Source organism: Paraliomyxa miuraensis, assembly GCF_026337845.1.
GTDB classification, from domain to species: Bacteria; Myxococcota_A; Polyangia; order Nannocystales; family Nannocystaceae; genus Paraliomyxa; species Paraliomyxa miuraensis.
This window is the reverse complement of record NZ_JAOVZF010000137.1, coordinates 57,672-115,342: the sequence shown is the minus strand read 5'-3', so window position 1 is coordinate 115,342 and position 57,671 is coordinate 57,672. Positions and strand designations below refer to the sequence as shown.

Here is a 57,671-nt window from a genome sequence, read left to right as displayed (position 1 = left end):
CACGGCACCGCCACCTTCACGCGGGTCAGATCGAGCGGAGGTCGAACGTCCTCGGCTTCGTTGGGCGCCGCCTCACCCGAACCATCGTCGCCGTCCGCCGCGGACTCGCCGTCCGTGCCGCGCTCGTCCCTCTGGGGAGCATCCCGAGCCCCCGTGCTCTCCTTGGCGTCCGTCGCGGTCGCACGCTGACCATCCGCCCCACCGTCGAACGGAGCGAGCATGGACCACCCCCCCCAGCCGATCAGCACCACCAGCACGAGCAGCGGCCCGATCCACCTCGCCGCCCCTCGCGATGACGAGGCCTCGTCGGCCGAGACCCCGGGCGTCGCGACCCTGCCCCACGCGGTGCTCGCCTCGACCCCCCCGCCCCACGACGCCCTGGCCTCGCGGGGCAGCCCGACCAACCAGCGCGCGTACCCTCCCTCGACCAGCTCGCGCTCGGCCGGTGACTTGGCCAGCGTCGCGCACAAGAGCCGCCGCAGGCGCTCCGGCTCCGCGTCGACCCACGCCACGAAGACCGCGTCGCCGCTCGGTACGCCGGCATCCTCCAGCACGTGCTCGAGCCGCACGCGCTCCATCACGCCCATGGCCAGCCCCTCGCGGGCCAGCTGCTGCTGCAGGCGCTCGACGTGTGGCCAGCGCGAGTGAGGATCAGGTCGCACGGAGGGTCTTGAGATCGTCGCGGTCCTTGATCAACGCCGAGAGCAGCGGAAGCTCCCCGACGCTCCCGGTCAGCTCGCTCGCCTTCACCCCGCGGGTGTCGAGCGCAGCCATCCACACCAGCAGCTCCGCCGTGGCCGGCAGCTTGTGCAGCCGCGGCACCCGACGCACCCGCATGAACGCCTGCACCGCGGCCTCGTCCGTCGGCCCGAGCGAGGGCACCTCCCCGGGTCCGATCCCCTCGGGCCGCCCCTTGGCGGGCCCGCCGTCCCGCTGGAAGTCCCGCCACGCCGCCACCGCCCGGCGCACCAGGGTCTCGTCGAACTCGATGTGGTGGAAGATGCAGCGCCGCAGGAACGCGGGCGGCAGCCGCTTCTCGCTGTTGCTGGTGATCACCACGATCGGCAGCCGATCCTTGTGACCGCTCAGCTCTTCACGGGTCTCCTTGCAGCGGATCTCGAACTGATCGAGCTCGCGCAGCAGGTCGTTGGGAAAGTCGCGCGGGGCCTTGTCGATCTCGTCGATGAGCACCACCGCCGTCTTGCCCGACTTGGCCACCTCGATCGCGCGCCACAGCGGCCCCTTGTCGCGGTACTGCTTGGGGTCGAGCTCCTCGTCCTTCCGCGACTTGCGCTGGGCATCGTAGAAGTACTGCACCGTGTCGAACGTGTAGAGCAGATCCCTCCACACCGTGGTCGACTTGACCGGCAAGGTGAAGGGCTGCTCGCGCTCGGCCTCGGGCACGCCTGCCTCGAGGCCGAAGTACCACGTGAGGTAGTACGCCAGCTGGCTCTTGCCCGTGCCCGGCTCGCCGGTGAGCAAGAGCGGCGCCCCCACCGAGAGCGCCACGTTGATCGCGGTGGCCAGCTCGGCATCGAGCCGATAGAGCGGCGCCCCGGCGCGGAGGTCGTGCAGCCGAAGCTGCGAGCGACGCCGCTGCAGGGCATCGGGGCCCAGCGGCTCGGTGCGAAGGTGATCGATGATCTCGAACTCGCTCATGTGAAGTCGATCTCCAGGTCGAGCCCGGCGGTGACGGCCCCGAGGCTCGCCTCACCGGCCAGCGCCGTCCAGGTGCCTCCGCGCTCGGTCCTCTCGATGAGCGCGATCACGTCGTCGAAGTAGCCGCCGGTGCTGGCGATGATCGCATGGGCTGCAGCCGGGATCAGGGCCTCGGGGCACCGTGTGAGCCGGCGGTCTCGCAGGTAGCGATCGAGATCCTCCTCCTTGACCTTGCCCAGCTGCGGCAGCAGCTTGATCGTGGCCTGGTGGCTCTGCTCGACGCGCGCGAGCTGGGCCATCACCTGCTCGAAGCGAGCGAACCGCTCGGGTCGCAGCCGCACCGTGAGGGTGGAGAGCACCCGCACCCAGGGATGGCCGTCGCACAGGTGCGGCAGGTCCTCGGCCGCCATGCGCAGCCAGGCCTGCAGCTCACCGGCCCGAACGTGCTCGTCGGCCACCCCCCAGTCGAGCCACATCACGAACATGTCGGTGCCCACGTCGTGGAAGTCGGCCATGCGCTGCACCGCCGCCGCCAGCTCCTCGCCTTGGCGCGCGTCGAGCTCCTCGCGCAGCATCCGTCGCAGATCCTCGCGCATCGCCTCGGTCGGGCGCCCCAACGCGGGCAGGGGCACGCCCTGACGCACGACCACGGTGCCGACCAGCTCGCGCTCGTCGAGCTCGTGCTCGAGCTGCCGACTGAGCAGCTCGGGCAGGTCGCGCTCGCTGCCGAAGCACACGATCGATTCCACCCGCCGCGACGAGTCGCGCACCAGCTCGTCGAGGTGCTGGCGGAACAGCGCGCGCTGATCCTTGCGGTCCACCCGCAGCTCGGCCAGGCCGTCGAGCGGCAGCGCCAGCGCGTGCGCCGTGGACCAGCTGAAGTAGTCGGTGTGCGCCCGCATCCCCGCCCAGCGCCGCGAGGGCCCCGCCGCCGGCAGCTCGTGCATGGCCTCCACCGGATCGAGCGCCTCGATGAGCAAGCCGTGCAGCCAGGCCATCATCACGTCGACCACGTCGTCGGCGTGCCCCGGCACGGTGGGGCCGATCACACAGGGCAGCCCACCGCCAGCCACCGCTCGCAGGGGCAGCGGCAGATCACCGAGCGTCGCGAGGTAGAGCGCCCTGACCGGGCCGCGCAGCCGCTCGGCGATCGCGGCCAGCGGCACCCGGTCGACGCTGCCGGCGCTGCCCAGGCGCAGGGCTGGCGTGCCGCCGATCACGTGGTGGGCCAGCGCCAACACCACGTGCGGCCGCAGCAGCTCGACCTTGCGCGTCAGCTCGTCGAGGCTGCGTGCCACCGCCAGGTGTCCCCCGAGATCGTCGCTCAGCCCGGGCCACGCTCCCATCAACAGCTCGCGGATCATCAGCTCGACCCGCGGGGCCCGGCGTCCCAGCGCTCCCCACGTGGGGGCCAGCAGCACGATCGAGCACGGGTTCGGTAGCTGGATCGCCGCCTCCGGAGTCGCCGAGCTCGCCAGCTCGAACGTCCAGCCGTCCTCGGTGAGCCAGTGCCCGCGGTCCGCAGCGAGCCGCCACGGCACCCCGGCCACCTCGTCGTCCTCCACGAGCAACCGACAGCGCACCGGGCCCACCGCCGGCCCCGGTCGCTCGTCGCGCTCGGTGACGAACAGGCTGCGGAAGATCTCGTGGAATTGCTCCTGCCCATGCCGCCCGAACAGCAGCTCGCCGATCCGCTCGCCCAGACCGCCGAAGTCGTGCCCATCGACCAGGGTCGTGAGCCCCTCGGTCGACCATGGATCGACGACCCGCTCGCGAAAGGGGCTCGGTCGATCGGGGGTCCGAAAGCTCCACTGGATCCGCGGACCCTGACGCGTGCCCATCACGACGAGCTCGCGCCGAAACCCCCCGCGCCTCTGCGCCCGACGGCGGCGCCCCGGAAACGGATGCAAGGTCTCGCGGGTCCGTGGCGGCACGTCCTTGGCCACCGCGGGCTCGGGTGGCTGCGTCGGACGCTGCCCCGGCAGCGGCACCGTGCCCTCGTAGTCGGGCGAGTGGGCAAACAGCTCGGTGTCGAGCGTCCAGGTCGACTGGCTGTCGACGTGGCGGATCGGACGCAGTCGCAGCTGCTGGCCATCCCACCGGGCCAGCAGTGCGCGGTTGGGCCAACGCGATCCCTGATAGCTCGCCCCCGCGGCGATCTGGATGCAGCCCCCCGCATGGGTGAGCACCTGCTCCACCTCGCTCTCGTGCAGGTGTCCGCGCAGCAGCACGTCCATGCTCGCACGGAGCTTGCGCTGCACCTCGCCGCGCTCCTCGTCGTGGAGCCACTCGAGCGGATGGTGCATGAGCGCCACCCACAGATCGGCCGGAGTGTGCTCCTTCAGCGCCTCGACGCGAGCCAGCGCCCCGTCGAGGCAGCGCCTGCCCACCCACAGCCGGCCGTGATCGTCGTCGCCCTGCGAGAACCACGCGGTGTCGATGGGCAGCACGCCCACCCGCGCCCGCGGCAGCGCGATCACGTCGACCGGACCACAGGTCGACGTGGCCTCGAGGCGACGGATGCCCGCGAAGTAGTCGTCGTACCATGCGCGATAGGCATGGAGCTTGCCCGCATGGTCGTGCGTGCGGTCGGGTGCGAAGTACTGATCGGCCTGGGCATTGCTCGCCAGGCTGCGCAGCAGGTACTCGCCCTTGTCGCGATCGACGTCGTGGTTGCCGGGCACCACCCACAGCCGCTCGCGCTGCCCCGACAGGCCCGCCGCCGCGAGCAAGCCATCGAACAGCTCGGTGGCCCACGCGTACTCCTCGGTCTTGCCGCGATTGGCGATGTCACCGGTCACGAACACGAGCTCGGGGCGCCAGCCGGCCTCGGCCTCGCGCTGAACCGCGGACAGCAGCGCATCGAGCACGCGATTGGCGTCGTAGCGATCGCCACCCCGCAGGTGAAGATCGGAGACGTGCAGCCAACGGAGCTCCCCCACCCCTCCTTGGTCGCCCATCCCCGCGCCGCGGTCAACCACCACCCGTGCTCACGACCGCTCGGACCGCCTCGCTGCGCGAGAACACCCGTCGGTTCCGCCACGCAGCCCCTCTCGTGCCGAGGCCCGCCTGGGTCTGCCTCGGGTCCACCCGAAGATGGCCGCTTCGTCAGCCGCTCACGTGCGCGTGTGCGGGACCTTGCCCTCGACCACCAGGCGCTCGGCCTCGTGCGCCAGCTGCCCCACCGCGCGCTCGCGATGCGGGGACGCGCCGAAGCGCACGAGCGCCAGGATCGGCAGCTCGGCCCACGCAGTATGTTGCAGGCGCGCCGCGACCTCGAAGGCCACACGCGCCACCTTGATCGCGTGCGCCACCACGATCGGGCGAGTGTAGAGGTCGCGGAGCGGCAGGTCCTCGGCCGCATGCCGCAGCGCCTCGTCGGGACCGTGCGCCGCGAGGTAGCCGGAGGCCAGGGCCACGGCCGCCTCCGGATCGCGCGCGGTGATCGCAGCGTCGAGCGCCTGCAGCGTCACCGGCTCCGCGCCGGGCGTGCACCCACGCTCGAGGCCAGTTGGCGCCGGTGAGGCATCGAGCGTCCGCGCATTGTTGACGAAGCGGGCGGCCTGGAACAGCAGGCGCAGGACCGAGGGATCGTCGTAGCGCCCCACCGCGTGGTGCACCGCGGCCGCAAACGTGAGCGTGTGGCTGACGTCGAGCCAGCCCTCCTGCACGGTGGGATCGCGCTCGACCGCGAGCTCGAAGCGAAGCATCCGCTCGGCGGCCGCCGCTGCGATCACGTCGGCGATGGCGGTCGGGGCCGCCCCCTGCTGCAGCGCCTCGGCGATCGCATCGAACGCCTCGTCGCGCTCGCCGTCCACCAGCGCGCGCCACCACGCCTCACGCTGCGATCGTGGCAGCTCGGCCGCCGTCCCCGCTCGGGGCGCCGCCGCCCACCACCGCGGCAGCGCGTCCTCGTGCTCGGCCAGGCGCCGCACGAACGACTGCCAGCGCGGCAGCGTGTCCTCGCGCGTGGCATCGACGATGCCGCGCAGGTGGGCCGGCAGCAGCACCTGCGCGTGCTCCCAGCCCACCGCCTCGAGCAGCTCGAACAGCTTGCCTTGATAGATGAGCGGATGCCCGAACGACAGGAAGTGATCGCAGCACGGACCGAACAACCACGGCTCGAGCTCGGCCCGCCCCCAGCCCTTGGCCAGGGCACCGCGCAGCAATCCCTCGGCCTGCTCGCCCTCCTCCTGCTCGACCAGCGCCCGCAGCCGTCGCCCCGCCGCGACGGGGTCGTCACCCGGATCGATCGGAGCTGCGACGGGCCGCAGCGGGCGTCGCACGTGGCTCTCGCTGACCAGATCGAACACCTGCATCAGCGGCAGCACCGCCCGGGTCCCGGGGTAGCGGGGCAGCAGCGGCAACAGATCGGTCGCGACCGCGAGCGCGTGCGTGGTGCCGTACTCGGCCCGCTCGGCGTCGAAGCGCGCGGCCTCCAGGGCCAGCATGCGAGCATCCATCCCGGCATCGAGCAGCCGCGTGAGCTCGCGTGCGATCTGTCCGAGCCTGCGCTCCAGCATGCCCTCTGCCAGCCGCTGCAGCCCTCGCGCCTTTGCGCCTTCGTCGGCAGGGGGACGAGCATCCACCTGCACACGCCCATCGACCACCCGCACCGGGTACACCGCGACCGACTCGTCCCCCTTGAGACAGCGACCGTCGCGGAGGTCGAACTTGAAGTTGTGCCACGCGCAGGTCAGCGTGCAGCCTCGCAGCTGCCCCTGGGCCAGCGGATAGCCCTCGTGCGGGCAGCGATCGTCCACGGCCCACAGCTCGCCGGCCTCGTTGCGCAGCACCGCGAGCCGGCGGCGCCCCTGGCGAAGCACCACCGGATGCGAAGGGGTGATCTCCGCCTCTGCGGCCACGTCGACCCAGACCTCGTCACTCATGGCAGCCATCATGCCAAGCGGCGGCGCACGGCGCTCGAGTCGTGTCGGTGCGACGAGCATCCTGCCAATCCATCGTCACGCTGCGTGGACGTCCGCCCGCAACCCCCACGGGGTCCCCTGCGCCAAGACCGCCATCTCGCGCATCCCCATGCGCCACGGGTGCGCTACCCTTGGCGACCATGATGGGGCTCATCGTGCTCGTCAGCGCGATCTGGATGGCCGTCGATTCCTCGAATCTCGGCTACGACAAGCGCGACCTCAAGGGCTTGGCCGCGATTGGGCCCATGGGCTGGTTCTTTTGCGGCTTGCTGCTGTGGATCATCGCGTTCCCGCTCTACCTCATCAAGCGCCCCGAGCTGAAGGAGGCGGGCGAGCGCCGCCGCCGAGGACTGGGGGGAACGACGCCTCCGGCCGGCTACTTGCCACCGCCCTACGGCCAGCCTCCTCCGCCCTACGGTCAAGCGCCCTACGGCCAGCCTCCACCGCCCTACGGGCAAGCGCCCTACGGCCAGCCTCCACCGCCCTACGGGCAAGCGCCCTACGGCCAGCCTCCGCCCTACGGCCAAGCGCCCTACGGCCAGCCTCCGCCCTACGGCCAAGCGCCCTACGGCCAGCCTCCCTACGGCCGACCACCAGCGCCCCCCTCGCCCCCGACTCCGCTCACGGCCGAGGAGGTCGGCGATCAGATCTACAAGCTCTCCGAGCTGCGCGACGCCGGCATCCTCACCGAGGAGGAGTTCGAGCAGCAAAAGGCGCAGATCCTCGCTCGCATGTAGCTCGCGATGGATCCCTCTCCCTGGCGCCGCCATCGAGCGCTCGCGGTGCTCGCCGAGGCCTGGCCGCCGCTCGCCGCCCCCGATCCACCCTCACGGGACCAGCTCGATCGTTGGCTCGCCGCCAGCGGCTCGCGCTGGCGCCTCGCCGGCCCGGACGAGGCCAAGGCCAGCGCCGGCTACGAAGCGGCCGTCGTCGCCGGCACCATCCCCACCCGCGAGGGCTCGTGGCACGACACCTTCAACGTGCTGTCGTTCATCGCGTTTCCCCGCACCAAGCACGCGCTGCATCGGCGGTACCTCGAGCTGCAGCACGGCCGCCGCGATCCCACCTCGGGTCGCCTCGGCAACCGTGGCCGCGAGGAAGACGCGCTCGCCTTGCTCGACGAGGCCTCGATCGTCCTCGCCGCTCTGCCCGAGGCCATCGAGCCGCTCGAGCGAGCGCGCCGCGAGGGTACGCTCGAGCCGCTCGATCACGCCGTGCGCTCGCATGGCGCCCGCGCCTACGTGCTCGGCCACGCCCTGCTCGAGCACCTGGTCCTCGACCGCGGCCCGATCGGCGCCGGCGTCATCACCCTCGCGGTCGGCGCTCTCACGCGCTCCGCCGTCGACCTCGCCCTGGCCCGCCGGATCGAGGCTGGGGGCTTTCCACACCCGCAGGTCTCGCCCACCGTGCCGTGGCCGAGCGACACCGTCGACGCATGGATGACCACATGAGCTTCATGGCGTGAGCGCTCCCGCCTGCATGCGAGCCCGCACGAACGGCGCGTGACCAAACAGATACTCGCTGGTCCAGCCGCCCGACAGCGGGGCATCCGGCTGCAACAGGCAGCTCGAGTCCCGGCCACAATCATCGAGCTTCCACGCGGTCCACCCCACGTGGTTTTCGTTCATCCACTCGTGCCACGCGGTCGCCTCCTCCAGGCACACCTCGCCATCGAGTCCGCCGTCGGCGTGGGTCGCCCCCCACTCGGTCACGAACAGCGCCGCGCCGTCGCCGAGCGCACGCGTCCCCAGGTTGCGCAGCTGCGCCCCGTGGGTGCAGGCGTAGAAGTGGAGCGTGTACATCAGGTTGTCGCCATCGAGGGGATCGGCCGCCGCGTGGTGCACGTACTGCGACCAATTCGGCGTCCCCAGGATCACGACGTTGTCGGGATCCTCCTGCCGGATCGCCGCGACCACGGCCTCGTGGTAGGGCTTGAGCACGTCGCTCCACGACACCTGCAGCGGCTCGTTGTACGGCTCGTAGATCACGTTGGGCACGTCGCCGTAGGTCGCTGCGATGCTGCGAAAGAACTCGACCGCCTCGGCCTGGTGCTCCTGGGCCTCGTGATCGTGCCAGTCGATGATCACGTACACGCCCGCCGCGATCGCATTGTCGACGATGGTCTGCACCTGGGCCCGCGCGTGCTCTGGATCCTGGAGGTAGGCGCCCTCGGGCTCGATGCCCATCGACGCGCGGATCACCGACAAGCCCCAGTTGTTTCGCATCCAGCGCAGCGCCGTGGGATCCTCGGCGTAGCCATCGTCCTCCCAGTTGAGCCACATGCTGCTGACCCCACGCAGCTGCACCGGCTCGCCGCTCTCGTCGCGGAGCTTGCCCTCGGCCACGTGGAGCTGGCCATGGCGCTCGACCGGCGTGGGGCCGAGCTCCCCGGCGCCCCGATCCTCGTCGGATCCCTCGTCGTAGGGATCGATGGCCTCGATGATCTCCTCGTCTTCGAGCTCGTCCGGAGCCGAGCTGCGGCCCGCGTCGCACCCCCCGAGCACCATCACCACGCCGAGCCACACGTGGAGGAGTGTGGATCGCGCCCATGCCGGCCACCGTGCCATGCTTCTTCCCCCCAGGGGCCACACCGCGCAGACCTCGATGAAAATAACTGCCGTGGTCACCGGGGGGAAGACGAGCGGGCGCAACTTGCGTATATTGCGCGCCCGTGGACGACGAGCCCGGGAACCTTTTACCTCCGGCTGGCGTCCGTGAGGCGATGCCGACGTCTCGTTGGGCCGCCGGGTTGCTCGCGTGTCTCCTCCTGGGCTGTGCCCACCAGGGCGTGGCCGCTCCTGCCGAGCCCGCGGCTCCCCGCGCGCCGGCTCGCGATCGCGCCACCACCCCCGAGGAGAACCTCGTCGCCTTCGCCCGGGTGTACGGCTACGTTCGGTTCTTCCACCCCACCGACGCCTCGCAGCAGGCCGACTGGCAGCGGCTGGCCGTCGCCGGGGTGCAAGAGGTCCACGACGCGCCCACCCTCGACGTGCTCGCCCAGCGGCTCGACGCGTTGTTCCGCCCCCTCGCGCCCTCGCTGCAGCTGTGGGTCGACGGCGAGCCCCCGCCACCGCTCCCCGTGGCCCCAACGCGACGCGACGGCCTGGTCTACTGGCAGTATCAGGGGTTTCCGGGCTCGTGGGTGTCGCTGCATCGCGCGCCCTACGTCAAGGCGCGCGTGCACCCCGACGAGGCGTGGCGCCGCCGCTTCGCCGAGTCGCCGTCGCCCGATGCACGCGTCGAGGTGCAGCTCGCCCCCTCGCTCCACCTGCGGCTGCCCGTGGTGCTGAGCGCCGAGCAGGCCGAGCGAGCCGCAAGGGCCCCCACGCCCGCGCTCGATCCCTCGCTCGATCTCCAGCGCGACCACCACGTGCTCGCCGTGCGCCAGGCCGCCGTGATCGAGGCCTGGAACGTGCTGCGACACTTCTACCCCTATCAACAAGAGCTCGCGCTCGACTGGGACGCGATGCTGGTGTCGAGCCTGCGCGACGCCGAGGACGACGGCGACGTCGCGTCGTTCCGCGACACGCTCCGTGGCCTGCTCGAGCCCTTGCACGACGGTCACGGCTACGTGGGCCACCGGCGCCACGCGCCCGACGCGGCGCTGCCCGTTCGCATCGAGCTGGTCGAGGGCCATGCGGTGGTCACCGGTACCCACGATCCCGATCGCTTCGCGATCGGCGACGTGATCACCGAGATCGACGGGCGACCGGCCATCGATCGGATCGAGCAGATCGCCGCCCGCCTGTCCGGCACGCCGCAGTGGCGCCAGTTCCGGGCCGCGGCCTGGGAGGTTCCACGGGCCGCGCTCGGCGACGAGATCGAGCTGGTGCTCGAGCGCGATGGCCAGCAGCACCGCATGAAGGCGCAGGCCGAGCGCGGCAACGTGCCCATCCCCCCGCGTCCGCCCCCGCTCCACGCCTTCGAGGACGGCGTGCGCTACGTCGACCTCACCCGCGTGACCGAGCAAGAGCTGGAGGCCGAGATCCCGCTGCTCGCCGCTGCCCCCGGCGTGGTGTTCGACATGCGCGGCTACCCCACCGAGAACGACGTGATCATCGATCACCTGCTCGACGAGCCCGAGGACACGCTGTGGATGCACGTGCCGCGCTTCGTCGAGCCCGACGGCCGCGTGGTCGCCTGGCACGACATCGGCTGGCATCGCCGCCCGGCCGCGCCCCACATCGAGGCCCCGGTCGCGTTCCTCACCTCGGCCGAGGCCATCAGCTACGCCGAGTCGGTGCTGAGCTACGTCGAGGCCCACGAGCTGGGCACGCTGGTGGGCACCCCCACCGCCGGTGCCAACGGCGACATCGTCCGCTTCGACACCCTGGGTGGCTTCTACCTCGTGTGGAGCGGCATGCGGGTGACCCGACACGACGGCAGCCCGTTCCACCACCAGGGGGTGCGGCCCCACGTGGAGGTGCATCCCACCCTCGCGGGACTTCGGGCGGGCCGCGACGAGGTGCTCGAGGCCGGGCTCGACGTGGTGCGCCGCCCCGCGGCCACGATGGCCGCCCGGGGCCAGGGCCAGCACGGGAAGAAGCCGCGGGCAGCGGCGCGCTCACGAGCGTCCACGCCGTAGGCGAGCCGCTCGCGCCGCTACATCATCGGGGGCGGCGGAGGATCGCCCTCGAGGCACACGAGCACGGTGGTCGTCAGCTGGCAGACGTTGTCCTGGCAGCGCAGGTCGCCCAGGCAGGGGATGGAGCCGTCGCAGGCCTCGCCGGCCAGGGGACGGGCCAGGCACATGTCCTCCCGGCACACCGCCCAGCCCGCGCAGCGGCCATGCACGCACGCCTCGCCGGGGCCGGGTGCCGCCACGCAGGTCGACGACGACGGCGAGCACACCTCGTTGAGCCCGATGCACGAGCCCTGCTGCAGGTCCGGGTTGCACATCTCGCCGGAGGCCGCGAGCTTGTAGCAGTTGCCCGAGCCGCTGACGTTGCAGCGCTGGCCGTCGAGGCAGCCGTCGACGGCATCGCACGGCAGGCCGTTGTCGACCCGCGCCTGGCAGGTGCCCTGGGTGGGCGGCATGCCGCTGCCATCGTCGGGCGGCACCTGGCAGTAGGCGAGGTCCTCGCAGACGGCCGAGATGCGCACGCCATCCTGGGGCAGCGGACACGTCTGGCCCACCGAGAGCACGCGCCACTCCACGCACTCGCCCGTGCAGCACACCTGGTTGCCCGGGCACGCCGAGCGATCGCAGATCGCCTCGCCCACGCACTCCTCGTCGGCGAAGCACGAGTCCCCCACGTCGATGCGCCCCGCGAACACGGGAGCGCGGGCATCGGCCAGCATGCGCACGTTCTCCACGGTCGCATCGCAGCTGAGGTCGCGCAGGGTATCGAGCCACACCGCCGCCAGCTCGGGGTCGTAGCCCGCGCGATCGAAGCTGGTGACGCCCAGCGCCTGCACCAATCCCTGGTCGTAGGACTCGGAGGCGAGGCACACGTCGCGGCTGGGCATGAAGCCGCAGCGCACCAGATACTCACAGCGAGCATCGCGCTCGTCCACGCGGAGATCGGCGCTCTGCACCGCCGGTGCCTCTTCCGTGTCGCAGGCGAGGACCAGCAAGCATCCGAGCGCCACGCCACACAGCGGGCGCCACCAAGACGACGACGAGGATCGCAGGCTCACAGGGCTCATGTCGGGCAATCGTATCAGCGACGACGCCCATGCGTGCGTGGGCGTTCGTGGGCCTGCCTGGGGGTGCCGACCCTCGCTCCGGGCGGGACTAGAGCCGGCCGCGGAGCATCACCGGGCAGTGGTCGGAAACGTCGAAGTAGTCCGAATCCATGGCCTCCGGGGCGGTCGGAGCACATGCGAGCCTTTCGCACATCCCGCGCACCTCGGCCGTCCACTCGCCTCGGGTGACCACCGCATGGTCGAGCGCCGAGGGGCGGTAGGGCCCAGGGTCGCCGCGGGGTCGCCAGTACTCGGTGCAGGCCAGGTCGGCGGTGGGGAGCCGCAGGCCCGCCGTGGCCACCGTCTCCTCCACGAACGAGCGCTCCTGCGCCGGCTCGCCGCGAAAGCCCGTGCTGTTGTAGTCGCCCAGGGCCAGGATGGGCGCATCGTAGCGCTGCTGCAGCTCGTGCAGGCGCGCGACCACGCGCGACCACTGCTCGCGGCGGAGGTCGAAGCGATCGGGGAACGGGTGCAGGTGCACCGACAGCACGCCCAGCGGGTGGCCGCGGCGATCCTCGAGCACCGCCAGCGTGCCCGGCAGTCCCGGGCCGCACGTGCCGTCGGGTTGGAGATCGGGGTAGCCCGTGTGCTCGAGCACCGTGAACGTGCTCGCATCGTAGACGACCCCGGTGGTGATCATGCCCGGGTCGTCCCCGTCGGGACCCTCGCCTCCGCAGGGCCCGATGAGCAATTGGTAGTCGCGGCCGCTGTGGCGCGAGGCGTCCTCGAGCACCAGGCCGAACGCACGGGCGTCGCGGATCTCTTGCACGGCGATCACCGAGGCATCGAGCTCGACCAGGCGCTCGGCCACCCGACCACGGTCGGTGGTCTGCTCGGGGAACATGCGGATGTTGAACGTGGCGACGGTGACGGGGGCCGAGCAGCCGAGGGCGAGCGCAGCGACGGCGGCGAGGGGGCCGAGCACGAACCGTTTCATCCGTGAACGCGCGCGCGGATCGAAGCGGGTCGTCTTCGCGGGTCGGGGCTCACGGGGTGGACTCATGCCCCTTGGATCATCGCCTCACGAATCGCCGCCCGCCAAGACCTCGGGGTCTGCTTCGTGCCGAGCGCGCCCCCACCCGTCACCCGGCCACGCCGATGAACGACATCATCTGCCCGATCCCTCCGCCGTCCCGGCGGAAGGAGAAGTAGCGCTCGGGATGAGCGTGGGTGCACGCACCCACCCGCTCGATGCTCTCCTCGGGCACGCCCTGCCCCCGAAGCTGCGCCCGCACCACGCCCACCAGATCGACGTGCGGCTTGGGCCAGCGCTCGCGCTCGACGAACGCTTCGTCGAACTGCGCCGCGACCTCCTCGCCCACCTCGAACGCGTCCTGCTCGATGCACGGACCGATCGCGGCCACCAAGCGCTCGGGCGGAACCCCGGCCTCGGCCAGCACTCGCACGGCCCTCGCGACCACGCCGGCCACCGTCCCCCGCCACCCACTGTGGATCGCCGCGACCGCCTCGCCTTGCCGATCCGCGATCAACACCGGCACACAATCGGCCGTCAGCACCCCCACCACGCACGGTCCGTCCTCGCGATGACACCACAGCGCATCGGCCTCGCTGCCCTGCCCCACGTCGCGCGCCCGCAGCACGTCGGCCCCATGCACCTGCCGCACGCACACCAACCACGCGGGATCGAACCTCGACTCGCCAGCCACCGCCTCGAGGTTGCGCCGCACCGCCTCGGGATCGTCCCCCCACTTGCGACCGAAGTTGAGCGAGGCATACCGCCCCTGGCTGTGCCCCCCACGTCGATCGGTGAAGCCGTGCACGACGGACGGCGCGAGGGCGGACAGAGCAGCGGCACACTCTAGCATCACCCCTACATCGCACAGCCGCGACGAGGGTGCCAGCGAGCCCGCGACCTCATTCCCTCCGCAACGCCTCGATCAACGCACGCAGCGCCGCGGGCAGCTCCGCGGTCCAGCATGCCACCCGGCCGTCTTCGGGGTGCCGTAGCTCGAGCCGCTCGGCGTGGAGTGCATGCCGCCCGAGCCCCTCCACCGCCGCCCTGACCCGTGCATCTCGCGGCGTTCGTCCGTAGAGCGCATCGCCCAGGATCGGCATGCCCAGCCACCGCGCGTGCATGCGGATCTGATGCGTTCGTCCCGTGTGCAGCGAGAACCCCAGCACGCTCGCACCCGCAAGCCGCTCCACCACCTCGATCTCCGTGACCGCCCGCCGCTTCGCGTCCTCCCGTGCACAGAAGCGCCGCCGATCCGCGGGATCGCGACCGTGCCCCGTCTCCACCCGCTTTGCATCCCACGAAGGCAAGCCCTCGACCACCCCGAGATAGCGCCGCCTCAGATCGTGCACGCGAAACTGCGCGGCCAGGGCCTCCTGGGCGGCGGCATGCTTGGCGATCACCATCACCCCGCTCGTGTCGCGATCGAGCCGATGCACGATCCCCGGGCGCGTCGCGTCATTGCCCGGCAGCACCGGCAACCCCTCGGCCGAACACCCGAGATGGTGCAGCACGGCGTTCACCAGCGTGCCCCGCGGATGCCCCGGCCCGGCGTGCACGACCATCCCCGCGGGCTTGTCGACCACGAGCACCGCCGCGTCCTCGTGGATCACCTCGAGCGGCAGCGCCTCGGGCTCCGCCCGCAGCGGCTGCCGCCGAGGCAGCCGCACCTCCACCGCCAGCGATCGCTCGATTCTCGCGCTGGGCTTGAGCACCCTGCCCTCCGCCCGCACGTCCCCCTCGTCGAACGCACGCGCCAGCATGGATCGCGTCACCGCATGCCCCGCCACCTCGAGCGCCTGGACCAGCGCGCGATCACATCGCAGCGGCGGCGACACCGGCTCGAGCGCCACCGTCACCACCTCGGCCATCGCCTCGGCCACCATCCTCGGGGCCACCGCTCGGGGGCAGCGGCGCTACCAGATGTCCGTCTTGAGCGCTGCCATCGGCTTGATCACGCGATCGACGATGGCCCGGTCGAAGTAGTTCTTCTTGAACAGCTCGGGCGTGACGCTCGAGCGGAACAAGTCGCGCCCCTCGGTGATGAACTCCGACAAGTCCTCGAAGAAGCTGTCGCTCTTGAGCGACTCCTCGATCTTGGCCTTGTTGTAGAGGTAGATGTCGGACGCGATGGCGCGAGCCTTTCGCTGCGCCCGCTTGTCGTCGTCGATGATCGCGGCCATGGGTCCCCAGCATGCCACGGCCTGCGGGCCGCCGCCAAACCCGGGACCCAAAGCCCCGTACGAGCCGCGCCGGAGGCCACGGCGCCCCTCTCACCGTATCCCACCCGCCATGGACCCCGGGGGGACGCGTATGATCGCCCCCGGTGGGAAGCGAGAGCCTCAGCTCACTCCTCGCGGCCACGGTGGCCTTCGCCATCGGCACGAGCGTGGTGCTGCGCGATCGCAAGCGCACCCAGGCGGTGCGCCTGGCCGTGTTCTGCTTCAACCTGGGCCTCTACCACGTCGCCCGCTTCTTCCACGGGTTCTCGGGCGCCGAGCTGTTCGCCTGGTTCGGCCAGACCATCGCCCTGGCCCTGCCCTGGACGGCCGACCGACTGCTCGCCAGCTTCGTGCCCTCGTCGGGCAATCGCCGCTGGCAGCCGGGCAGCGGCCTGCGCACGACCCTCGGCGTGGGCCTCGTGGTCGCCCAGACCATCTCCCTGTTCTTCGACGTCGAGCACTACGGCTGGTGGGAGATCATCCCCGTGCTGCTGACGGTCTACGTGGTCGGCGGCCTGTGGTTCGCGAGCATGCGGCTTTGGTGGGCCGCCCGCGCCGCGCGGCAGACCGCCCTCGCCCCCCGGCTGCGCTACCTCTTCTATGCGAGCCTGGTGACGCTGGCCCTGGGCTCGCCGCTGGCCCGCGGCGTGGGCCCGATCGTGACCGCGGTCTACCTCTACTTCGTGGAGCAGACCCTCCGGCGCGAGCGCCTGCTCGACCTGCCCGAGATCGCCACCCGCATCTTCAGCCTCAGCGTGCTGGTGGTGGTGGTCACCGGCCTCTACGCGGCCCTGCTGGTGTGGATCGACCAGGATCCATCGCTGTTCCTGTTCAACGCCGCCGTGGCCTCGTTTGCGGTGGTGATCCTGCTCGAGCCCGTGCGCCGCGAGATCGACCACCGCATCGAGGGCTGGCTGTTCCACGACCGCCCCGTGCTGCGACGCATGCTGGTGCGCCTGCGCCAGCGCCTGCTCAACGTGATCGACGTGGACGAGATGGCGCGCCTGGTGATCGAGTCGCTCGAGTCGTCGGGCCGCGTGACCCAGGCCAGCCTCTACTTGCTCAATCGCGAGGGTACGGCGCTGCTGCTCCAGCGCTGGACCTCGGCCAACGAGGACGCCCCCACCCCGTTGGTCCGCCTCGATCTGGCCACCCGACGACCCATGCTGGAGCGCCTGCAGAGCCACGGCACGGCGCTGCGCGACGAGCTCGAGCGCGAGCGCGAGCGCGCCGGCCCAGAGGAACGCGCCGAGCTGCAGGACATGCTCGACACGCTCGGCGCGCTCGAGGCCAGCCTGGCCCTGCCGATCCTCGGCCGTCCCTCGGGGGTGCCCGACGAGGATCCCGATCTGCTCGGCGCGCTGTTCGTGGACGACCAGCGCCTGGTGGAGCCGTTTGCTCGCGAGGAGGTCGAGCTGTTCGAGGGCGTGGTGGCCCAGGCGGCGACCACCGTGCAGAACTCGGCCGTCTACGAGGGCCGCAAGGAACGCGAGCGCCTCGCCGCACTGGGCGAGATGGCCGCGGGGTTGGCCCATGAGATCCGCAATCCGCTGGGGGCCATGAAGGGCGCGGTCCAGGTGCTGCGACCACCCACCGGGGCCAGCCCAAGCGGTGATGGCCCGCAGGGCCCCGCGATGGACGAGCAGACCCGTGAGTTCCTCGACATCATCCTCGAGGAGGTCGATCGGCTCAATCGCGTGGTGACCCAGTTCCTCACCTACTCGCGGCCCTTCAAGGGCGAGCTGGGTCCGCTCGATCCAAGCGATGTGGTCACGGCCACCTTGCGGCTGGTCCCCGAGGCCGCCCGCAGCCGCATCACGGTGCTCCCCGCTCCCGACGATCTCCCCCGCGTCCGCGGAGACTCGGACGCGCTGCGCCAAGTGCTGCTCAATCTGGTGCTCAACGCCCTCGATGCCATCGGCGACGCGGAGGAGGGCGCGATCGAGATCTCGCTGAGCGTCCGCCGAAGGGGCCTTCTGCGGGCCGATGCGGTGGCGCTCAACGTGTGCGACAACGGTCCCGGCCTGTCGGCGCAGACCATGACCAACCTCTTCGTTCCGTTCCACACCACCAAGAGCGGCGGGACGGGGCTTGGCCTGCCGATCAGCCAGCGGATCGTGCAGAACCATCAGGGGACCATCGAGGTGGGCCGCAGCAGCAACGATGGAGCGCGCTTCACCGTGCTGCTGCCCGTGGACGAGGCCACCTCCAGCGGCGGGCCCAAGGGTGGGACATCCAGCCTCCCCTCGACCGAGGCCCCCACGGCCCCCTCATCGGATCCGCCGACCCAACCCGGGCCCGAGCCGGTGGAGGATGCCCACGGCCCTAGGGCCGCGGCCCGGGTTGCGATACCGTAGGGCGCGCCCGTTATGTCCCGCTCGCGAATCCTTCTGTGCGACGACGAGGTCAACATCCGCAAGGTCCTCGGGACCCTGCTCAAACAAGCCGGCTATGAGGTCCACGCCGAGGAAGACGGCAAGGCTGCCCTCGCTCGCGTGCGCGCGTACCCCTCGGGCACCTTCGATGCCGTGATCACCGACATCCGGATGCCGAACATGGACGGCATGCAGCTGCTGCATGCGCTCATCCAGGAGGATCCGCAGCTCCCCGTGATCATGCTGACCGCCCACGGCTCGGTCGACACCGCCGTCGAGGCCCTCAAGGCGGGCGCGTTCGACTTCCTCGAGAAGCCGTTCGAGATCGAGCAGATCAAGACCGTGCTCGGCAAGGCCATCGCCACCCGCGAGCGCACCGGTGCCTCGGTCGGCACGGGCAAGACCAGCGCCGCCGAGCCGGGAGCAGCCAGCGATCCCAGCCAAGAAGTGGGGATGATCGGCGACTCGCCGCAGATGCAGAAGGTCCGCGAGATCGTGCGTACGGCCGCGGCCAGCCCCACCACCGTGCTGATTGCGGGGGAGAGCGGCACGGGCAAGGAGCTGGTGGCGCGGGCGCTCCACGTGGGCTCGCCACGGCGCGAGGCCCCGTTCATTCGGGTCAACTGCGCCGCCATCCCGGCGGGGCTGACCGAGAGCGAGCTGTTCGGCCACGAGCGCGGTGCCTTCACCGGCGCCGTCTCGAGCCGCCAGGGCCGCTTCGAGCTGGCCGACGGCGGCACCCTGTTCCTCGACGAGGTCAGCGAGATCCCGCTGGAGATCCAGGTCAAGCTGCTGCGCGCGATCCAGGAATCGGAGTTCGAGCGCGTGGGGGGCACCAAGACGGTCCACGTCGACGTGCGCCTCATCGCCGCCAGCAACCGCAACCTCGAGGCCGAGATCAAGGCCGGTCGCTTCCGCGAGGATCTCTTCTACCGCCTCAACGTCGTGCCGATCGAGCTGCCCGCGCTGCGCGAGCGCATCGGTGATCTGCCCGCGCTCATCGAGCACTTCGTCAGCCGCTGCAACCAGCGCCTGGACAAGAAGGTCTCCGGGTTCTCGTCCGCCGCCCTCGAGGCGCTGTCGCGGTACGCATGGCCGGGCAACATCCGCGAGCTCGAGAACCTGGTCGAGCGCATGGTGCTGTTCGCCTCCGGCCCGGTGATCGAGCGCGACGCGCTGCCCGAGACCTTCCTCGAGACCCCCTCCAGCGCGGATCGCGAGGCCGATGGCGACGAGCCAAACGACGAACCGGACGACGAGGATGCCGACGAGATCGTCGGGGGCGAGCCCGTCATCGAAGGAGCCGAGGGCTCGGTCCCCGGCCCCGAGGGCGAGCGGCTCTTGCGCTTGCCGCTCTCGTCCCTGGGGCTCGATCTCAAGGAAGCGGTCAAGCAAGGCTCTCGGCTGGTGGAGACCGAGCTCATCTCGGCCGCCCTCGAGCAGACCCAGGGCAACGTGACCCGCTCCGCGCGTTTGCTCGGGATCAGCCGCCGAAGCTTGCAGTCCAAGATGAAGGAGCTGGGCTTGCGAACGCCCGCCGAGGACAGCACGACCAAGGGCATTCCGCCCGTTTGAGCGGCCGCCGCAGAGCCATCTTACGGGAAATATTGACGGAACCGACCGTGCGCTGGTAGCGTGCCGCGTCGCGCTTCGAGGTGAACCGCATGCGGAAGCCCTACCTAGCCTCGCCTGGGACCTTGCTTGCTCCCCTCTTGGGAGCGCTCGCGATCGCCGGGGCCAGCCAGTCCGTCCATGCGGCGGAGGTCACCCGGGTTGCCTCCTCCTTCGAGGAGGGCAACCAGTTCGACATCCACTTCGGGGTCGCCTACGACTTCAACTACAAGCAGGCCGCCGTCCTGCGCGAGTGGAACGCCGGCGTGGACGACGACAGCACCCGGCTGGTCAAGGACCTGATCTTCCGTCAGTTCCGCCACACCATCACGCCCACCGTGGAGATCGGGCTCTGGCACGACCTGGCGATCTACGCCACCGTGCCCGTGGTCCTGGCCGATACCCGCACCTACGAGTTCGACCAGCGCGCCGACGACTGCGTGTTCGGTGACTCGCGCGACGCCAACTGCGTCAACAAGGCCAACAGCACCACCATCCGCGACGGCATCATCCCCAACGGAGGGTTCGACGCCACCAACAACGGCGATCCCTTCGGGCAGTACACCGGCGACTCCACCGAGCTCATCTTCAGCGGCCCGGCGCGGCGTGGCTTCGATCAGCTCCACGTGGGCCTCAAGTACGGGATCCTGAGCCAGCGAACGCGCTCGCACATGCCCAACTGGCTCATCGGCCTCGAGGGTCGCTTTGCCGTGGGCCGGGCCATGACCTTCACCCGTGACATCGTCAACGGCCAGTCCGACGGCAACGGTCGCGTGGGTCGCCGGATCCACGAGCTGGGAGCGTGGACGGCGTTGTCGCGGCGCTACCGGTTCCTGGACCCGTACTTCCTCGCCTTCTGGCGCCAGTCGATCCGCGCCTCGGACAGCCTGTTCGAGGACTACTCGAGCGTCGGCTCGCAGGGCAACGTCAACCCGCAGTCCACCGCCGGCCTGCTGTTCGGCACCGAGATCGTGCCCTGGGAGCGCGCGGCCAAGGGCATGAAGGTCTCGGTCTACCTCTCGGGCAGCGCCATCCTCCACTACGGCGGCCGCGGCTACAGCGAAATCTGGGAGCTGCTGGCCGACAGCCCCGCGCTCGTGGGCAGCAACGATCCCACCCAGACCGACCAGTGCAGCCGTACCGACGCGATGGCGTTCGCCGTCGAGAACCCCGGTGACCCGGGCTACCTCGCGGCCGGCGGCTCCTCCTGCAACAAGTTCGAGGGCGTCACCGACCTGCAGGACTTCGGGACCTTCGGGTTCGACGGCGGCCTCAACCTGCACCTGGGCAAGCACGCGCGGATCAACCTCGGCGTGCGCGGCAACACCGACACCCGGCACTTCGTGACCTTCACCAACCGCGGCAAGGCCGACGCCAGCAGCGGCGGCGACCCCGATCGCGTCGATCCCAACACGGTCGAGGTCAATCCGCTGCGCCGCGACGTGGTCGACAACGTGGGCCGGCGGTACATGATCGACGACGTGGTCGATCTGCACGGGTACCTTCGGGTGTTGCTGACCTTCTAGCCCCGCAACCGGCTTTCGGCTGGCGCTGCAACCAGCTTGCCCCCCAACGGGGGCATTGGTGGGGCCTCATGCGACGCTCTGCTGGCCCCTCATCGAGGCGGGGTCGTGTGCATCGGGGGGGTGCTGCCCTCGCGAGGATCTGGGTGCACTCTGGGCCGGCGGCCGCTCAGCAGCGCATCGATGCTGTAGGGACCGGCCCCCCGCATGATGAAGAACGCGGCGACCAGCGCGATCGTCAGCGGGTACTCGTACCCTCCATCCTTGGCCAGCAAGCCGTGGCCCAGGTGCACGGTGGCGATCGCGGTGATCATGGTGGCCAGCACTCCGAGTCCCGCCAGCGGAGTCAGCAAGCCCACGACCAGGCCCGCGCCGCCGAGCAGCTCGCCCGCGATGGCCAGCCACGCGGTGAGCTCGGGAGCGGGCATCCCGAGCTGGACCACCTGATCCTTCCATGCGGCCGCATCGGTGAGCTTGAGCCAACCATGGACGACCATGATGGAGCCCACGCCCACGCGAAGGGCGGTGAGCGTGATGGGCGAGTCCGATTGGCCCGCCTTGAACAGGGGATGGGGCTCGGGTCGTTCCGCGGGCTTGGTGGGATCCATGGCTCCCGACCTCATGCAGGTCTCGCGCCAGGCAACGCGTCCATGCAGCCGGCTTGCAGTCGGAGACCACCGCAGGAGCGGTCGCGGATTGACACCTCGGGATGGCGGTGAAGGGTGCACTCACCCATGTCAGTCGCCAGAATCACCGAGGTCACCGCGCAGTCGTCCGAGAGCTTCGAGCATGCCATCGCGCATGGGATCGAGCGCGCCGCCAAGACCCTCCACAACATCCAGGCCGCCTGGATCAAGGACCAGGAGCTGCTCATCGAGAACGGTCACGCCAAGCTCTACCGGGTGACCATGAAGATCACGTTCGTGCTCGACGAGTCGCGGTGAGTTCCTGGCGCCCGTGGTGGGCGGGCAAATGCGCACACCCGTGGCGAAGCTTCCCATGCGCGCGCTGGCCATGCGCGCGCTGACCTTCGCGGATCGCCTGGCCGACCACGAGTGGAACGAGGCTCGTGCCGAGCAGGAGGAGCCAGCCGTCGGGACCGGGGGACTCGGTCCCGAGCGTGCGGGACAGAGCCGGGACCGCGATCGCGGCGGTCAGCAGCACCGTACACAGCGCAATCGCAGCCCACACCCAGCGGTTGCGGGTGATCTCGTTGCGCACCAGCCCCGAGCCCGGGCTGCGCAGGTTGAAGGTGAACCAGAGCTTGCCAAAGCCGAGGGTGAGGAACGAAATGGTCACCGCCTCCGCCACCGGCAGCTCCAACACGTGCTCCGCCATGAGCAGCCCGCCCAGCACGCAGGCGCCCAGGAGCGCGGCCCAGCCTCCGATCTCGAGCCAGCACGAGCGCGTGAGCACCGACTCCTGCGGATCTCGGGGCGGCTGCTCCATCTCGTCGCCGCTGCCCGAGCCCACTCCCAACGCGAGCGCGGGGAACACGTCGGTGAGCACGTTGAGGTAGAGGATCTGCAGCGGTCGCAGCGGCAAGGTCCAGCCCGCGAAGGTGGCGATCGACACCGCGAGCACCTCGGCCACGTTGGTGCAGAGCATGAACATCACCGACTTGCGGATGTTGGCGAAGATCACCCGCCCCTGCTCCACCGCAGCCACGATGGTCTCGAAGGCATCGTCGCCCAGCACCATGTCGGCAGCCTGCTTGGCCGCCTCGGTGCCACGCCGACCCATCGCCACCCCGATGTCGGCCTTCTTGAGTGCGGGCGCGTCATTGACTCCATCGCCGGTCATGGCCACGACCTCGCCGTGCTCCTGGTACATGCGCACGAGCTCCAGCTTCTGCTCGGGGCTGACCCGGGCGAAGATGTTGGCGCGAAGGATCCGCCCGCGCCCCTCGTCGTCGCTCGCATCGGGTCCGCAGAGCTCGCCACCTCGCATCACCACCGCCTCGGGGTCTTCGGGGTCGCCCACGATCCCCACCGCATGCGCGATGGCCCAGGCCGTCTCCGGCTGGTCGCCGGTCACCATCGCCACCCGAATGCCCGCGGCCTGGCACCGATCGATCGCCGCCTTCACCCCCTGCCGTGGCGGATCGAGCAGGCCGACCAAGCCCAGCAACACCAAGTCCTCGTAGGGCTCGGCATCCGGCGAGCCCACGCGCTTGTCGGCCACGGCCAGGACCCGCAGGCCTTCCCCGGCCAGCGCGCGGGCACGCCGTAGCCACCGCTCGCGAACGTCCGCGTCGAGCGGCCGAGGTTCCTCGTCGGGCCGGCTCGCGGCAACCCGCGTACACACCTCCATCACGGCCCCGGGCGCGCCCTTGACCGCCACGTGGAAGGTGCCGCCGAGCTCGTGGACCGTGGCCATCATCTTCACGCGCGGGTCGAACGGCTCGATCCGAACCTGGGGCTCGTCGTGCAGCAGCGCACCGCGCTCGACTCCCAGCGCCAGACCACCGGTGAGCAACGCGAGCTCGGTGGGGTCACCACGAGGACCATCTCCGGGTTCGTCCCCCTCGAGCGTGGCAGTGTTGCACAGCGCGCTCACTTCCATCACTCGTCGCAGCAGAGGATCCTCGACGGGCTCCTCCTCGACGCGGTCGTCTCGCACCACGTGGTCAGCTGCGGGCGTCACCACCCGCTGCAAGCGCATGCGGTTCTCGGTCAGGGTCCCCGTCTTGTCGGAGAAGATCACCCGCGTGGCGCCCAGGGTCTCGACCGCGGTCAGCCGATTGATCAGGGCGTTGCGCCGAGCCATGAGGAGCATGCCGCGCGCGAGCGCCATGGTGGCCACGATCGGCAGGCCCTCGGGGATCGCCGCCACCCCCAGCGCCAGGGCGGTCTCGACCACCAGCTCGGCCGGCTGGTGTCGCAGCAGCAAGCCGGTCACCGCGACCACCGTGGCGATCCCGATCGTGAGCCAGGCCAGGCGCCGCCCCAGTCGATCGAGACGCTGCTGCAGCGGGGTTGCGGCGGCCTCGGCTCGCTCGGCGAGCTCGGCGATCCTCCCCAGCTCGGTGCCGGACCCGGTCGCCACCACCACCCCGACCGCCTTGCCGTCCGCGACGCTGGTGCCCTTGTAGATCATGCTCCGGCGCTCGGCGAGCTCGGCGTGCTCGTCCACCGGGTCCACGAGCTTCTCGGCCGGCACCGACTCGCCGGTCAAGGCCGCCTCGTCCACCCGCAAGTACTCGGCCTCGACCAGACGAAGATCGGCCGGAACCACCTCGTCCGCTTGCAGCAGCACGATGTCGCCCGGGACCAGCTCGGGTGCGTCGACCTCCTGCTCTCGGCCCTCTCGGCGAACGCGGCAGACCCGCTCGCCCCGCTCGCGCAGCGCGGCCATCGAGCGCACCGCCCTCCACTCGGTCACGAAGCCGATCGCCGCATTGATCACGATGACCGCGACCACGGCGATGCCCTCCGGCCAGCGCTGGGAGACGAACGCGAGCAACGCCGCGCCCGTCAGCAGATGGACCACGATGCTGCGGAACTGAGCCAGCAGCACCTTCCACCAGGGTCGGGTCTCCACCTTCCGCAGCCGATTGGGCCCGTGCTCGCGGAGCCGCCGCTCCTCCTCCTCGCGGTCGAGCCCCCGCTCGGGTTCGACCTGCAGCGTCTCCAGGGCCTCGTCGATGGTGCGTGCATGCCAGCGCTCCGTCACCCGGTGTCCCTAGCCCGGCGGACGGCCGCAGCAAGCACCCACCCAAGGAACGTGGGGCATGATCGCCGGCCGGAAGAAGCGTCACAGGCCGAAGTAGCAGCGCGCGCCCGCATCCACCGTGCAGCCGACGAGGTCGTCGCAGTTTGCGTCGGAGCACTCGTCGATCTGGTTCTGGGCCGCCTCGCGCTCGTCTGCCTGACAATTGGCGAGGGCGGAGAGGCATCGGTCCTCGCACTCGCCCTCGTTGACCTCCTCGTTGCACTCGTTGGCGCGCGCGCAGTACCGACTGCAGTCGAGCTCGACCCAGATGCCACCGTCGGGCTGGTCGGAACAAGCGATGCCCTGAGAGATGAGCACGAGCGTGGTGAGAGCGAGCACTGACTTGATGATCGTCGACGCATTCATGCCAGGGGCGACAAGCACGAGGCATGCCAAGGGTCGAACGACGGTGAGAGGGCCCACCATCCGCGACCGGGTAGCCTCTCGGCGAGCGCAACGGCCCGCACGAGCGGCCTCGCACATCGAGCATTCCATGAGGGTGACTCCGGGCGAGGTCGAGGCGCCGGGCCCTCGCGGTCGCGGCGCTCCGCCTCGCTTGCACGCCCCCCCATGCGGGTCAAACAAGAGGGAGAGAGGCACCCATGAAGACCACATCCCACTCGCCCGCCCGCCTGGGCGCGGCACTGTTCTCACTCGGCCTGCTCGGCCTGCTCGGCGCGAGCGGCTGTGGCGGCAACGGCTCACACGCGACGGCGCAATTGCTCGACACCAACGGTGCCGAGGTGGGCACGGCGAGCTTTCGAGCGATCGATGAAGGCGTGCTGGTGACCATCGATGTCCATGGTCTGCCTCCTGGTGACCATGCAATGCACATCCACGAGCATGGCGAGTGTACGGCTCCGTCATTCGAGTCGGCAGGCGGGCACTTCAACCCGCTCGGAAAGGGCCACGGCCTGGCCGATCGGAACGTGGATGGCGCCCACGCCGGTGACCTGGTCGACCTGATCGTCGACGATGCCGGGAACGCCCATGACTACCGAGTGGTGGAGGACGCGACCCTGCGTCGCAGCGAGGCCAAGGACTCGCCCTCGCTGCTGCGGGACGGCGGGACGGCGATCATCATCCACATGGATCCCGACGACGACCGCAACGAGCCGGCCGGAAACGCGGGCCCGCCCATCGCCTGCGGGGTCATCGAGGCCGGAGCCCGCGTGTAGCTGGGCCTCACCGACCGCGAAGCGGAGGGGGGGAGGCCGGCGACGACGGCCTCCCTTACTTGCCAGCTGCCTGGTGGCTTCACTGTCAGCGAGCGCCCGCGACGGAGTGGGTCGACGTCTTCTCCCCGACGAGAAAAATCCGCTTGCTCCCGCCTCCCGGCGATTCAGAACGGAGCTCGAGCCACCCCAGAACTGGAGATCATCATGGTCATCGAGAAGATCAAAGCAGCAGCCAAGCAAGCCGCATCCGCACTGAGCGGGAGGGCCGGCATCCTCAATACCCTCGAGGGCGAGCATGCCGAGGTGACTGCGCTGCTCGACGAGATCCTGTCGGCATCGTCGATCACCAAGGCCGCCGACGACCACTACGCGGCGATGCGCCGCAAGCTCCTGATCCACCTCCGGGCCGAGCAGGAGGTGCTGTACCCCGCCTGCGAGGCGCGTCCGAAGACGGCCGTGGCCGTCGCGGGCAGCCGCTCCGAGCACCAAGCGGTGGAAGACGTCGTGCAGGAGCTCGACCGCACCTCGATGGACTCGCCACGCTGGCGGGAACAGCTGCAGCAACTTCGACAGCTCGTCCAGGCGCACGTGCGCGAGGAGGAAGACGTCCTGTTCGCTCAGTGCGAGGAAGCGTTCGAGAGCCGCGAGCTGCGGGACCTCGACCGCGCGTATGACGAGGCCAAGGATCGCCACCACGCGACGATCTCCGACGCCGGCGTGAGCCACGGGCCCGGCGCCCGCCACATCCCGCCGCCCCGGGCGTAGCGACCGGTCGTGATGGCGGGGAGTCGTCGACGACCCGTCCCCAGCGCCAGCAAGAAGCTCGTCGCGCGGTCGACCATGCACGATGACGACGCATCCGATGACCACCCACCACGTGTGTTCCGTCATCGAGTCCTGATCGTCATCGGCTTGGTGGCGCTGGTGTCGGTGACCCTGGTGATCATGGGGTTGGCCTGGGCGACCATGCTCACGGTCTTCGGAGGCGTGCTCATCGGTGTGCTCCTCGATGGCGTGGCCCAGCGCATCGCCGGCCTCACCCACATGCCGCGCAAGCTGGCGCTGGCGCTGGTACTGCTGCTGTTGCTCGGCGCCGCCGTGGGGCTGGGCTCCTGGCTGGGACCCGCGCTGGTCGGGCGCTTCGAGGGCCTGCAGCAGCAGGTGGTCTCGGCCTGGGACGGCCTACGCACGTGGCTGGAGGCACGGACATGGGGGTCTCGATTGCTCGAGGAAGTGACCGGGCTGGAGCTCACCTCGCTGCTCTCGCCTCGCTTTGGAGGGCTGCTCAGCACCGCCGTGGGAACGGTCGCGTCGTTGGTGTTGGTGGTCGTGTTCGGCATCTACTTTGCCGCCAGCCCCGATCTCTACCTACGCGGCTTCTCGAGCCTGTTTCCCCCGCCTCGCCGCGCGGAAGTCCGCTCGCTGCTGGAGGCCATCGCCCAGGCGCTTCGCAGCTGGTTCCTCGGCCGCTTGCTGTCGATGGCGGTGGTGGGGGTGGGCACGGCGCTGGGTCTATGGATCGCCGGGGTGCCGCTGGCGATCCCGCTGGGCATCATCGCCGGGGCGCTCTCGTTCGTGCCCAACCTCGGACCGATCATGGCGGCCATCCCCGGGGTGTTGGTGGGACTGGCCATCGGCCCGAGGACTGCCCTGTGGGCGCTGCTGGTCTACGCCGGAGTGCAGGTGCTCGAGACCTATGCGATCACGCCTCTCATCGACCAAAGGGTCGTCTCGATGCCCCCGGCGCTGCTGCTGGCCTTCCAGATCCTGCTCGGCCTCTCTGCCGGTGTCATCGGCCTGTTCATGTCCACGCCATTGCTCGTGACGCTGGTGGTGATCGTCCAGGTGGTCTACGTTCACCATGTGCTCGGTGACGACGTCACCATCATCGGTACCCGCGAGTGAACCTCACCTGCCACGCCCCTCACGGCGCCCGAGCTTCAGCTCGACTTCGTGGCGCCGCGGACCAGCAGCCGTGACAGCTCGCCCAGGTCGGCCGGCTTGGTGAGGTGGGCGTCGAAGCCGGCAGCCGCGGTGCGGTGCTTGTCCTGCTCCTGGCCCCACCCGGTGAGGGCGACGACGACGATGTCTCTCCCCCATGCATCGCCGCGGATCGCCTGACAAACATCGGTCCCATCCATGTCGGGCAGCCCGAGGTCGAGCAGGATCACCTCGGGCCGAAACGCGGCGGCCTCTCGCAGCGCGCTGGTGCCGTCGTAGGCGATGCGGGTGTCGTGGCCTCGCCGCGCGAGCAACAGGGCCAGGGTGTCGGCTGCATCGATGTTGTCGTCCACCACGAGAATGCGGCACCCCCCGGCGGGTGCCGCCGCCGGGGTCGCGCCGGAGGTGGCCGAGGCGGGCTCGTCCGCCTGCACCTCGCAGGCGGGCAGGCGGATGGTGATCGTGGTGCCCTGGCCAGGCCCCTCGCTGGCCGCGGTCATCGTGCCGCCGTGCATCTCCACGAGGCGACGCGACAGCGTCAGGCCGATGCCCAGCCCGCCCTCGCCGCGATCGGCCCCCTCGACCCGTGCGTACATCTCGAAGATCGCCTCGAGCTTCTCGGGCGGGACGCCCACGCCGTCGTCGCGGATCGTCACGACGACGTCGCTGCCATCGCGGCCGACGAGCAGCTCGATGTGCCCCCGGGGGTCGGTGTACTTGCACGCGTTGCTGAGCACGTTGCCGAACACCTGGATCAATCGGACCGCGTCGCCGATCACCTCGACCGGTTCGGGCGGCTGCAGCACCGCCACCGCGTGCCCCTTCCGCTCGATCCAGGTGCGAGCAGAGTCGACCGCTTGCTCGACGAGCGACATCACGGACACCCGCTGTGTGCGCAGCTCGAGCCGTCCATGGCTGATTCGGTTGATGTCGAGCAGGTCGTCGATGAGCCGCACCATCAGTGACACCTGGCGCCGGACGATCGCCATCACGCGCTCGAGCGGTGCGGGTTCGTGCCGGCCTTCGTCCACCAGCAGATCGGTCGCAGTGCTAATGGCGGCCAGCGGGTTGCGCAGCTCATGGGCCAGCGTGGCGAGGAACTCCTCCTTGTGTCGATCGGCCTCCTGCAGCGCCCTCTGAGCTTGCTTCTGCTCGGTGATGTCCTGGTTCAGGACGACGACGCCGACGATCGTGTCGTCGTCGGTACGAACGGGCACCGCCGAATTGAGGATCGTCCGGCGTGCGCCGTCGAAGCCGACGATGTCGAGCTCCTCGTTCATCGAGGTCTCGCCGTGCCGCGCGGCCCGGAACGTCGCCCAGTCCTCGGAGGCGAGCCGGCGGTCGGTGCCGTGCCAGTACGCCTCGTAGACTGCGTAGTCCTCGGGTCCCACGAGCCTCACTCCGCCCCAGATCCGCTGGCCGGCCGCGTTGCCGAACAGGATCTCGCCGTCCTCGTTGGCGAACCATATGCCGATGGGCAGGTGCTCGAGGTACGAGCGCTCGCGCGTGCGCGTCTCCTTGAGCGCACGCTCGGCCCGCTTGCGGGCCGCGATGTCGCGGTCGATCTTCGACACGCCGATCACCTGACCCGAGCCGTCGCGCAGCGGTGCCATCGTGACCGAGACGTCGATCCTTCGGCCGTCCTTCGTGCAACGTACCGTGTCGTATGGACCGACCACCTCGCCCTCGCGCACCCGCTCGAGCCTTCGCCGCTCGGCGACGGGCAGCTCGGGCGGGAGGATCAGATCGATGCTCTGGCCCACCGCCTCGCTCGCGGGGTAGCCGAACAGCCGCTCGGCGCCTGCGTTCCACGTCAGTATCTCGCCGTCGAGCGAGAGGCTCGTGATCGCATCCCCCGACGACTCGACGATTGCGGCGAGCTGGGCCTGAGCCACCTCGGCCCGCTCGTGACCGGTGACGTCGTTGACGAGCGCGTAGATGCCGGCCACCGTGCCGTCCCGTCTGATGTCGGGCACGTACTCGGCCATGACGTGCCGCGTCCCCCCCTCGCGGTAGGGCAAGGTGGCCTCGAACCGGCAGCGACGGCCGGCCAGGGCCGCCCTCACATGAGGCTCGATGTGCTCGTAGGCCGCATCGCCCAGGACCTCGCGCAGCTCCTTGCCCATGATCTCCTCGGGCCGACTCCCGAACCATTCATGGTAGCGCGCGTTGGCGAAGCGATAGCGCAGCTCGTGGTCGACGTACGAAATGAGCGCGGGTACGGCATCGGTGACCAGGCGCAATTCCTCGCCGCGCCGTATGAGCTGCTCGTGCGCGAACCGTCGCTGGTGCTCGACGCGGTGCGACAGCCAGGCGGTGACGCATGCGGCTGCGCCGGCGAGGCCGAACAGCGTGGTCTCCCAGATGTCCGTCGAGCCCATCGTGGCGACCGTGATTCGAGGTCGCACGAACAGCACCAGGCTGCCGCCCCACGCCACCACCGTCGCAGCCAGGAACGGCCCCGGCCGCACCAGGAGCACGAGGATCAGCATGACGGTGAACACGGTGACGAACGGAGCCGCATCCCCGAGCACGGGGTCGAGCAGCCAGCGCACGACGAGCGCCAGCACGATGGCGCCGACCGCCAGCACGTACTCGAGCCACAGTGGCCGGTTCCAGGGTGAGCCGGTGGTGTTCGTGGCCTCGAGCACGGTGCGAGCACTCCTTGGTTACGGCCGCCTTGGATGGAGAGCGCTGTCCTAGCCTCGGTGACCGTGGGGCTCAAGCGGCGCGACCGGCTCCGCAGCCGCGGGCAGTGACGACGCGCCACGTCGTCGAAGGGAGCGCGCGACGCCGGCCGGCCGGGCCCGGGCGAGAACAGGTCGGGGCGCTCGGGGTCGTCGCGCCGTGCCGTGCCGTGCGCTGCGAATCGCAGCCGTTTCGTGCTGAGCGCAGGCAGGTGCACCACGCTCAGGGTGGCCCGCCCCACCCCCGCCGCGGCCCCGTGATCACGACCACTCGGTCCTCCCGTCGAGTCGTCTCACGCGAGCCTCCACCAATAACCCAGGAGCCCCGCCGAGGCGGGCAAGCGGAGCGTCCGGAGGGCTGAATGTGGTGGTCTGCTCAGTGGTGCTGCTCCTCGCCGAGCTGCGCGGACCGGTCGGGCGGCTCGGACGCTCCCGCGGTCGAGTGGCGCTCGGAGGAGGCCGCGATCCTCAGGTTGTTGTGGCAATCGCGAACGCCATGGACCTCGCACACGATGTCCTCCACGTAGCGCTTCTCCCGACGGCTCCCCACGGTGCCCTCGAGCGTAATCTCGCCATCATCGACCGTGACGGTCACATCACCAACGTCGATGTCGCTGTCGGTGAGCATGTCGCACGCATCCTCGAGGATGCGATCGTCCGAGCGCCGGTAGCCGCGAGGACCCCGGCCTCGAAACTCACCATGCTCGCGGGACGGCCCGAGGTCTCGACCACCGTAGCCCGGACGCGAGACCCACGGCTCACGGCGATACCAACCCGGCTCGAGCCCATGGGCCTCCCAAGGGCGGCCTCGGTGACCGTACTCCAGCGGCTCGTCGTATCCCGAGTAGTAGTACCCCTCACCGCCCGGCTGCTCGTAGTCGACGCGACGCTCGAACCCCGGCTCGCGACCATAGCGCTGCTCCCAGTCTCGGTTCCGGCCACGCCGTCGCTCTTGTTGGGGAAAGGGTTCACGCCGCAAGCCGCCGCGGCGCTCGAAGTCCTCGTCGTGACGGCCGAAGGGGTATTGGTGAGCAAATTCCGATCGTTCGTACTGCATCGTCTCTTATCTCCCCGCATCGTCGAGGATCGACCAGCTCGGGCGAGTCCGTCGCCTCGTCGCATCGCGATCGCACCTCCCACCCCGTACGACCCTAGCCCTTCGACCGAGCGTGGCAACCAGCACCGATCACTTGCGAACGGCTCGGTGGCGCCTACAACGAAACATGACCTCCTCGCCAGAAGAACACTCGGGGCACGGCCCTCCGGTCGAAGACCCATGCCGCAGCCCACCCCCACGCAAACCACCTCCCGGCGACGACGAGGGCCCGCCGGTGGAGGACCCCGACACCGGCGACGAAGCACCGAGACGAGACCCCGACGAGGGCTCCGAAGCTCCGATCGAGGACCCCGAACTCGAGGATCCCGGCCCCATGCGCGCCCCGCCGCGGAGTCCCCGATGACAGCCCGCCACGCCGGGACGTCCCGGGATCTATTGCTCGGACTGCTCGACCACCAGCTGGTCGTCCACGCTGACGGCGCCTCCTTCGTAGGCATTCTCGATGGCCGCGTCACGCTCGGCCCATGAGTCGACCTTGCCACGCAGGATCGCCTTGCCGTTCTCCACGGTGACTTGGATCTCGTCGCGATCGACGAACGGGCTCCAGAACAACTCGTCGCGGATCTCGTCGGCGATCCGCTCGTCAGCGAGCGTGGTGGCGAGCGTTCCGTGCCACCGCCCCGGCCACAGATAGGGGTGAAACGGCACCACGTACGGGTCATATACGAAGGCCTCGGGGTCGACCACCGAGAGGCGGTTGTCCACCGCCACCACGCCCTCGATCCCGCTGGCCACATAGGTAGCCTCGCCGAACTCCGCGTAGTCGTCGACCTGGCCGCTCAGCACGGCGTGGCCGCCGTTGACCGTGACGTCGATCTCGTAGGCCTCGGTGACCGGATTGCGCAGCAGCGCCTGGTCGATGCGAGTGGCGAGCACTTGGTCGTCGACGGGCTTGCTCGGCCGAACCTCGATGCGATTGTCGACCTTGGATACGCCCACGGTGTGGGCGGCGATGCGCTCGGCCGTCGCGCGTGCGTTGGCATTGTCGACCGTGCCGGTCAGCGTGACCAGGCCGCCGATCACCTGGGGCTCGACGCGATGGGAGGCCACCGTGGGCTCGAGCGCCATCGCCAGCACGATGGCCCGGGTGATCTCCTCGCCCGTGGGACCCGAGCGCGCCGGGTCGCGGTGCACCGCCTCCAGACAGGGCTCGATCTGCAGGTCGGATGCATCGACGTCCACGACGCCGGTGACCCAGCCGTCGCCTCGAGCGCGTCGGCGCTCGGCGGCACTGCCCACCGTCCCCACCAGACGCACCTCGCCGTCGTCCACGAATACGTCGATGAGCGAGTCATCGACGAGCGCATCCCAACGCAGGCGGGCCTGCACGTCCTGCAGGACCTCGGAATCCACACGTGGGGCCGGCGGCTTCACCGTGAGCTGGCTGTCCACGGATCGCACTCCGCGTACGCTCATGGCCACCCACTCGGCATGCTGCGCCTCGACCCACGAGTCGACGGCACCGCGCAAGGTCACGCGCCCATCCTTCACGTCGATGTCGATCTTCCAGCTGTCGGCCGTCGGATCTTGGAGCAACGCCTGCTTCACGTCCTGGAGCAGCGTCGGATCGTCCACGGTCTTGCCTGGCTCTCGAGCCTCGAGCTCGAGGTCATCCATCACCACCTTCACGCCGCGCACGGTCTCGGCCAGCCGGAGTGCCCGTTGTTCGGCCAGCACGCTCGGGACCTTCCCCGACAGAGTCACGACGCCATACCGGTTGGTGACCGTGACGTCATCGGGCACCACCGCGTCGTCCCTCAGCTCGCGCTCGATGGCTGTGACCAGCCCGCGCCCCACGACACCCGGGCACTCGTCGATCGCGCTCGGCCGAGGCTCACGCTCCGGCATCGTCTTCTCCTTCTCCGCGTCCCTCGCGTGAGCTTCGTCGTCGCGCGGTGCCGACTCCGCCGTCTTCCCGGCGGCGACGGGCTCGGGGGTCGACGACTGCTCCTGCGGCGCCTTGGACACGCTCGTAGGCTCGTCTGCGTCGGCGGCATCGCGTTCACACGCGACCGCGACGACCGCCATCGATGCAGCGACCGTCAGCGAGCTGCGCCACCATCTCGATCTCCTTGAGGCTTGCATGGGCTCGATTCCTCCGGTGGCTGTCTTTACTCGCGGGCGCAGTTGTCAACCCGAGGTCGGCACGGCGATCACCTTCACGACCATCGTGCCCACGCCGCGCACTTCACCCGCGTCCGTTCCCCGAGGTGCCGCGCCCCACGCCCCACGCACGAACCCGCTCTACGAGGAAGTCCGAGGTCGTCTTCGACCATGTCGGCCCGGGCCGCTCGGCCCGCGGGCTAGGGAGGCTCGTGCCCCAGCGCGATCTGGACCGCGTCCCCGAGTTCCGCCTGCAGGTACTCCCGCAGCCGCAGCACCAGCCGCTTCTCGATCTGCCGCGCACGCTCGCGCGAGACCCCCCAGCGGTCGCCGAGGTCCTGGAGCGTGATCGGTTCGTCGGACACCAGGCGATCGCGGAAGATCTCCAGCTCGCGTCCGTCCAGCCCGGCCCCGAAGGTCAGCAGCTTGTCCTGCAGCAGGCTCTTGAACTCCACCGAGTCCACGTTGTCCTCGGGATCGGCGAAGTCGTCCTCGATGAGATCGAGGCGGGTCCGCGTTCCGTCGCCGTCGTCGTTGCCCAGCGGAGCGTCGAGCGAGACATCGGGCGCTGCCATGCGCCGCTCCATCTCCACCACTTCCTTGGGCGAGACGTCGAGGGCCTTGGCGATGCGCTCGGGCGTGGGATCGACCCCCGCCGCCACCAGGGCCTCTCGCTGCTTGCGAAGGTTGAAGAACAACTTGCGCTGGTTCTGCGTGGTGCCGATCTTCACCAGGCGCCAGTTGTTGAGGATGTACTTGAGGATGTAGGCGCGGATCCACCAGCCCGAGTAGGTCGAGAGCTTGACCCCGCGGTACGGATCGAACTTCTGCACCGCCTTGACCAGCCCCACGTTGCCCTCCTGCACCAGGTCGAGCAGGTTCTGGTAGGCGCGGCGGTACTCGTGGGCGATCTTGACGACCAGGCGCAGGTTCGAGGTGACGAGCTTGCGCGCCGCCTCGCGATCACCGTGCTCGAACCAGCGCACGGCCAGCTCGTACTCCTCGTCGCGGGTCAGCAGCGGGTGCTGGCGCACCTCGGCCATGTAGGCCGCCATCGGATCGCGCCGTGCGAGCGCGGTGGAGCCCTTGGGGGCCGCCCGGGCCCGCCGAGCGAGCTCGGACTCGATCGCATCGAGATCGGCATCGCTGACCTCCACGTCGGCGAGCGCCTCGCGTCCCGTGTCCGGCTCCGTGCCCCGCTCGTCCAGTGAGTCGGGCTCGGTGCCCTCGCCATCGTCGGGAGGCGGAGCGTCGAGGACCTCGACCTCGACCGCCTCGTCACCGGGCCCCTGCGCGCGCACGAGGGCATCCCCCTTGCGCGACTTGCTCGAGTCCCCGACCGGGGTACGGCTGGGCTTGGCCCTCGCCATCGTCCGCGGCAGTGTAATCCCCGCTTCCACCGCAGGACCACCGTCGCCGCCTCCAACCGTGTTTCACGGGCCTGGAGCGCGCGGGACGCCCTAGGCGCCGGGGGTCCTCATGCCATCCCCCACGCCGAACCGGGAGCCACCCCTCCGCCCGGCCCCACGCCATGGACGCGCCAGGACGGCCGCCTGCGGGCCAGGACACCCCAAGCCACCGCGCCAGGTGTCAACGAGTGTGGCCCGGTCACCACCCCGCGGTAGACTCGACGCTGTGACAGATACCGGCTCTGGGCGCCCATTTCCCCGCAAGGGACGTACTTCGGCTCCGATCATCGTGGTGGGCTCGCTGCTGGCGGCCCTGGGCCTGACGGCGATGGGTGACACCTACGCCCAGACCCAACGCACCGACCCTCGCAAGCACGCGCGGCTCACCCCCGACCACGACGCCACCGAGCTGCGGGTGCTCGACTGGACGCTCTGGAACGTATCCAAGTACTACGTCGAGCCCGATCGCATCGATCCGCAGGCCATGACCCTCGCCGCCCTCGAGGCGCTCGAGCAGGACATCGCCGAGGTCCTGGTCGAGCCTCGAGACGGAGGCAAGAAGGTCCTCGTGCGCGTGGGCACGGCCGAGCGCGTGTTCGACATCAGCGACGTCGAGGCGCTGTGGGCCGTGGGTCCCCACGTGCGCGAGGTGTTTCGCTTCGTCAACAAGAACACCGACCTCGACGAGGACGAGCAGCGCAACGCCGAGTATGCGGTGGTCGGCGGCGTGCTCTCCACCCTCGACCCCCACACCACGCTGCTGCGCCCCGAGGACTTCGAGGACATGCGCACCAGCACCAAGGGCAGCTTCGGCGGCCTGGGCATCGAGGTGGGGATGCGCGACGGGGCCATCACCGTCATCCGCGTGATCGAGGACAACCCCGCCTCCAAGGTCGACATGCGCCCGGGCGATCGCATCGTGCAGATCGATGCCGAGTCGACCGTGACCATGAGCCTCAACGATGCGGTGGGGCGCCTGCGCGGGCCAGCCGACAGCGTCGTGGCCGTCTACGTGATGCGCGACGGCCTGCAAAAGCCCAAGCGCCTCGACATCACCCGCGCCACCATCCAGCTCGACTCGGTGATCGGCGACGTGCTCATCAGCACCGACGACCAGGGCAAGGGCCACAAGGTCGGCCTGGTGCAGATCCCCCGCAACTTCTCCCAGAACACCGGCCAGGAGCTGCGGGACAAGCTCGTCGAGTTCGAACGGCAGGGCGTCGAGGGGGTGGTCCTCGACCTGCGCGGCAACCCGGGCGGCTTGCTCAACGCGGCCGTCGACGTGGCCGATGCGTTCCTCTCGTCGGGCACCATCGTGGCCACCGTGGGCGTGGCCTCGCCGCGCAAGGAGACCCGCGCCGACGATCGCTTCGACTTCCCCAACCTTCCGCTGGTGGTGCTCGTCGACCAGGGGAGCGCCAGCGCTTCGGAAATCGTGGCCGGCGCCCTGCGCAACCAGGGCCGGGCCGTGCTGCTCGGGCGGCGTAGCTTCGGCAAGGGCTCGGTGCAGGAGCTGCGCGATCGCAAGGTCGCCGACAAGGAGCTCGCGCTCAAGCTCACCGTTGCGCAGTACCTCACCCCGGGCGACGTCTCGATCCAGTCGGTGGGTGTGGCGCCCGACGTGGAGACGATCCCCGTGTGGATCGCCAAGGAGTACGTGGCGTACTTCGGGCGCGAGCGCTTCGACCTGCTGCGCGAGGAGTCGCTCTCCGATCATCTCGAGTCCGACAAGGCCGAGGAGCTGCGTCGCAGCCCCTTCACCCTGCACTTCCTCGAGCAAGGCTCGCTCGATCCCGCCCACCCCGGCGCCACCACCGACGAGGAGGCCCTGGCCGAGCGCCGCAGCGCGGCGGCCCCCGTGCGCGAGGCCGACAAGGATCCCGACGCCGACAAGCGCACCGCGATGCTGCTCGAGGATCCCGAGGTCCGCATGGCTCGCGACCTCGTGCTGTGGGCCCCCAGCAGCAACCGCGACGAGCTGCTCGGGCGCATGAAGGAGTTCGTCTCGCAGCAGCAGGAGATCGAGCAGCACCGCATCGTGGGCAGCCTGGCCGCGCGCAACATCGACTGGTCGGCCGGGCCCAAGCCTTCGGGCGGCACGGCCAAGCTGAAGCTGTCGCTGTCGTGCGACAAGGCGGGCAACACCATCAAGGGCGGGGAGAAGGGCACGGTGAAGGCCACCGTGACCAACGTGGGCGACGCCCCTGCCTACCAGGTACGTGCCATCACCGACAGCGACTACCGCTACTTCGACGAGCGCGAGCTGATGTTCGGCCGCATCGACCCGGGTGCATCCAAGAGCTTCGACATCGAGCTGTCGGTGGGGGAGAACGAGCTGTCGCGCACCGATCGCATCGATCTGCACCTGTTCGAGCAGCACGGGGCCAAGCTGGCGGCGGGCTCGCAGTCGTCGATCGACATCAGCGCCGAGGGCCTTTCCCGACCGCAGTTCGCGTTCGGCTACCAAGTCCTCGACATGCCGCGCAAGGGCACCACGATCGACGGCAACGGCGACGGGGCCTGGCAGGTGGGAGAGCGAGTCACCCTGCGCGTGCACGTGAGCAACAAGGGCGAGGGCCCGGCCCTCGACACCTGGGTCAGCCTGCGCAACCTCAGCGACGACGCCGTGTTCATCCACGAGGGCCGCGAGCGCATCAAGAAGCTCGACGTGGGGCAGACCCGGGTGATCGACCTCGACGTCGAGCTACGGGCGGCCCCGCCCGGCAGCGAGGCTCGCGTGCAGCTGTCGGTGTCCGACACCAAGGTGGGCGAGGCCCTGGCGGAGAAGCTCGTGTTCCCGGTGCTCGAGGGGGTGGGGTGGATCGAGAGCGACGACCGCGTGGTGATCACCCGCGACGTGGTCGATCTGTATGCGAGCCCCTTGCAGCCCGACCGCGTGATCGCACGGGCCCCCGCCGGCGAGCGCTTCAAGGCCGACGGTCGCACCGGCAGCTGGGTCCGCGTGGAGCTGGGTGACGGCGGCTTTGCCTTCGCGCGGCGCGAGCAGGTCGAGGACGACCGTGGCACGGGCGGGGCCAAGGGCAAGGTCAAGCGCCCCGGCAAGCACGATCCGGTGCTCGAGGTCTCGCCGCCCAAGATCACCCTGCAGGGCGCGATCACCCAGACCGACGGCACCGAGCTCCGGCTCGACGGCAGCATCACCGACGAGAGCCGGGTGCAGGACGTGTTCATCACCGTGGCCAACCCCTCGCGCGACCTGTTCGCCAAGCGCGAGAAGGTGTTCTACGAGGCCAGCACCACGCCCGGCAGCGGTACACTCGACTTCGGGGCCAGCGTACCGCTGACTCCGGGGAACAACCTCATCGAGGTCTACGCGCGGGAGAACGACGACGTGGTGGCCACCAAGCGAATGTGGGTGCTGCGGACCAGCGGGCTGGCGGAAGCGCGAGCGAAGGAAGCCGAGTTCGCCAGCAACGGGAAGCTGGCGGTGGACACGTTGAAGTAGCCGAGGCCAAGCGGCGGGTGTTACGTCGGCGTTCCACACCGCCGGGGACGGCAACCCGGCCGCCTCGTCGTCTTTTGCACACCGGCGGGCGGGTGGGTACACTCGGTCGATGGCCAGGCCCCAAGACGGCGCGGAGAGCTTCTGGCGGGCCGTTCACGAGGCATTCGACCCCATCCGACCGGTGACCGACCCTGCACTGCGCGTCGAGCGGGAGGCCCGGTACAACCCGATGGTCGAGCTCGATCGCCGGCTCCGCCTGCCCATCGGCCACATGTGCTACGGCGTGGCCGGAAGCGTGGGCAGTGGCAAGAGCACCGAGCTGCTCGCCGCGGCCGACAAGCTGACCGACGACGCACTGGTGGTGTTCGTCGACCTGTGGCGGCATTTCGAGTCGAGTGTGCGGGATCCGGGCGCGCTCAATCACCTGCAGCCGTGGGAGCTCATTGGGCTGCTGGGCCTGAGCCTGGTGCGGGCGGGAACCGATCGGTTCGGCCACAAATGGGAAGGTCGGGAGGAGCGCTTGGCCGAGGCGCTCGGGGCGTTCACCACGGCGGATGGAGCCGATCCCTCCGTGGACGTCGCACGGCTCGCGGGTGGCTTGGCCGTGGCAGCGGGCGGCGCAGTGGGAGCGATCGCGGGCACGGGGCTCCAGCTGCTCAAGGCTGCGACCGACTCGTGGACGTGGAGGATCGGCCTGCGTGATCGCAAGCGGAGCTCCGATCAAGAGCCGCGGGTGCGGCGCGTGCTCGTGGCGACCAACGAGGTGATCGAGGCGCTGCAGAGCGCCTACGACCGCAAGCTCGTCCTCGTGGTCGACGGTCTCGATCGCGTGCAAGCCTCCGAGACTTTCAAGGATCTGTTCGTCGAGTCCAACCTGCTGCCCGAGCTCGCATGCGACACGGTCGTCTGCGCCGAGCTGGGTCTCGTGCAGCGCTACCGCTCCCGGCTGCGCTTGTCCAAGACGTTCGAGCTGACCAACATCCCGGTGGCGAGCGCAGGGGATCCGTGGTCGGAAGGGCCGGGCATCGACTTCTTCCACGACGTAATCCGCCGCCGACTCGCGTCGCTCGACGTACCGGTGCCGAGCGACGCCTTCCCCTCCGAGATGGTCCGGCGCATCGCGTGGTGCTCGGGCGGGCGCCTTCGCGACTTCATGAGTCTCGTCCGTGAGATCGCGATCCACGGCCTCATCAATGGAGTCACCACGACCGCTCCGGAGACAATGGAAGCCGTCATCGATGTCTTTCGACGTGAGTGCGAAGGAGGCCTCAACGCCAAGGAGATCGCGCAGCTCCAGCACGTGCTCGACGATCCCAAGCACCGCCTTCCGGACGGAGATGTCGCTCTCACCCTACTCGACAAGCACCTGCTGCTTGCCTACCCCAACCAATCCACGTGGTACCTTCCCCATCCAGTGCTGATGCTGACGCTGCTGCAGCGCCCCCAAGCACAGCGTGGCTAACGAGGCTCCGCGCGATCCTCGGCGTCGGCCACGGTGGCATGATGGTGCTGCTGCGGGGCGCCCATCCGGCCGCAGTGAGGCCACTGATGCAGACCCTGCTCGAAGGGCACGCGCCAGGGGATCCAGAGGCGCCGTGCGTTCGCGTGTGCTTCACGCCGCACGAGCTGCTCGATGCACCCGTGGGAGCGCGCGTGGTGCTGGTCGGGGCAGAGCACGCACCGGAGTGGCTGAACACTCACCGCCCGGTGGTATGGGAGCGAGAGCTGGTGCTCCTCTTGTGGGTGAAGGACGAGGCGCTCGAGCTATTGCGGCGCAACGCGCCAGACTTCCTGGATTGGGTCTCGCATAGGATCGAGGTGCCCTGGTTCGCACCCGAGGACGCGATGTCCGAGCTGCGGCTCGCCCTGACACGGGTGAAGTGGATCGCGGTCGCGGGGGTCGAGCTGGTCGCCTTCGCCGCGGAGGGACGGACCGAGATCGAGGCAAGTCGACCCTATGATGAGCTCGTGAGCGCCATGGATGGCGGCGATGTGCTGGTGCGGGGGCTCGAACACGATGACCAGCTTTGGCGCCTATTGATCGCTCATGCGGAGCTCCGCTGGCGCAACCGCATCGTACTGGCGGAGCCCTGCGTATTGCCTCCCCTTTCCTGGGTCATCGACGCGCGGATCGGAGACTGGAAGGAACATGCCCACCGGCTCGATTCGCTCGGAGTAGAGCACGCGCGGCTGATCGCGGCGCTCACAGGCAGAGGGGAAGGAGTGGTTCCACTCGCAAGGGGACTCTCGATCGACGAGGTACACATGGAGTTGCTTGGTCGCGTATCACGAGAACAGCTCGATGGTGCCACCGTGGCCTGTGCACACGACCTTGGGCTGCACGACGTCGCCGAAGCGCTGGACCTACGGACCTGGTCCGCCGACCAGATCACGAGCGAGCGGATCGAACGATGTCTCTTTGGCGGTCTTCGCAGTCGAAGGGCGCTCGCCCGCTACGTCATGGGCGTGGTCTCGCGAGGCATCGTCGATGAGCAGCGGAAGCATGGGGACGAAGTCAGACGCATGTGGCCCGAAGCCGTGGATCTTGCTCTCGATGCGCTCTTTCGCGACGACGGCCGAGCACTGAGAGCCTGGGATCCCGCCACGGATCCGTCGTTCGAGCACTACGTCGCGCTCCTGACCCGGCCGATCATCGTTCGAAACGAAGAACGCGGCCCCTGAGGCCGCGTTCTTCTCTCCGCCGAGCAAGGTCCGAGCCGCGCTCAGCTCGCTTCCCCTCGCGAGCTGCGTCAGCTCGCCTCCTTCGCCTCGTTCCGGTACACGATCACCGGCGGCTTGTCATCGCGGATGCACTCCTCGTTGATGACCGCCTCGGCGATGTTGTCGACGCTGGGGATGTCGTACATGACGTCGAGCATCGCCCGCTCGAGGATGCTCCGCAGGCCGCGAGCGCCGGACCGCTGTAGCTTGGCCTTCTTGGCCACCGCCGCGAGCGCCTCCTCGGTGAACTTGAGCTCCACCCCGTCCATGTCGAGCAGCCGCTTGTACTGCTTGACCAGGGCGTTCTTGGGCTCGGTGAGGATCTGGATGAGCGCCTCCTCGTCGAGCTCTTGCAGCGGTGCCACCACGGGCAGGCGACCGATGAACTCGGGGATCAGCCCGAACTTCATCAGGTCCTCGTTCTGCACGCTCTGCAGCAGCTCCCACTGCCGCAGCTCCTTCTTCTTCTGGATGTCGGCGCCAAAGCCCATGGTCTTGGCGCTCATGCGGTGGTCGATGATGTCCTCGATGCCCGCAAAGGCACCGCCGCAGATGAAGAGGATGTTGGTGGTGTCGACCTGCAGGAAGTCCTGCTGCGGGTGCTTGCGGCCACCCTTGGGGGGAACCGAAGCGATCGTGCCCTCGAGGATCTTGAGCAGGGCCTGCTGCACGCCCTCACCCGACACGTCGCGGGTGATGGACGGGTTGTCGCCCTTGCGTGCGATCTTGTCGATCTCGTCGATGTAGATGATGCCCCGCTGGGCTCGGTCGACGTCGTGGTCGGCGTTCTGCAGCAGGCTGACGATGATGTTCTCGACGTCCTCGCCCACGTAGCCGGCCTCGGTGAGGCTGGTGGCATCGGCGATGGCGAACGGCACGTCGAGGATGCGCGCGAGCGTCTGGGCGAGCAGCGTCTTGCCCGAGCCGGTGGGCCCGATGAGCAGGATGTTGCTCTTTTGCAGCTCGGCCTCGTCGGGCTTCTTCTTGGCCGTGATCCGCTTGTAGTGGTTGTAGACCGCGACCGAGATGATCTTCTTGGCGAGGTTCTGACCCACGACGTAGTCGTCGAGGATCACCCGGATCTCCTTGGGCTTGGGAACCTTGCCCTGGCCCTGCTGACGCTCTTCCTTCTGGACCTCCTCGGCGAGGATGTCGTTGCAGAGCGAGATGCACTCGTCGCAGATGTAGACCGACGGACCCGCGATGAGCTTCTTGACTTCCTTTTGGCTCTTGCCACAGAAGGAGCAGCTCAGGTTCCCGTGCCCTGTATCGCGCTTGGAGGAGCTCATGCGTTCGATGGTGGGAGGTCAGGGGGCTTGGGGAGCGCCAAGAGCGACCGCGGCCGGGTCTAGGTCCCCTTCATGGCGGAAGCCTTGGCAGGACTTCCGGGTCTCGCCAGGACTTCGTCAACCAAACCGTAGCCTTTGGCCGTCTCTGCGTCCATGAATTTGTCCCGGTCGGTGTCCCGCAGAACCTGCTCGACGTCGATGCCACAGTGATACGCCAGGATCTCGTTGAGGCGAGCGCGCAGACGCAAGACCTCCTGGGCCTGGATCTCGATGTCGGTGGCCTGACCCTGCGCCCCGCCATGGGGCTGGTGGATCATGATGCGCGCGTTCGGCAACGCGGTGCGCTTGCCGGCAGCCCCGGCCGCGAGGATCACCGCAGCCATCGACGCGGCCTGGCCGATGCAATACGTCGCGACGGCCGGCCGCACGTGCTGCATCGTGTCGTAGATCGCCAGGCCCGCGGTCACCACGCCGCCGGGCGAGTTGATGTAGAGGCGGATGTCCTTCTCGGCGTCGTCGGACTCGAGGTAGAGCAACTGCGCGATGATGACGTTGGCGACCTGATCGTTGATCGGGGTGCCCAGGAAGATGATCCGATCCTTGAGCAGCCGGCTGTAGATGTCCCAGGAACGCTCGCCGCGGTGGGTCTGCTCGATGACGAACGGGATGTTGGCGTAGGCATCGGCCACCGAGGAGGTGGGCGACGCCACCGCGCCCGGAGGGCCAAAGGGGGAACCGGCTGGGAAGTAGGGATCGAAGGGGTCGCCGTGGCTCATCGGGGTGGTGTCCGTCCTTCAGGCAGGAGGCTGGGAGAGGGCTTGGCTCTGCGTAGGCGACGTCACTCCACGCCCGTGGGAACGAGCACGAAGGAATGGTCCGCACGGGACCGATTCATGTGCCCGGCATGGCTCCGCCGCCTCGCTATGGTGTACGCGCCGGCCTGGTGATGCAAGTGGCCCGCGGTGGGGCCGACTGGCCTGAATCACCCCAAGGAGGGCCTCGAACCGTGTTTCTCATGAAGAAGCCGGATCGCGGCCGTCCGGCTGGGGAGGGCGGCCCCGCCCACATGGGTAGGGCAGTGCGGAAGCTCGCGGATCGATCACCTCCCGTGGCCCACGAAGCACCCGTAGGCCCGGACGACGAGGGGCGCCAACCCCGGGCTCCGGGCTCTACTCGCTGCCCTTGGCCTCGCCCTCGGCGCTTCCCTCGGCCGCCGCCTCACCACCTTCAGCCGTCGCCGCGCCTCCGTCGGCCGTCGCCTCGACCTCGGACGCATGCGCGTGGTCGTGGTGGTCGTGGTCGTGGCCGTGGTCATGGTCATGATCGTGGTGGTGGTGATCGTGATCATGATCGTGGTGATCGTGATCGTGATCCTCGGGCGGATCTTCGGCCTCGGTGATCTCCGCCTTGCCCATCAAGAAGTCGAGGATCCTCTCCTCGCGCATCTGGGCGCGCATCAAGATGAGCTGCCCGTTCTTCTCCATGCTGGCGCGCATGCGGGCCAGGTTCTGCCCGCTCTCCTCGGCCTCCTTGGCCAGCTCGGCCTCGAAGTCCTCGTCGGAGACCTCGATGGCCTCGGTCTTGCCGATGGAATCGAGCAAGAGGTACGCCTTGACGTTGAACAACGCCTGCGGACGAAAGCGCTGGGCGAGCTGATTCTCGGTCATGCCGAGGGCCGACAGTCGCAGCCCCTGGTTGGCGAGCTGCCGCTTGGTCTGCTCCACCTGCGCCGCCACCTCGCGGGCCACCATCGAGGGCGCGGGCTCGAACGCGTTGCGCTCGAGCAGCTCGACCACCAGGCGGCGCCGGGCCTCGCGCTCGGCCTCCTCACCGTCGGCCTCGCGTAGCTTGGCCTCGATCTTGTCGCGCAGCTCCTGCAGCGACTCGGCATCGCCGGTGTCGCGGGCGAACTCGTCGTCGAGCTCGGGGAGCACCTTGACCCGAACCTCGCGCAGGCCGAGCTGGACCACGGCCTCGCGGCCCCGAAGCTCCTCGCGCATGCGCTCGGCCGGCGGGGTGAAGCGCAGGGTTCGAATCTGGCCCACCTGATCGAGCCTGGTGTCGAACATCGCGGCCGAGAGCCCGGGAACCACCTCGTTCTTGGTGGAGCCGATCTCGACCTGCACGTCCTTGCGGTTGATCCGCTGGGCGCCGATCTGAGCGTCGACGTCGACGGTCCACACGTCGAGGGGCTGGGTGATCTCACGGGTGGTTCCCTCGGGCAGCTCGCGCAGCTCGGCGAGCTCCTCGCGCTTGCGACCGATCTCCTCGTCGACGAGCTTGGGATCGGCCTTGGCCGGACGCCGTCGCACGGGCACGCCCGTGTAGTCGTTGGGCTCGATGCGCGGCGGGACCTCGAAGCGCGCCTCGTAGGTGAAGGGCGCGCCCTTGTCGAGCTGACTGGACTCGAGCACCGGCTGGGTCAGCGGCGTGGTGTCGTGGCGGGTGACCGCGTCCTGGAAGGTCTCCTGGACGATCTCGTGGGCCAGCTCCTCGCGCACGCCCTTGCCGAACATGCGCTCGAGGACGGCCGGCGGCACCTTGCCAGGGCGAAAGCCGGGCAATCGGGCGCGCCTACGCAGCTCGCTCATCTTGCTGGAGAGCCGGCTCGAGACCTCCTCCCAGGGGATCTCGACCTTGACCCGACACTCGACCTCGCTGATCCGTTCGATGCTGCTTTCCATCGCTCGTGCTCGAAAGTTGGGGGGGAATAGCAGTGCCCGCCACCAGGCACAAGTCGACCCCCCGCGGTCCGCAGGTGGCCGTCGGGGTGCCGCCATCGGGCCTCGCGGCGTGTGCGCGGGTTGCCGCGGGTCGACGGGCCTACCGCGGCTCGAGCCCAGGACGCCGTGAGCAGAGCCGCGTCAGCCCTCGCGCAAGGCCGCCAGCGCATGGCGTAGGTCGGCCTCGAGGTCCTCGGGATCCTCCACGCCCACCGAAAGCCGCACCAGGCCTTCGCCGATGCCGATGGCCGCTCGCTGGTCGGGGGACAGCTCGAAGAAGCTCATCAGCGCCGGCTGTTCCACGAGGCTCTCGACCCCACCGAGGCTGGGGGCGAGCTTGGGGATCCGCAGGGCATCGACCAGGCGCGTGCCAGCGGCGAGACCTCCGTGGAGTTCGAACGACACGACGCCGCCGCCGCCCGAGAGGTAGCGCGTGGCGTTCTCGTGGTCCGGGTGATCGGGCCGCAGCGGGTACCACACGCGCGCGACCGCGGGATCCTCGGCCAGCACGTCGGCGAGGCGGCGCGCGGTGGCGTTTTGGTGGCGGACCCGCAGGGCCAGGGTCTTGAGGCCACGCAGCAGCAGGTAGGCGTTGTGCGGATCGAGCACGGCGCCGGTCATCCCCAGGAACTCGCGAATCGCCGCCACCAGCGGAGCCCGGCCCACCACCACCCCGGCCAGCAGATCGTTGTGCCCGCCGAGGTACTTGGTCGCGGAATGGATCACCAGATCCACGCCGTGGGCCAGCGGCTGCATGTTGATCGGGGTCGCGAAGGTGGCATCGATGATGGTCTTGACCCTACGGGCGGACGCGGCCTTCACCACCGCGGCCAGGTCGAGCACGCGCAGGTAGGGGTTGGTGGGGGCCTCCGTGAGCACGATGCGGGTCTCGTCGCGCATCGCGTCGATCACGGCCTGGGCCGAGGGCTCCACGATGTCCACGCCCACGCCGTAGCGCTCGAGCACCGAGCGAGCGAACACCCGGGTCTTGCGGTAGGCATCGCGAGTGAGCACCACGTGCTGGCCCTGGCGCAGCATCGCGAGCAAAGTGGTGGTGATGGCCGCCATGCCCGAGGCCATGAGCACCGCCGCCTCGCCGCCCTCGAGGGCGGCGAGCTTGGCTTCGGCTCGCTCGACGGTGGGGTTGCCGTAGCGTCCGTACTCGGCCGGACGCTCGCGACTGCCCTCCATGTAGTCGACCAGCTCGCGCGTGTCCTCGAACGGGTAGGCCGTCGCGTGCACCACCGGGGTCGTGAGCGAGCGATCGCTGCGCACGGCCGGCTCACCGCCGTGCACGGCCAGGGTGGAGGGACCGCGGCGCTCCCGAGTGTCGCTCATGGCGGTTAGAACCCGAGCGCAGCCAGGCGCTCGTCTCGGTCGCGATAGCCCGGCGCCACCGTGAGCAGCTGCTGGATGGCCGCCTCGGTGTCGCCGACGACCTCGTAGAGCACGCCCAGCTCGTAGGCAGCCTCCGAGGCCTCGGACGGGGTCGACGCCAGCTGCACCGCTTCCTGGAGGTCGGTGATGGCTTGGTCGGTCTCCCCGCGATGCAACCGCAGCGCCCCCAGCAAGGTCAGCGCCCGGGCCCGCCACTGGGGATCGCGAGCGGCTCCTTCGAACTGTGTGATGGCTTGATCGACCAGGCCCATCTCGCGGTAGGCCACCCCCAGGTCGAAGGCGGTCGCGGCATCGACCGACTGACCCTCGGCCAGGTTGGCACCGGGCGTGGACTCATCGGTCCGAGGCTTGGCCTTGGGCTTGGATGGCTCGGCAAAGATGGCCGAGAGGTAGTCGTCATCGTCGTCGTCGTCGTCGAAGCTCACCAACGGAGCCGCGGCCGCGTCGTCTTCCTCGTCGAGCGCCACCAGATCGTCGTCGTCGTCGAGGGCCTCGGGCAGGTGCGGCTCGGGCTCGGGCTGCGACGCCAGGGGTTCCGGCTCGGGCTCCCCGAAGTCCGGCATGAGATCCAGCTCCGGCTCCGGTGCCGGCTCGGGCTCCCCGAGGTCCGGCATGAGATCCAGCTCCGGCTCCGGCTCCCCGAGGTCCGGCATGAGATCCAGTTCCGGCTCCGGTGCCGGCTCGGGCTCCCCGAAATCCGGCATGAGGTCCAGTTCCGGTTCCGGCTCCAATTCCGGCTTCGGCGTCGGCCTGGGGCTCGACGTCAGCCCGAGCTTGGGCGTCGGCTTGGGTGCGGGCGTCGGCTTGGGTGCGGGCGTCGGCTTGGGTGCGGGCGTCGGCTTGGGCGCGGGCGTCGGCTTGGCAGGCGCCGCCACCGGCTTGCCGCGGAACTTGGCGATCTGCGGATGCCCAGGATACTGCGCCTCGAGATCGTCGAGCGCGGCCTCGGCATCATCGTCGAGGCCCTGATCGACGTAGAACCGAATCTCATCGAGTTCATCGGCAAGATCCGGCCAATCCTGGGCGGCCTCGGGCTCCGGCTCGAGTTCGGGCTCCGGCTCGAGTTCGGGCTCCGGCTCGGGTTCGGGCTCCGGCTCGGGTTCGGGCTCCGGCTCGAACTCCGGCTCGAGTTCGGGCTCCGGCTCGAACTCCGGCTCGAGTTCGGGCTCCGGCTCCGGCTCGAACTCCTGCGCCGACGCACCGAGCCGGACCGAATCGGTGAGATCGGGGTCGAGGTCGATCGCCTGCGTGGGCGCGCCATCCCCTGCCCGCTGTGCGGGCTCGAGGTCGAGTTCGCCGTCGAATCCCTCGTCGAGATCGACCGGCTCGAGCTCCTCGGCGGAGTCGCCCAATGGAGGGATCGGCGTCACCTCGTCCTCCATCGGCACCTCGATCGCAGGGCCCAGGTGACTCGCCACCGGCACCGGCTCGTCCGCCTCGAGCTCGATCGGCGTGAACGGCTGGGTGCTCGGATCGACCTCGATCGCATCGTCGTCGTGGGCCGACACCAGGTTGGCCTTGGGCTCCCCCCCGAGATCGAGCGCAACCCCAGGCGGCGACCCCCCGTCGTCGAAGCTGGTGAGCAGATCGAAGGCCCCGCTGTCGCCATCCTCCTCGGGGGGCGCGAGCCGACCGGGCGTAGCCGGGCGCAGGGTGACCGCGGGCTCGGGCAACGCCGCGGCCAGCGTGCGCTCGAGCGCCGCCACGCGCGGATCGTTGGGCACGAGGCTGCGTGCGCGCCCGAGGTGCTCGCGCGCCAGCTTGGGATCGCTGGGCGTGACCTGCTCGACCACGTTCAGATGCACCTGAGCCGCCTCGCCCTCACGGCCGAGCTCGGTCAGCGCCTGCGCCTCGATGGTCAGGGCTCCCACGTGATCGGGCTGCTGCAGCAGCGCCGTGCGCACGTGATCGAGCGCGTGCTCGAACAAGCGGTACTTGATGTAGACCTTGGCCTCGAACAGGATCTTGTCGAAGTCGGTCATGCCCTCGGTATCGGGCATGACCACGTCGGCCTCGACCTCGGAGAGCACGCTCTGGGTGAGCGACGGCTCGGTGGAGGGCAGCGCCTCGACCTCGACCGTGCGCCGCACGCCGGGAGCCGAGCTCGCGGCACCGGGCAGATCGACCGGCCCCCTGGGCTCGGGCTCGACGTCATCGACCTCCTCGACGACGAGGTCGTCGTCATCGAGCTCGACCAGATCGTCGTCGTCGACCTCCTCGACCTCGCCGATCGGCTCGGGAGGCGCGGGCTCGGGAGCCGGCGGGGGCTCGGGGGCCGCCCTGCGCGGCTTGCCCTCGAGCGCGGTCAGTGCCTCGCGGAACTCGGCGTGCCCCGGCCGCCACTCGAGGCCGCGTCGCAGGATGCGGATCGTGTGCTCGCGCGCCTCGGGACCCTGTGCACGCAGCGTTCGCGCCAGCTCTTCGAGCGCGCTGATGGCCTTCTCGGGCTTTTGCAGCACCATGAAGGTCTCGGCGAGCAGCTCGATGCCCTCCGCGTCCTTGGCGTTGTTGCGCAGCAGGCCATTGAGCTTGACCAGTGCGCGACGAGGATCGCCGAGCTGGAGATAGACCCGAGCCAGCTCGCGCACGGTGGGGAGGTCGCCGTCGTCGTGGTAGAGCAGCCGCTCGGCCACGCGTACGTAGTCCTCGGGACGCCCCAGCAGGCGCAGCTGCTCCCCCGCGGCGCGGAACGCCTCGACGGCATCCTTGGTGCGCTTCTCACGGGAGTAGAGCTCCGCCAGACGCAGCCGCCGATTGACCGCGGTGGGATCGGCGTCGGCCACCAGCTTGTAGGTGGCCAGCGCTTCGGGGATGCGACCGGCCTGGATCTGGGCATGGGCCACCCGCTCGTAGATCGCGATGCCGTCCTGGGTGTGGCCCACCTGGAGGTTCAGCTGGGCCATCTTGGCCTGGATGTCGAGGCGCGTCGGATCGAGGTTGACGACCTGGCGGTAGACCGCGAGCGCCTTGTTGTGCTCCTTGGCCTCGACGTAGTACTGCGCGACGCGAATGTAGCGCTCGACCGCGCCTGGCTTGTCATCGCATCGAACCAGGCAATCGGCCCACATCAACCACGCCCGAACGTCCTTTGGATCGTTCTCGACGATCGCCTGGTACTCGCGCGCAGCCTTGTCGTGCTGCCCCTTGGCGGCATATCGCTCCGCCCGCTCGTGCGCCTTTGGCTTGCTGAACGCCACCGAACCTCGCGTACTCTAGTTCTGATCCTCCGCGACCGCGAGGATTGCGTCTGGATCGAGGTTGGATTCGAGGAAATGAGTGTCGTAGCGGCCGCCCACGAAGGCGGGCTGCCTCATGATCCAGCGGTGGAGGGCGGTATTGGTCCGGATCCCCTCCACGACCAGCTCCCCCAGCGCGCGCCGCATCCGCGCGATCGCCCGCTCCCGCGTGGGGGCATAGGCGATGAGCTTGGCCAGCATCGAGTCGTAGTGCGCAGAGACGCGATAACCGTGGTAGACGTGGCTGTCCACGCGCACCCCGTAGCCCCCGGGGAAGTGGAGTGCGGTAATCACCCCCGGCTGCGGCACGAAGGTGACCGGGTGCTCGGCGTTGATCCGGCACTCGATCGCATGCCCCCGTGCGCGATGCTCGCGATGCAGGTGCGCCAACGGCTCACCCGTGGCCAGCCGGATCTGCTCCTGGACCAGATCCACCCCCGTGATCATCTCGGTCACGCAGTGCTCGACCTGGATCCGGGTGTTCATCTCCATGAAGTAGAACTGGTCGCCGTCGAGCAGCATCTCGACGGTTCCCACGGAGTGGTAGCCGATGGCTTCGGCGGCCTTGACCGCCGCGGCGCGGATGCGGCGACGGGTGTCCTCGTCGAGGTTGGGCGCCGGTGCCTCCTCGACGACCTTCTGGTGCCGCCGCTGGACCGAGCACTCGCGCTCGAGCAGGTCGACCACGTTGCCGTGCTTGTCGGCCACCACCTGCACCTCGATGTGACGCGGGCTCTCGACGTAGCGCTCCACGTAGATCGAGCCGTCGCCGAAGGCGGCCTGGGCCTCTGCCTGGGCCATCTCGACCATGGCCGGCAGCCGGGACAGGTCGCGCACGATCTTCATGCCGCGACCGCCTCCACCGGCCGAGGCCTTGAGGATGACGGGCAGCCCGATCTCCTCGGCCGCGGCCACCGCCTCGTCGGCGCTGCCGAGCACGCCCGTCCCGGGCAGCACGGGAACCCCGGCCGCCTGCATGGTCTCGCGTGCCTGCACCTTGTTGCCCATCAGCCGCATGTGCTCGGGCGAGGGGCCGATGAAGTTGAGCCCGCACTTGCCACAGACCTCGGCGAACTCGGCCCGCTCGGACAAGAAGCCATAGCCCGGGTGAACGGCGTCGGCCCCGGCCAGCTCGGCCGCCGCGATGAGGTTGCGGATGTTGAGGTAGCTGTCGGTGGCCGCACCCGAGCCCACGCACAGCGCCTCGTCGGCGAAGCGCACGTGGAGCGCGTCCTTGTCGACCGTGGAGTAGATGGCCACGGTGCGAATGCCCAGCTCGCGGCACGCTCGAATCACCCGCAGCGCGATCTCGCCGCGGTTGGCCACCAGGACCTTGCGAATGGGCTGAGTCACGGCTTGCGCACCCGGAACAGCTTGGTGCCGAACTCGACCGCTTGCGCGTTGCCGACCAGCACCTCCTCGATGATGCAGGCTTCCTCGGCCTCGATCTCGTTGAAGAGCTTCATGGCCTCCACCACGCACACGGTGGTCCCGGCCTCGACTCGATCGCCGATGTCGACGAACGAGGGCGCATCGGGCCTCGGCGCGCGATAGAAGGTGCCCACGAACGGCGAGGTGATGAACGCCCCCTCGGCCTCGAGCTCGGGCTCGGGCTCGGGGGTGGACGGAGGCGGGGGCACGGACGCCGCGGGCTGGCTCGCGACGGCGGCCGCCGGGGCGGGCGCCGCCGCGGGGGCCCCGGTCACCACGGGGGTGGCGGCCACCATGGGCACGGTACCGGGGGCGAGATCACCACGGCGAAGCAGCACCCGCTGGTCGCCGCTCTCGATCTCGATCTCATCCAGCTCGTAGCGCTTGAACACCTTGGCGAGCTCGCGGATGTAGTCGAGGTCGGGCAGGTTCTGGTCCCTTGACTTGGACATGAAGGCTCCGTGGACGGGGGCAAGAGGAGTCAGGGAAGCTCGGGGAGCGAGGAAGAAAGGGTGCTCGGCCCCAGCGTGGGCTGGTCCGAAGGCCGTTCGGACGCGCGACCGGACAGCAGCTCGGCCAGGTGACGCAAGGCCAGATGGTACGACGACGGGCCCAGGCCCATGATCACCCCCCGGCATGCCGCTCCCGTGAGCGAGCGATGGCGCAGGGGCTCGCGCGTGTAGAGGTTGGAGAGGTGGACCTCGACGGCAGGGACGGTGAGGGCCCGCAGGGCATCGGTGATGGCGACCGAGGTGTGCGTGTAGCCGGCCGGATTGATGACCACGCCGTCGCAATCGCGACGCGCCTCGTGCAACAGGTCGATGATCGCCCCCTCGCCGTTGGCCTGCCGGCACCGCACGCGCAGGCCAAGACGCTCGCCGAGCGCCACGAGCGACGCATCGAGGTCGGCCAGCGTCTGGCGGCCGTAGACCTCTGGCTCGCGGTCGCCCAAGAGATCGAGGTTGGGCCCGTGGACGACCAGCACGCTCGCAGCGGAGGCGGTCATGAGTGCGGCGGTATTGTGGAGAGGATCGCGCAGCGACGCCAGCCCCTGGGGCACCCCCATGGGGACGAGGATTTGCGCATAGTGCGCAAGCACGCACGTCCCCCGCGTCGGGGGTCGGATTGGGGACGGGCGGGCCAGCCAGGATCACTGAATGCGAAGCGACGAGATCGTCGCAACGCTCACAGCTCGGAGCTCAGCTCTGCCGCGTTGCTGCGAAGCAACCAGCGGCCCTTCCCGAAGTGAGCCCCGTCGTGCATCACCACCGCGGCGAAGTACTCCTCGGAGAGCACACGACACAGCACGGTCCCGGCCTCGGCCTTGACCGTGATGTCGCTGACCTCGCCCATGTCGAGGGCCTTGGCCGCGCGGCGCAGCTCCATGAAGCGATACGAGAATTCCATGGCCATCTCTTCGATGCCGGACTGCTCGTGCCCCTTGGCGAGGTACTGCATGACGGCGATGCCGTCGAAGCCCATCAAGATGGCCCCCGTCGCACCGGGCGTCTCTTCTACGATCTTGCGGAGGGTGTCGAAGAGCATGGGATTTGGTCGAGCTCGGGCGCCGGGCTCGCGGGGCGATCTTGTCAGACCCGGGGGCAGAAGGTCAAGCGCTGGGGGCGCATGAGGCCCGGAAGGCTCGAGAGGCCCACGTTCGGGGACCTCGCGCCGAAGGGCTCATCCGGGCCCGTCGATCGTGCCCGAAGGGCCGCTCGAGTCCGAAGAGCCGCTCGAGTCTCCGCCGCCGTCGGAGGAACTCGAGGCGGGCGGTGCACCGCAGATGAATGGTTGGGGCGGGACGTCTTGGACCCCCAGGCAGTTCCCGGCGTAGATCTCCGAGCCAGGCTCGCACTGGTCGTTCGCGTTGCAGACGCAGGACCGCACCAGGCATCCGTTGCACAGCCGCACGGGAAACGAATAGAGGCGGGAATCGATCACGCCCACGTTGCCACTGGCGTTGCCGGTGCGAGTGGCGTGGAACACGATGTCGAACGTCACGTCGTGGAAGCCCTCGGTTGGGACGGCGGCGGGCAACGCCTCGACGAGCTCCGCGGACATCAGCTGGACCTGCGGTACGTACAGGCCGCCCGGCCCCAGCGAGTCGGTGGCGATGGGCAGCGAGTAGGACAGCTCCAGATCCGCCGGCAGGCGATCGAGGATCTCCTCGGGGAAGTGCGCGGTGATGTCGATGTCGGGCTCGAGCTGGAGCTCGGACGGCTCGACGCCGCTGTTGCTCCCGCCGCTGCCCTGCGCGACGAGATTGTTGCGCAGCACGGGCAAGAGCGTGTAGCCGTAGCCGCTGCTCGCGTCGGCCAGACCACGCACGAGGATCTCGTCGCTGCCGGCGTCGATCATGCACTCGTCGTCGTCGGCCGCGATCGCCAGCGAGTTCAGGACGATCAACGATTCCTGCTCGATCCGGCAGCCATCACCGCCACAGCCCGCGAACAAGCCAGCGACCGCCAGTCCTCGTACCAACCGCTTCATCTGACGCCAAAGCGTATCAGCGCGGCGAAGCATCCCGCAACAAAGGCAAGATCTCGGCGGGCGGCAGCGGCAGGGTGCGGGGCTCGCCGAGGCCCGCGAGCCCAATGAAGGTCACCGTGGCCCCCGCGCGCTTCTTGTCGTTGCACAGCACCCGCTGCACCGCCTCGCCCTGCTCGCCATGGAGCCATGGATCGAGCTCGGTGGGCAGGCGCAGGGCGGTGAGAGCCGCGACCACCCGCTCCTCGAGGCCGGGCTCGCACAGGCCCTTGGCCACGGACAGGCGCGCGGCCGCGCGCAGGCCCAGCCCCACCGCCTCGCCGTGACGCAGCGCCAGGCCGGAGGCCGCCTCGATCGCGTGCCCCACCGTGTGGCCGAGGTTGAGCACCACGCGGCCCTTGCCGCCACCCGCCAGCTCGAGCGGATCTCGACTGACGCACGCGGCCTTGAGCGCCACCGAGATCGCCACCAGGCGAGGCAGCAGCACCGGGTCGCGCGCATAGAGGGCCTCGGTGTGCTCGCACAGCTGCTCGAAGTGCTCGACCGAGAACAACGCCCCGTGCTTGAGCATCTCGGCCAGGCCGCAGCCGAGCTCGCGATCGGGCAAGGTCTGGAGCACGTCGGTGTCGATGAGCACCGCGCGGGGAAAGTGGAACGCCCCCAGGAGGTTCTTGCCGCCCGGCAGGTCGACCGCGACCTTGCCTCCCACGGATGCGTCGACCTGGGCCAGCAGCGAGGTGGGGCACTGGATGAAGTCGATGCCGCGCATGAACAGGGCGGCGACCAGGCCGGCGAGGTCGCCCACCACCCCACCCCCCAACGCCACGACCACGTCGCGGCGGCCCAGGCCCGCGGCCACCAGCTCGCCGACCAGCTCGAGCAGCACCTCGGGGCGCTTGCTCGCCTCGCCGGGCTCGACGGCGCGGGTGATCACCGACAGGCCGGCGGCCTCGAGGCTCTGCCGGGCCACCGTTCCGTAGAGCTTGATCACGTTGGTGTCGGAGATGAGGGCCGCACGCCCGGGCTCGCGGCCGCGAGTGGCCTCGGTGCCGAGGCGCGCGAGCAAGCCCGAGCCCACCCTCACCTGGTAGCTCAGGTCCTGCGACGGCACGCGCACGTCGAGCACCAGCGGCTTGGTCGAGGACGAAGGGGATGTGGTCATACCGCCTCGCTGTCGGGGAGGGGCGTGGCGCCGCTCAGCCCCGCGGCCGCGCGCACGCGAGCCGCCACGGCAGCCGGATCGCCGTGACCGTCGACGCGCCGGGCCCCCGCTCGGTAGATCGAGCCGCGCGCGGCCAGCAGCTCGGCCACCCGCTGGCGCAGGCCCCCGGGCTCGCCGTCGGCATCATCGGCCAGCAGCGGCCGCGCTCCCTCGTCGGCCGAGCGCTCGACCAGCAGCCGTCGCACCAGCTCCTCCACGCTCACCTCCAAATAGATCCGTAGCCCCACGCGATCCATGGCCTCGCGGTTCTGCCGCCGTAGCACCGCCCCGCCGCCGGTCGAGACCACGACCGTGCGCTCGGCGAAGCCCGGCTCGGCCAGCAGCGAGGCCAGGGCCTCGGACTCGGCCTCGCGAAAGCCCGCCTCGCCGCGCTCGGCGAACAGCTCGGGGACCGTGGCTCCGAACAGCCGCTCGATGCGGGCATCGAGGTCGCAGAGCGATGCCCCGAGCTCGTCGGCAACGACCCGACCGACCGTGGTCTTGCCACAGCCCATCATGCCGGTGAGGAACAGCGGTCGCTGCATCCGCTTCAAGCCTGCGACGACCGGGCGTCGCGGGCAAGGGGGTCGGGTCCCTCCTCATGCCCCGGACCGCCCTCGGGATCTCGCTTCGGTGCTCCGGGGCCTCGGCGGGGCCTCGCGAGGCCGCCGTCGGGCCCTCGGCCGGGCCGCCCGTACATCAGCCGCCGATGCTGCTGGCGCGGTTGACGATCTTGGGCGTGAGGAAGATGAGCACCTCGGAGCGCGTGTCGGCCTCGTTCTTGTTCTTGAAGAACCACCCGACGATCGGGATGTCGGCCAGCCACGGCACCTTGGAGTAGTTGACGGCGCGGTTGCGGGTATAGATGCCGCCGATCACCGCGGTGTCGCTGTCGTTGACCAGCATGCGGCTGCTCGCCTGCTTGGTCAGGATCGTCGGATCTCCTCGCGCGCCGGTGTTGATGAAGTCGGCTTCGTTCTTCTGCACCTCGACGTCGAGCAGCACCGCGCCCTCGTTGGTCACGTGCGGGGTCACCCGCAGCGCCAGCGTGGCATTGACGAAGCGCGTGTTGACGCCCTGCGCGCTGACCTGCGAGATCGGAATCTGCACGCCCTGCTCGATCTGCGCCTCGCTGTTGTCGAGGGTGACGATCTTGGGGGCGCTGATGATGCGAACCTCGCCGGTCTCCTCGAGCTGCGACAAGCGCAGGTTGGTATTGAGGTTGCCGCTGATGCTGCCGAACGAGAAGCCCAGCGCACCACCCGAGCCGGTGCCGACCGGGGCGGGGAGATCGACCACGTAGTTGGGATTGGCCGCGGCCGACGGCAGCACCAAGCCGCGAGCGTCCGCCGGGGTACCGGTGGCACCACCGGCCAGGCCCACCGAGTTGGGGAACAACAGGCCCGTGGGGTTGCCGGTGCCGGGGCTGGCCGTGAAGTCGAAGCCCCACTGGATGCCCAGCGTGCGCTGGAAGTTGGTCCGCGCCTCGACGATGCGCGCCTCGATCAGCACCTGCGGGGTCTGGGCGTCGAGGTTGGCGACCAGCTGCTCCGCGAGCGCGATGTTCTCGGCCACGTCCATGATGATGAGCTGGTTGGTCCGCGAGTCGGGCGTGACCGTGCCGCGAGGCGACAGCACGCTCTGGACCTTGGGGATCATCTCGTCGACGGTGGCGTAGGAGATCGGGACGAGCTTGGTCTCGAGCGGCTTGAGCTGGATCCGCGCGTTGGCCTGCTCGATGGCCTGGCGGCGCTCGTTCTCGAGATCCTCGGCGGTGGCCACCCGGATCACGTTGCCCTCGCGCACCATGCCCAGCTCGAGCGAGCGCAGGATGATGTCGAGCGCCTGATCCCACGGCACGGCCGTGAGCTTCATCGTCACGCTGCCCTCGACGTTGCGACCGGCGATGATGTTGACCCGGCCGATGTCGGAGAACAGCAGCAGCACGTCCTTGATCGGCGCGTCCTGCAGCTCGATGTCGATCCGCTCTCCCCTCCAGCGGGCGCTGTTGCGGGTCGGGGTCTGCGAGGTGGTGGGCTCCGAGGGCCCCAGGCTTCGCGAGCCCGAGGGAGCGGGAGCCATCATGGCGGCCAGCGGAGGACTGCTGGCAAAGCCACCGACCTTGGGGCCGGGCAGGCTGGCGACCTCGTGCGCGGGCGGGCCCTTGCGCGGCCGGGCCGCGGCCATCGCGTTGGCGTCGCGCGGGAAGTGCCACACGAGCTTGCCGTCGCCCTGCTCGAGCCGAGGTCCCACGGGGCCGCGGGTCGCCACGATGACCTTGGCGCCGCCGTCCTCTGCGAACGAGGTGATGCGCTCCACGGGACCTGCGTAGTCGCGGGCGTCGAGGCTGCGCTCGAGGCTGGGGTCGATGTGAACCCCCTCGAGCGCCAGGAGCTGGATGTCGGGCGTGAGGGTGCGGCCCTCGAAGCGCACGGGACCGTCGATCTCCACGATCACGCGCGACTCGTCGTCGTCGTCCTCGAAGCGAACGTCGCGGACGAACGAGCGCAGGGCCTCGTCGTCCGAGGGCGCCTTGGATCGGGACCGGGATCGGGACCGTCCCTCGGGAGCCGCGGCGTTCCCCGGAGCCG

The 57,671-nt window shown here is 69.8% G+C and carries 43 protein-coding genes (2 of these 43 cut by a window edge); 13 read left to right on the top strand and 30 right to left on the bottom strand.

Translation table 11 applies throughout. The features are described from left to right. The 4 genes from OEB96_RS06845 to OEB96_RS06830 all read right to left on the bottom strand — a co-directional run. Window positions 1–662 carry the start of a hypothetical protein gene (locus tag OEB96_RS06845; protein WP_266214644.1) on the bottom strand. Its footprint begins 1,873 nt before the window's first position, so only the first 662 of its 2,535 coding nucleotides appear in the window; its start codon is at window positions 660–662; its stop codon lies off the left edge, out of view. After that, a complete protein-coding gene (locus OEB96_RS06840) occupies window positions 652–1,659 on the bottom strand; it encodes an AAA family ATPase (RefSeq protein ID WP_266214643.1) in 1,008 nt (335 codons plus the stop codon). Before OEB96_RS06840 ends, OEB96_RS06845 begins: the two co-directional genes overlap by 11 nt. Beyond that, on the bottom strand, window positions 1,656–4,601 hold the full coding sequence (locus OEB96_RS06835) for a metallophosphoesterase family protein (RefSeq protein ID WP_266214642.1): 2,946 nt from the start codon (window positions 4,599–4,601) through the stop codon (window positions 1,656–1,658). Before OEB96_RS06835 ends, OEB96_RS06840 begins: the two co-directional genes overlap by 4 nt. Window positions 4,602–4,775: 174 nt before the next feature. Continuing rightward, on the bottom strand, window positions 4,776–6,548 hold the full coding sequence (locus tag OEB96_RS06830; protein ID WP_266214641.1) for a Rieske 2Fe-2S domain-containing protein: 1,773 nt from the start codon (window positions 6,546–6,548) through the stop codon (window positions 4,776–4,778). Window positions 6,549–6,727: 179 nt separating this feature from the next. Here OEB96_RS06830 and OEB96_RS06825 point away from each other — a divergent pair, with 179 nt between their 5' ends. Further along, window positions 6,728–7,324, top strand: a complete 597-nt coding sequence (locus OEB96_RS06825) for an SHOCT domain-containing protein (RefSeq protein ID WP_266214640.1) — start codon at window positions 6,728–6,730, stop codon at window positions 7,322–7,324. Window positions 7,325–7,330: 6 nt separating this feature from the next. Beyond that, window positions 7,331–8,038, top strand: a complete 708-nt coding sequence (locus OEB96_RS06820; protein WP_266214639.1) for a DUF3025 domain-containing protein — start codon at window positions 7,331–7,333, stop codon at window positions 8,036–8,038. 3 nt (window positions 8,039–8,041) lie between these two features. Here OEB96_RS06820 and OEB96_RS06815 read toward each other — a convergent pair whose 3' ends face one another. Continuing rightward, complete coding sequence (locus OEB96_RS06815) at window positions 8,042–9,154, bottom strand: glycoside hydrolase family 5 protein (protein WP_266214638.1); 1,113 nt, start codon at window positions 9,152–9,154, stop codon at window positions 8,042–8,044. A 155-nt stretch (window positions 9,155–9,309) separates the two neighbouring features. Between OEB96_RS06815 and OEB96_RS06810 the strand changes: the two genes are divergently transcribed. Continuing rightward, window positions 9,310–11,172 carry a S41 family peptidase gene (locus OEB96_RS06810; protein ID WP_266214637.1) on the top strand — a complete coding sequence of 621 codons (1,863 nt, stop codon included), beginning with the start codon at window positions 9,310–9,312 and terminating at the stop codon, window positions 11,170–11,172. Between the two features lie 17 nt (window positions 11,173–11,189). On the opposite strand, the gene OEB96_RS06805 is transcribed toward OEB96_RS06810, so the two are convergent. The 5 genes from OEB96_RS06805 to OEB96_RS06785 form a co-directional block, all read right to left on the bottom strand. Continuing rightward, window positions 11,190–12,236 carry a hypothetical protein gene (locus tag OEB96_RS06805; protein ID WP_266214636.1) on the bottom strand — a complete coding sequence of 349 codons (1,047 nt, stop codon included), beginning with the start codon at window positions 12,234–12,236 and terminating at the stop codon, window positions 11,190–11,192. 88 nt (window positions 12,237–12,324) lie between these two features. Beyond that, entirely contained in the window at window positions 12,325–13,200 is an 876-nt protein-coding gene (locus tag OEB96_RS06800) for an endonuclease/exonuclease/phosphatase family protein (protein ID WP_266214635.1), read from the bottom strand. Between the two features lie 157 nt (window positions 13,201–13,357). Further along, a complete protein-coding gene (pgeF, locus tag OEB96_RS06795) occupies window positions 13,358–14,101 on the bottom strand; it encodes a peptidoglycan editing factor PgeF (RefSeq protein WP_266214634.1) in 744 nt (247 codons plus the stop codon). A 49-nt stretch (window positions 14,102–14,150) separates the two neighbouring features. Continuing rightward, window positions 14,151–15,146: an RluA family pseudouridine synthase gene (locus OEB96_RS06790; protein ID WP_266214633.1), complete on the bottom strand. Its 996-nt coding sequence runs from the start codon at window positions 15,144–15,146 to the stop codon at window positions 14,151–14,153. A gap of 18 nt (window positions 15,147–15,164) precedes the next feature. Beyond that, entirely contained in the window at window positions 15,165–15,431 is a 267-nt protein-coding gene (locus tag OEB96_RS06785) for a hypothetical protein (protein ID WP_266214632.1), read from the bottom strand. A gap of 143 nt (window positions 15,432–15,574) precedes the next feature. Here OEB96_RS06785 and OEB96_RS06780 point away from each other — a divergent pair, with 143 nt between their 5' ends. From OEB96_RS06780 to OEB96_RS06770, 3 genes are all read left to right on the top strand, one after another. Then, window positions 15,575–17,827, top strand: a complete 2,253-nt coding sequence (locus OEB96_RS06780) for a sensor histidine kinase (RefSeq protein ID WP_266214631.1) — start codon at window positions 15,575–15,577, stop codon at window positions 17,825–17,827. A 12-nt stretch (window positions 17,828–17,839) separates the two neighbouring features. Beyond that, window positions 17,840–19,420: a sigma-54-dependent transcriptional regulator gene (locus tag OEB96_RS06775; protein ID WP_266214630.1), complete on the top strand. Its 1,581-nt coding sequence runs from the start codon at window positions 17,840–17,842 to the stop codon at window positions 19,418–19,420. Between the two features lie 122 nt (window positions 19,421–19,542). Beyond that, window positions 19,543–20,982 carry a hypothetical protein gene (locus OEB96_RS06770; RefSeq protein ID WP_266214629.1) on the top strand — a complete coding sequence of 480 codons (1,440 nt, stop codon included), beginning with the start codon at window positions 19,543–19,545 and terminating at the stop codon, window positions 20,980–20,982. An 89-nt stretch (window positions 20,983–21,071) separates the two neighbouring features. Here the strand turns inward: OEB96_RS06770 and OEB96_RS06765 are convergent, their stop codons facing one another. Further along, a complete protein-coding gene (locus OEB96_RS06765; RefSeq protein ID WP_266214628.1) occupies window positions 21,072–21,587 on the bottom strand; it encodes a DoxX family protein in 516 nt (171 codons plus the stop codon). A 126-nt stretch (window positions 21,588–21,713) separates the two neighbouring features. Between OEB96_RS06765 and OEB96_RS06760 the strand changes: the two genes are divergently transcribed. After that, on the top strand, window positions 21,714–21,923 hold the full coding sequence (locus OEB96_RS06760; protein WP_266214627.1) for a dodecin family protein: 210 nt from the start codon (window positions 21,714–21,716) through the stop codon (window positions 21,921–21,923). On the opposite strand, the gene OEB96_RS06755 is transcribed toward OEB96_RS06760, so the two are convergent. Beyond that, entirely contained in the window at window positions 21,895–24,654 is a 2,760-nt protein-coding gene (locus tag OEB96_RS06755) for a cation-translocating P-type ATPase (protein ID WP_266214626.1), read from the bottom strand. The two genes, OEB96_RS06760 and OEB96_RS06755, sit on opposite strands and share 29 nt — an antisense overlap. Before the next feature lie 81 nt (window positions 24,655–24,735). After that, window positions 24,736–25,032 carry a hypothetical protein gene (locus tag OEB96_RS06750; protein ID WP_266214625.1) on the bottom strand — a complete coding sequence of 99 codons (297 nt, stop codon included), beginning with the start codon at window positions 25,030–25,032 and terminating at the stop codon, window positions 24,736–24,738. A 263-nt stretch (window positions 25,033–25,295) separates the two neighbouring features. Between OEB96_RS06750 and OEB96_RS06745 the strand changes: the two genes are divergently transcribed. From OEB96_RS06745 to OEB96_RS06735, 3 genes are all read left to right on the top strand, one after another. After that, window positions 25,296–25,871 carry a superoxide dismutase family protein gene (locus OEB96_RS06745; protein ID WP_266214624.1) on the top strand — a complete coding sequence of 192 codons (576 nt, stop codon included), beginning with the start codon at window positions 25,296–25,298 and terminating at the stop codon, window positions 25,869–25,871. 204 nt (window positions 25,872–26,075) lie between these two features. Next, entirely contained in the window at window positions 26,076–26,636 is a 561-nt protein-coding gene (locus OEB96_RS06740) for a hemerythrin domain-containing protein (RefSeq protein WP_266214623.1), read from the top strand. A 75-nt stretch (window positions 26,637–26,711) separates the two neighbouring features. Beyond that, window positions 26,712–27,776 (top strand): AI-2E family transporter, encoded by a 1,065-nt coding sequence (locus tag OEB96_RS06735; RefSeq protein WP_266214622.1) that lies wholly within the window; start codon window positions 26,712–26,714, stop codon window positions 27,774–27,776. Window positions 27,777–27,811: 35 nt separating this feature from the next. Here the strand turns inward: OEB96_RS06735 and OEB96_RS06730 are convergent, their stop codons facing one another. The 4 genes from OEB96_RS06730 to OEB96_RS06715 all read right to left on the bottom strand — a co-directional run bounded on the left by OEB96_RS06730 (window position 27,812) and on the right by OEB96_RS06715 (window position 35,089). Beyond that, window positions 27,812–30,463 (bottom strand): hybrid sensor histidine kinase/response regulator, encoded by a 2,652-nt coding sequence (locus OEB96_RS06730; protein ID WP_266214621.1) that lies wholly within the window; start codon window positions 30,461–30,463, stop codon window positions 27,812–27,814. 412 nt (window positions 30,464–30,875) lie between these two features. Continuing rightward, a complete protein-coding gene (locus OEB96_RS06725) occupies window positions 30,876–31,556 on the bottom strand; it encodes a BON domain-containing protein (protein WP_266214620.1) in 681 nt (226 codons plus the stop codon). A 432-nt stretch (window positions 31,557–31,988) separates the two neighbouring features. Beyond that, window positions 31,989–33,584, bottom strand: a complete 1,596-nt coding sequence (locus tag OEB96_RS06720; protein ID WP_266214619.1) for a BON domain-containing protein — start codon at window positions 33,582–33,584, stop codon at window positions 31,989–31,991. A 335-nt stretch (window positions 33,585–33,919) separates the two neighbouring features. Further along, window positions 33,920–35,089 carry an RNA polymerase factor sigma-32 gene (locus tag OEB96_RS06715; RefSeq protein ID WP_266214618.1) on the bottom strand — a complete coding sequence of 390 codons (1,170 nt, stop codon included), beginning with the start codon at window positions 35,087–35,089 and terminating at the stop codon, window positions 33,920–33,922. 328 nt (window positions 35,090–35,417) lie between these two features. Here OEB96_RS06715 and OEB96_RS06710 point away from each other — a divergent pair, with 328 nt between their 5' ends. The 3 genes from OEB96_RS06710 (at window position 35,418) to OEB96_RS06700 (ending at window position 41,276) form a co-directional block, all read left to right on the top strand. Then, entirely contained in the window at window positions 35,418–38,594 is a 3,177-nt protein-coding gene (locus tag OEB96_RS06710) for an MXAN_5808 family serine peptidase (protein WP_266214617.1), read from the top strand. A 109-nt stretch (window positions 38,595–38,703) separates the two neighbouring features. Further along, entirely contained in the window at window positions 38,704–40,056 is a 1,353-nt protein-coding gene (locus OEB96_RS06705) for a hypothetical protein (RefSeq protein ID WP_266214616.1), read from the top strand. Window positions 40,057–40,247: 191 nt separating this feature from the next. Further along, window positions 40,248–41,276, top strand: a complete 1,029-nt coding sequence (locus OEB96_RS06700) for a hypothetical protein (RefSeq protein WP_266214615.1) — start codon at window positions 40,248–40,250, stop codon at window positions 41,274–41,276. A 68-nt stretch (window positions 41,277–41,344) separates the two neighbouring features. On the opposite strand, the gene clpX is transcribed toward OEB96_RS06700, so the two are convergent. The 13 genes from clpX to pilQ form a co-directional block, all read right to left on the bottom strand. Then, window positions 41,345–42,604, bottom strand: coding sequence for an ATP-dependent Clp protease ATP-binding subunit ClpX (clpX, locus tag OEB96_RS06695; protein WP_266214614.1), 1,260 nt, complete (start codon window positions 42,602–42,604; stop codon window positions 41,345–41,347). Window positions 42,605–42,663: 59 nt separating this feature from the next. Continuing rightward, a complete protein-coding gene (gene clpP / locus OEB96_RS06690) occupies window positions 42,664–43,380 on the bottom strand; it encodes an ATP-dependent Clp endopeptidase proteolytic subunit ClpP (RefSeq protein ID WP_266214613.1) in 717 nt (238 codons plus the stop codon). A gap of 393 nt (window positions 43,381–43,773) precedes the next feature. Next, entirely contained in the window at window positions 43,774–45,288 is a 1,515-nt protein-coding gene (gene tig, locus OEB96_RS06685) for a trigger factor (protein ID WP_266214612.1), read from the bottom strand. 180 nt (window positions 45,289–45,468) lie between these two features. Further along, window positions 45,469–46,665: a trans-sulfuration enzyme family protein gene (locus OEB96_RS06680; RefSeq protein ID WP_266214611.1), complete on the bottom strand. Its 1,197-nt coding sequence runs from the start codon at window positions 46,663–46,665 to the stop codon at window positions 45,469–45,471. A gap of 5 nt (window positions 46,666–46,670) precedes the next feature. Then, on the bottom strand, window positions 46,671–49,922 hold the full coding sequence (locus OEB96_RS06675) for a tetratricopeptide repeat protein (RefSeq protein ID WP_266214610.1): 3,252 nt from the start codon (window positions 49,920–49,922) through the stop codon (window positions 46,671–46,673). A 15-nt stretch (window positions 49,923–49,937) separates the two neighbouring features. Then, window positions 49,938–51,314: an acetyl-CoA carboxylase biotin carboxylase subunit gene (gene accC / locus OEB96_RS06670; RefSeq protein WP_266214609.1), complete on the bottom strand. Its 1,377-nt coding sequence runs from the start codon at window positions 51,312–51,314 to the stop codon at window positions 49,938–49,940. Further along, on the bottom strand, window positions 51,311–51,844 hold the full coding sequence (gene accB, locus OEB96_RS06665) for an acetyl-CoA carboxylase biotin carboxyl carrier protein (RefSeq protein ID WP_266214608.1): 534 nt from the start codon (window positions 51,842–51,844) through the stop codon (window positions 51,311–51,313). The genes accC and accB overlap by 4 nt, the downstream gene beginning before the upstream one ends. A gap of 29 nt (window positions 51,845–51,873) precedes the next feature. Further along, window positions 51,874–52,458: a type II 3-dehydroquinate dehydratase gene (gene aroQ / locus OEB96_RS06660; RefSeq protein WP_266214607.1), complete on the bottom strand. Its 585-nt coding sequence runs from the start codon at window positions 52,456–52,458 to the stop codon at window positions 51,874–51,876. A gap of 119 nt (window positions 52,459–52,577) precedes the next feature. After that, window positions 52,578–52,937, bottom strand: a complete 360-nt coding sequence (locus tag OEB96_RS06655) for a roadblock/LC7 domain-containing protein (RefSeq protein WP_266214606.1) — start codon at window positions 52,935–52,937, stop codon at window positions 52,578–52,580. A gap of 135 nt (window positions 52,938–53,072) precedes the next feature. Continuing rightward, window positions 53,073–53,882: a hypothetical protein gene (locus tag OEB96_RS06650; RefSeq protein ID WP_266214605.1), complete on the bottom strand. Its 810-nt coding sequence runs from the start codon at window positions 53,880–53,882 to the stop codon at window positions 53,073–53,075. A 16-nt stretch (window positions 53,883–53,898) separates the two neighbouring features. Next, window positions 53,899–55,041, bottom strand: a complete 1,143-nt coding sequence (gene aroB / locus OEB96_RS06645; protein WP_266214604.1) for a 3-dehydroquinate synthase — start codon at window positions 55,039–55,041, stop codon at window positions 53,899–53,901. Further along, window positions 55,038–55,625, bottom strand: coding sequence for a shikimate kinase (locus OEB96_RS06640; RefSeq protein WP_266214603.1), 588 nt, complete (start codon window positions 55,623–55,625; stop codon window positions 55,038–55,040). The genes aroB and OEB96_RS06640 overlap by 4 nt, the downstream gene beginning before the upstream one ends. A 154-nt stretch (window positions 55,626–55,779) precedes the next feature. Then, on the bottom strand, window positions 55,780–57,671 hold the 3' portion of the coding sequence (gene pilQ, locus OEB96_RS06635) for a type IV pilus secretin PilQ (protein ID WP_266214602.1). It continues 2,473 nt past the right edge of the window; only the last 1,892 of its 4,365 coding nucleotides appear in the window; the start codon falls outside the window, past its right edge — the gene reads right to left on this strand; its stop codon occupies window positions 55,780–55,782.

What these genes read in the sequence shown, in the direction of transcription:
- OEB96_RS06655 (WP_266214606.1), bottom strand. Translation starts at nt 52,937, where the DNA reads ATGCTCTTCGACACCCTCCGCAAGATCGTAGAAGAGACGCCCGGTGCG.
- accB (WP_266214608.1), bottom strand. Translation starts at nt 51,844, where the DNA reads ATGTCCAAGTCAAGGGACCAGAACCTGCCCGACCTCGACTACATCCGC.
- OEB96_RS06740 (WP_266214623.1), top strand. Translation starts at nt 26,076, where the DNA reads ATGGTCATCGAGAAGATCAAAGCAGCAGCCAAGCAAGCCGCATCCGCA.
- clpX (WP_266214614.1), bottom strand. Translation starts at nt 42,604, where the DNA reads ATGAGCTCCTCCAAGCGCGATACAGGGCACGGGAACCTGAGCTGCTCC.
- OEB96_RS06680 (WP_266214611.1), bottom strand. Translation starts at nt 46,665, where the DNA reads ATGAGCGACACTCGGGAGCGCCGCGGTCCCTCCACCCTGGCCGTGCAC.
- pgeF (WP_266214634.1), bottom strand. Translation starts at nt 14,101, where the DNA reads ATGCTAGAGTGTGCCGCTGCTCTGTCCGCCCTCGCGCCGTCCGTCGTG.
- OEB96_RS06810 (WP_266214637.1), top strand. Translation starts at nt 9,310, where the DNA reads ATGCCGACGTCTCGTTGGGCCGCCGGGTTGCTCGCGTGTCTCCTCCTG.
- OEB96_RS06825 (WP_266214640.1), top strand. Translation starts at nt 6,728, where the DNA reads ATGATGGGGCTCATCGTGCTCGTCAGCGCGATCTGGATGGCCGTCGAT.
- clpP (WP_266214613.1), bottom strand. Translation starts at nt 43,380, where the DNA reads ATGAGCCACGGCGACCCCTTCGATCCCTACTTCCCAGCCGGTTCCCCC.
- OEB96_RS06840 (WP_266214643.1), bottom strand. Translation starts at nt 1,659, where the DNA reads ATGAGCGAGTTCGAGATCATCGATCACCTTCGCACCGAGCCGCTGGGC.
- aroB (WP_266214604.1), bottom strand. Translation starts at nt 55,041, where the DNA reads ATGACCACATCCCCTTCGTCCTCGACCAAGCCGCTGGTGCTCGACGTG.
- OEB96_RS06640 (WP_266214603.1), bottom strand. Translation starts at nt 55,625, where the DNA reads ATGCAGCGACCGCTGTTCCTCACCGGCATGATGGGCTGTGGCAAGACC.
- OEB96_RS06745 (WP_266214624.1), top strand. Translation starts at nt 25,296, where the DNA reads ATGAAGACCACATCCCACTCGCCCGCCCGCCTGGGCGCGGCACTGTTC.
- OEB96_RS06820 (WP_266214639.1), top strand. Translation starts at nt 7,331, where the DNA reads ATGGATCCCTCTCCCTGGCGCCGCCATCGAGCGCTCGCGGTGCTCGCC.
- OEB96_RS06815 (WP_266214638.1), bottom strand. Translation starts at nt 9,154, where the DNA reads ATGGCACGGTGGCCGGCATGGGCGCGATCCACACTCCTCCACGTGTGG.
- OEB96_RS06785 (WP_266214632.1), bottom strand. Translation starts at nt 15,431, where the DNA reads ATGGCCGCGATCATCGACGACGACAAGCGGGCGCAGCGAAAGGCTCGC.
- OEB96_RS06715 (WP_266214618.1), bottom strand. Translation starts at nt 35,089, where the DNA reads ATGGCGAGGGCCAAGCCCAGCCGTACCCCGGTCGGGGACTCGAGCAAG.
- OEB96_RS06705 (WP_266214616.1), top strand. Translation starts at nt 38,704, where the DNA reads ATGGCCAGGCCCCAAGACGGCGCGGAGAGCTTCTGGCGGGCCGTTCAC.
- OEB96_RS06735 (WP_266214622.1), top strand. Translation starts at nt 26,712, where the DNA reads ATGCACGATGACGACGCATCCGATGACCACCCACCACGTGTGTTCCGT.
- OEB96_RS06760 (WP_266214627.1), top strand. Translation starts at nt 21,714, where the DNA reads ATGTCAGTCGCCAGAATCACCGAGGTCACCGCGCAGTCGTCCGAGAGC.
- OEB96_RS06650 (WP_266214605.1), bottom strand. Translation starts at nt 53,882, where the DNA reads ATGAAGCGGTTGGTACGAGGACTGGCGGTCGCTGGCTTGTTCGCGGGC.
- OEB96_RS06775 (WP_266214630.1), top strand. Translation starts at nt 17,840, where the DNA reads ATGTCCCGCTCGCGAATCCTTCTGTGCGACGACGAGGTCAACATCCGC.
- OEB96_RS06830 (WP_266214641.1), bottom strand. Translation starts at nt 6,548, where the DNA reads ATGAGTGACGAGGTCTGGGTCGACGTGGCCGCAGAGGCGGAGATCACC.
- OEB96_RS06805 (WP_266214636.1), bottom strand. Translation starts at nt 12,236, where the DNA reads ATGAGCCCTGTGAGCCTGCGATCCTCGTCGTCGTCTTGGTGGCGCCCG.
- OEB96_RS06725 (WP_266214620.1), bottom strand. Translation starts at nt 31,556, where the DNA reads ATGCAGTACGAACGATCGGAATTTGCTCACCAATACCCCTTCGGCCGT.
- aroQ (WP_266214607.1), bottom strand. Translation starts at nt 52,458, where the DNA reads ATGGGGGTGCCCCAGGGGCTGGCGTCGCTGCGCGATCCTCTCCACAAT.
- tig (WP_266214612.1), bottom strand. Translation starts at nt 45,288, where the DNA reads ATGGAAAGCAGCATCGAACGGATCAGCGAGGTCGAGTGTCGGGTCAAG.
- OEB96_RS06765 (WP_266214628.1), bottom strand. Translation starts at nt 21,587, where the DNA reads ATGGATCCCACCAAGCCCGCGGAACGACCCGAGCCCCATCCCCTGTTC.